This is a genomic window from Acidovorax sp. Root402, assembly GCF_001425125.1.
In the GTDB taxonomy this organism is placed as follows: Bacteria; Pseudomonadota; Gammaproteobacteria; order Burkholderiales; family Burkholderiaceae_C; genus Acidovorax; species Acidovorax delafieldii.
The window spans coordinates 1-55,637 of the sequence record NZ_LMDQ01000004.1; the positions used below are offsets into that span (position 1 = coordinate 1).

48 protein-coding genes and 2 pseudogenes are annotated in these 55,637 nt (G+C 64.7%); 33 read left to right on the top strand and 17 right to left on the bottom strand.

Features of this window, described 5'->3' with window-relative positions; genetic code table 11:
• Both ASC83_RS03900 and ASC83_RS03905 read left to right on the top strand, forming a co-directional pair.
• The coding region (locus ASC83_RS03900; protein WP_056058406.1) for an electron transfer flavoprotein subunit alpha/FixB family protein at nucleotides 1–294 on the top strand (294 nt) is incomplete at its 5' end.
• Nucleotides 295–421: 127 nt separating this feature from the next.
• On the top strand, nucleotides 422–1,405 hold the full coding sequence (locus ASC83_RS03905; RefSeq protein ID WP_056058408.1) for a tripartite tricarboxylate transporter substrate binding protein: 984 nt from the start codon (nucleotides 422–424) through the stop codon (nucleotides 1,403–1,405).
• A gap of 35 nt (nucleotides 1,406–1,440) precedes the next feature.
• On the opposite strand, the gene ASC83_RS03910 is transcribed toward ASC83_RS03905, so the two are convergent.
• Entirely contained in the window at nucleotides 1,441–2,286 is an 846-nt protein-coding gene (locus ASC83_RS03910; protein WP_056058413.1) for a MurR/RpiR family transcriptional regulator, read from the bottom strand.
• Between the two features lie 255 nt (nucleotides 2,287–2,541).
• Here ASC83_RS03910 and ASC83_RS03915 point away from each other — a divergent pair, with 255 nt between their 5' ends.
• From ASC83_RS03915 to tal, 4 genes are all read left to right on the top strand, one after another.
• The gene (locus ASC83_RS03915; RefSeq protein ID WP_116748974.1) at nucleotides 2,542–3,570 is read left to right on the top strand and encodes an ABC transporter substrate-binding protein; all 1,029 of its coding nucleotides are present in this window, start codon (nucleotides 2,542–2,544) and stop codon (nucleotides 3,568–3,570) included.
• A gap of 96 nt (nucleotides 3,571–3,666) precedes the next feature.
• A complete protein-coding gene (locus ASC83_RS03920) occupies nucleotides 3,667–5,817 on the top strand; it encodes an iron ABC transporter permease (RefSeq protein ID WP_235509314.1) in 2,151 nt (716 codons plus the stop codon).
• Between the two features lie 26 nt (nucleotides 5,818–5,843).
• Nucleotides 5,844–6,926, top strand: a complete 1,083-nt coding sequence (locus ASC83_RS03925) for an ABC transporter ATP-binding protein (RefSeq protein WP_056058416.1) — start codon at nucleotides 5,844–5,846, stop codon at nucleotides 6,924–6,926.
• Nucleotides 6,927–6,933: 7 nt separating this feature from the next.
• Nucleotides 6,934–7,884: a transaldolase gene (gene tal, locus ASC83_RS03930; RefSeq protein ID WP_056058419.1), complete on the top strand. Its 951-nt coding sequence runs from the start codon at nucleotides 6,934–6,936 to the stop codon at nucleotides 7,882–7,884.
• 1,143 nt (nucleotides 7,885–9,027) lie between these two features.
• On the opposite strand, the gene ASC83_RS03935 is transcribed toward tal, so the two are convergent.
• Both ASC83_RS03935 and ASC83_RS03940 read right to left on the bottom strand, forming a co-directional pair.
• Entirely contained in the window at nucleotides 9,028–10,425 is a 1,398-nt protein-coding gene (locus tag ASC83_RS03935; RefSeq protein WP_056058424.1) for a sensor histidine kinase, read from the bottom strand.
• A gap of 161 nt (nucleotides 10,426–10,586) precedes the next feature.
• The gene (locus ASC83_RS03940) at nucleotides 10,587–11,303 is read right to left on the bottom strand and encodes a response regulator transcription factor (protein WP_056058426.1); all 717 of its coding nucleotides are present in this window, start codon (nucleotides 11,301–11,303) and stop codon (nucleotides 10,587–10,589) included.
• Nucleotides 11,304–11,477: 174 nt separating this feature from the next.
• Here ASC83_RS03940 and ASC83_RS03945 point away from each other — a divergent pair, with 174 nt between their 5' ends.
• The 7 genes from ASC83_RS03945 to ASC83_RS03975 all read left to right on the top strand — a co-directional run bounded on the left by ASC83_RS03945 (nucleotide 11,478) and on the right by ASC83_RS03975 (nucleotide 18,646).
• A complete protein-coding gene (locus ASC83_RS03945; RefSeq protein ID WP_056058428.1) occupies nucleotides 11,478–12,728 on the top strand; it encodes an ABC transporter substrate-binding protein in 1,251 nt (416 codons plus the stop codon).
• A gap of 123 nt (nucleotides 12,729–12,851) precedes the next feature.
• Complete coding sequence (locus tag ASC83_RS03950; protein WP_056058431.1) at nucleotides 12,852–13,970, top strand: carbohydrate porin; 1,119 nt, start codon at nucleotides 12,852–12,854, stop codon at nucleotides 13,968–13,970.
• A 197-nt stretch (nucleotides 13,971–14,167) separates the two neighbouring features.
• Nucleotides 14,168–15,046: a carbohydrate ABC transporter permease gene (locus ASC83_RS03955; protein WP_015012611.1), complete on the top strand. Its 879-nt coding sequence runs from the start codon at nucleotides 14,168–14,170 to the stop codon at nucleotides 15,044–15,046.
• Entirely contained in the window at nucleotides 15,036–15,905 is an 870-nt protein-coding gene (locus ASC83_RS03960; protein WP_056058434.1) for a carbohydrate ABC transporter permease, read from the top strand. Before ASC83_RS03955 ends, ASC83_RS03960 begins: the two co-directional genes overlap by 11 nt.
• A 3-nt stretch (nucleotides 15,906–15,908) precedes the next feature.
• The gene (locus tag ASC83_RS03965) at nucleotides 15,909–16,970 is read left to right on the top strand and encodes an ABC transporter ATP-binding protein (RefSeq protein ID WP_056058437.1); all 1,062 of its coding nucleotides are present in this window, start codon (nucleotides 15,909–15,911) and stop codon (nucleotides 16,968–16,970) included.
• Nucleotides 16,971–17,243: 273 nt separating this feature from the next.
• A complete protein-coding gene (gene glk, locus ASC83_RS03970; protein WP_056058439.1) occupies nucleotides 17,244–18,221 on the top strand; it encodes a glucokinase in 978 nt (325 codons plus the stop codon).
• Complete coding sequence (locus tag ASC83_RS03975) at nucleotides 18,218–18,646, top strand: VOC family protein (protein WP_056058442.1); 429 nt, start codon at nucleotides 18,218–18,220, stop codon at nucleotides 18,644–18,646. The genes glk and ASC83_RS03975 overlap by 4 nt, the downstream gene beginning before the upstream one ends.
• Nucleotides 18,647–18,732: 86 nt before the next feature.
• Here ASC83_RS03975 and ASC83_RS03980 read toward each other — a convergent pair whose 3' ends face one another.
• The 6 genes from ASC83_RS03980 to ASC83_RS04005 all read right to left on the bottom strand — a co-directional run bounded on the left by ASC83_RS03980 (nucleotide 18,733) and on the right by ASC83_RS04005 (nucleotide 24,294).
• Nucleotides 18,733–19,737, bottom strand: a complete 1,005-nt coding sequence (locus tag ASC83_RS03980) for a transketolase family protein (RefSeq protein WP_056058445.1) — start codon at nucleotides 19,735–19,737, stop codon at nucleotides 18,733–18,735.
• 11 nt (nucleotides 19,738–19,748) lie between these two features.
• Nucleotides 19,749–20,588 (bottom strand): transketolase, encoded by an 840-nt coding sequence (locus tag ASC83_RS03985; RefSeq protein ID WP_056058448.1) that lies wholly within the window; start codon nucleotides 20,586–20,588, stop codon nucleotides 19,749–19,751.
• A gap of 36 nt (nucleotides 20,589–20,624) precedes the next feature.
• Nucleotides 20,625–21,884 carry a TRAP transporter large permease gene (locus tag ASC83_RS03990; protein WP_056058450.1) on the bottom strand — a complete coding sequence of 420 codons (1,260 nt, stop codon included), beginning with the start codon at nucleotides 21,882–21,884 and terminating at the stop codon, nucleotides 20,625–20,627.
• 29 nt (nucleotides 21,885–21,913) lie between these two features.
• The gene (locus ASC83_RS03995) at nucleotides 21,914–22,429 is read right to left on the bottom strand and encodes a TRAP transporter small permease (protein ID WP_056058454.1); all 516 of its coding nucleotides are present in this window, start codon (nucleotides 22,427–22,429) and stop codon (nucleotides 21,914–21,916) included.
• 84 nt (nucleotides 22,430–22,513) lie between these two features.
• Complete coding sequence (locus tag ASC83_RS04000) at nucleotides 22,514–23,500, bottom strand: TRAP transporter substrate-binding protein (RefSeq protein ID WP_056058457.1); 987 nt, start codon at nucleotides 23,498–23,500, stop codon at nucleotides 22,514–22,516.
• 44 nt (nucleotides 23,501–23,544) lie between these two features.
• Nucleotides 23,545–24,294, bottom strand: a complete 750-nt coding sequence (locus tag ASC83_RS04005) for an SDR family NAD(P)-dependent oxidoreductase (RefSeq protein WP_056058462.1) — start codon at nucleotides 24,292–24,294, stop codon at nucleotides 23,545–23,547.
• Between the two features lie 177 nt (nucleotides 24,295–24,471).
• On the opposite strand from ASC83_RS04005, the gene ASC83_RS04010 reads away from it, so the two are divergent.
• Nucleotides 24,472–25,356, top strand: a complete 885-nt coding sequence (locus ASC83_RS04010; RefSeq protein WP_056058464.1) for a LysR substrate-binding domain-containing protein — start codon at nucleotides 24,472–24,474, stop codon at nucleotides 25,354–25,356.
• Between the two features lie 58 nt (nucleotides 25,357–25,414).
• Here the strand turns inward: ASC83_RS04010 and zwf are convergent, their stop codons facing one another.
• A complete protein-coding gene (zwf, locus tag ASC83_RS04015) occupies nucleotides 25,415–26,869 on the bottom strand; it encodes a glucose-6-phosphate dehydrogenase (RefSeq protein ID WP_056058469.1) in 1,455 nt (484 codons plus the stop codon).
• A 176-nt stretch (nucleotides 26,870–27,045) separates the two neighbouring features.
• Here zwf and pgi point away from each other — a divergent pair, with 176 nt between their 5' ends.
• The 3 genes from pgi (at nucleotide 27,046) to ASC83_RS04030 (ending at nucleotide 30,531) form a co-directional block, all read left to right on the top strand.
• Nucleotides 27,046–28,614, top strand: coding sequence for a glucose-6-phosphate isomerase (pgi, locus tag ASC83_RS04020; protein WP_056058471.1), 1,569 nt, complete (start codon nucleotides 27,046–27,048; stop codon nucleotides 28,612–28,614).
• A 113-nt stretch (nucleotides 28,615–28,727) separates the two neighbouring features.
• Complete coding sequence (locus tag ASC83_RS04025) at nucleotides 28,728–29,969, top strand: AGE family epimerase/isomerase (RefSeq protein ID WP_056058474.1); 1,242 nt, start codon at nucleotides 28,728–28,730, stop codon at nucleotides 29,967–29,969.
• Nucleotides 29,970–30,039: 70 nt separating this feature from the next.
• The gene (locus ASC83_RS04030) at nucleotides 30,040–30,531 is read left to right on the top strand and encodes a GNAT family N-acetyltransferase (RefSeq protein WP_056058477.1); all 492 of its coding nucleotides are present in this window, start codon (nucleotides 30,040–30,042) and stop codon (nucleotides 30,529–30,531) included.
• Nucleotides 30,532–30,579: 48 nt separating this feature from the next.
• On the opposite strand, the gene ASC83_RS04035 is transcribed toward ASC83_RS04030, so the two are convergent.
• Nucleotides 30,580–31,509 carry an SMP-30/gluconolactonase/LRE family protein gene (locus ASC83_RS04035; protein ID WP_056058479.1) on the bottom strand — a complete coding sequence of 310 codons (930 nt, stop codon included), beginning with the start codon at nucleotides 31,507–31,509 and terminating at the stop codon, nucleotides 30,580–30,582.
• A gap of 98 nt (nucleotides 31,510–31,607) precedes the next feature.
• Here ASC83_RS04035 and edd point away from each other — a divergent pair, with 98 nt between their 5' ends.
• The 3 genes from edd (at nucleotide 31,608) to ASC83_RS04050 (ending at nucleotide 34,553) form a co-directional block, all read left to right on the top strand.
• Nucleotides 31,608–33,377 carry a phosphogluconate dehydratase gene (gene edd / locus ASC83_RS04040; RefSeq protein ID WP_056058483.1) on the top strand — a complete coding sequence of 590 codons (1,770 nt, stop codon included), beginning with the start codon at nucleotides 31,608–31,610 and terminating at the stop codon, nucleotides 33,375–33,377.
• Nucleotides 33,368–34,024: a bifunctional 4-hydroxy-2-oxoglutarate aldolase/2-dehydro-3-deoxy-phosphogluconate aldolase gene (eda, locus tag ASC83_RS04045; protein ID WP_056058486.1), complete on the top strand. Its 657-nt coding sequence runs from the start codon at nucleotides 33,368–33,370 to the stop codon at nucleotides 34,022–34,024. Before edd ends, eda begins: the two co-directional genes overlap by 10 nt.
• Nucleotides 34,025–34,253: 229 nt before the next feature.
• Entirely contained in the window at nucleotides 34,254–34,553 is a 300-nt protein-coding gene (locus ASC83_RS04050; RefSeq protein ID WP_015012623.1) for a DUF805 domain-containing protein, read from the top strand.
• A gap of 128 nt (nucleotides 34,554–34,681) precedes the next feature.
• Here ASC83_RS04050 and groL read toward each other — a convergent pair whose 3' ends face one another.
• Together groL and ASC83_RS04060 are read right to left on the bottom strand one after the other, a co-directional pair.
• Nucleotides 34,682–36,334, bottom strand: coding sequence for a chaperonin GroEL (gene groL, locus ASC83_RS04055; RefSeq protein WP_056058489.1), 1,653 nt, complete (start codon nucleotides 36,332–36,334; stop codon nucleotides 34,682–34,684).
• A gap of 98 nt (nucleotides 36,335–36,432) precedes the next feature.
• The gene (locus tag ASC83_RS04060; protein WP_056058492.1) at nucleotides 36,433–36,723 is read right to left on the bottom strand and encodes a co-chaperone GroES; all 291 of its coding nucleotides are present in this window, start codon (nucleotides 36,721–36,723) and stop codon (nucleotides 36,433–36,435) included.
• 610 nt (nucleotides 36,724–37,333) lie between these two features.
• On the opposite strand from ASC83_RS04060, the pseudogene fusA reads away from it, so the two are divergent.
• Both fusA and ASC83_RS04070 read left to right on the top strand, forming a co-directional pair.
• A pseudogene (gene fusA / locus ASC83_RS04065) lies at nucleotides 37,334–37,708 on the top strand (elongation factor G); the annotation flags it as partial.
• 234 nt (nucleotides 37,709–37,942) lie between these two features.
• The gene (locus ASC83_RS04070) at nucleotides 37,943–38,563 is read left to right on the top strand and encodes a hypothetical protein (protein WP_056058498.1); all 621 of its coding nucleotides are present in this window, start codon (nucleotides 37,943–37,945) and stop codon (nucleotides 38,561–38,563) included.
• 251 nt (nucleotides 38,564–38,814) lie between these two features.
• Here the strand turns inward: ASC83_RS04070 and ASC83_RS04075 are convergent, their stop codons facing one another.
• Entirely contained in the window at nucleotides 38,815–39,735 is a 921-nt protein-coding gene (locus ASC83_RS04075) for a LysR family transcriptional regulator (RefSeq protein ID WP_056058500.1), read from the bottom strand.
• A gap of 100 nt (nucleotides 39,736–39,835) precedes the next feature.
• On the opposite strand from ASC83_RS04075, the gene ASC83_RS04080 reads away from it, so the two are divergent.
• From ASC83_RS04080 to ASC83_RS04090, 3 genes are all read left to right on the top strand, one after another.
• Nucleotides 39,836–40,162 carry a nuclear transport factor 2 family protein gene (locus ASC83_RS04080; RefSeq protein WP_056058503.1) on the top strand — a complete coding sequence of 109 codons (327 nt, stop codon included), beginning with the start codon at nucleotides 39,836–39,838 and terminating at the stop codon, nucleotides 40,160–40,162.
• Nucleotides 40,159–40,941, top strand: coding sequence for an SDR family oxidoreductase (locus ASC83_RS04085; protein ID WP_056058506.1), 783 nt, complete (start codon nucleotides 40,159–40,161; stop codon nucleotides 40,939–40,941). Before ASC83_RS04080 ends, ASC83_RS04085 begins: the two co-directional genes overlap by 4 nt.
• 490 nt (nucleotides 40,942–41,431) lie before the next feature.
• The gene (locus tag ASC83_RS04090) at nucleotides 41,432–43,828 is read left to right on the top strand and encodes a DNA polymerase II (RefSeq protein WP_056058509.1); all 2,397 of its coding nucleotides are present in this window, start codon (nucleotides 41,432–41,434) and stop codon (nucleotides 43,826–43,828) included.
• Between the two features lie 214 nt (nucleotides 43,829–44,042).
• Here the strand turns inward: ASC83_RS04090 and argC are convergent, their stop codons facing one another.
• Nucleotides 44,043–45,002 carry an N-acetyl-gamma-glutamyl-phosphate reductase gene (argC, locus tag ASC83_RS04095; RefSeq protein WP_056058512.1) on the bottom strand — a complete coding sequence of 320 codons (960 nt, stop codon included), beginning with the start codon at nucleotides 45,000–45,002 and terminating at the stop codon, nucleotides 44,043–44,045.
• A gap of 101 nt (nucleotides 45,003–45,103) precedes the next feature.
• On the opposite strand from argC, the gene ASC83_RS04100 reads away from it, so the two are divergent.
• Nucleotides 45,104–45,991 carry a LysR family transcriptional regulator gene (locus ASC83_RS04100; RefSeq protein WP_056058515.1) on the top strand — a complete coding sequence of 296 codons (888 nt, stop codon included), beginning with the start codon at nucleotides 45,104–45,106 and terminating at the stop codon, nucleotides 45,989–45,991.
• A gap of 47 nt (nucleotides 45,992–46,038) precedes the next feature.
• Here ASC83_RS04100 and petA read toward each other — a convergent pair whose 3' ends face one another.
• The gene (gene petA / locus ASC83_RS04105; protein WP_056058518.1) at nucleotides 46,039–46,665 is read right to left on the bottom strand and encodes a ubiquinol-cytochrome c reductase iron-sulfur subunit; all 627 of its coding nucleotides are present in this window, start codon (nucleotides 46,663–46,665) and stop codon (nucleotides 46,039–46,041) included.
• Nucleotides 46,666–47,025: 360 nt separating this feature from the next.
• Between petA and ASC83_RS04110 the strand changes: the two genes are divergently transcribed.
• Nucleotides 47,026–48,405 (top strand): sigma-54-dependent Fis family transcriptional regulator, encoded by a 1,380-nt coding sequence (locus ASC83_RS04110; protein ID WP_056058521.1) that lies wholly within the window; start codon nucleotides 47,026–47,028, stop codon nucleotides 48,403–48,405.
• A gap of 89 nt (nucleotides 48,406–48,494) precedes the next feature.
• Here ASC83_RS04110 and ASC83_RS04115 read toward each other — a convergent pair whose 3' ends face one another.
• A complete protein-coding gene (locus tag ASC83_RS04115) occupies nucleotides 48,495–49,199 on the bottom strand; it encodes a TetR/AcrR family transcriptional regulator (RefSeq protein ID WP_056058524.1) in 705 nt (234 codons plus the stop codon).
• A 182-nt stretch (nucleotides 49,200–49,381) separates the two neighbouring features.
• On the opposite strand from ASC83_RS04115, the gene ASC83_RS23820 reads away from it, so the two are divergent.
• From ASC83_RS23820 to ASC83_RS04140, 6 genes and pseudogenes are all read left to right on the top strand, one after another.
• Nucleotides 49,382–49,531, top strand: coding sequence for a hypothetical protein (locus ASC83_RS23820; protein WP_156379419.1), 150 nt, complete (start codon nucleotides 49,382–49,384; stop codon nucleotides 49,529–49,531).
• Nucleotides 49,531–50,880: an NAD(P)-dependent oxidoreductase gene (locus ASC83_RS04120; protein ID WP_056058527.1), complete on the top strand. Its 1,350-nt coding sequence runs from the start codon at nucleotides 49,531–49,533 to the stop codon at nucleotides 50,878–50,880. Before ASC83_RS23820 ends, ASC83_RS04120 begins: the two co-directional genes overlap by 1 nt.
• Before the next feature lie 33 nt (nucleotides 50,881–50,913).
• Nucleotides 50,914–52,227 carry an NAD-dependent dihydropyrimidine dehydrogenase subunit PreA gene (preA, locus tag ASC83_RS04125; protein WP_056058530.1) on the top strand — a complete coding sequence of 438 codons (1,314 nt, stop codon included), beginning with the start codon at nucleotides 50,914–50,916 and terminating at the stop codon, nucleotides 52,225–52,227.
• A gap of 221 nt (nucleotides 52,228–52,448) precedes the next feature.
• Nucleotides 52,449–53,906: an NCS1 family nucleobase:cation symporter-1 gene (locus tag ASC83_RS04130; RefSeq protein ID WP_056058533.1), complete on the top strand. Its 1,458-nt coding sequence runs from the start codon at nucleotides 52,449–52,451 to the stop codon at nucleotides 53,904–53,906.
• Nucleotides 53,907–53,986: 80 nt separating this feature from the next.
• Complete coding sequence (hydA, locus tag ASC83_RS04135; protein ID WP_056058536.1) at nucleotides 53,987–55,438, top strand: dihydropyrimidinase; 1,452 nt, start codon at nucleotides 53,987–53,989, stop codon at nucleotides 55,436–55,438.
• A gap of 26 nt (nucleotides 55,439–55,464) precedes the next feature.
• Nucleotides 55,465–55,637, top strand: a pseudogene (locus ASC83_RS04140) (Zn-dependent hydrolase); the annotation flags it as partial.

A 55,637-nucleotide genomic window follows, 5' to 3' on the forward strand; every position in this document is an offset into this window, starting at 1 on the left:
ATGACGCCCCTAGCCGACAAGCTGGGCGCCGCCCTGGGTGCCAGCCGCGCGGCGGTGGACGCAGGCTACGCGCCCAACGACTGGCAAGTGGGCCAGACCGGCAAGATCGTGGCACCGCAGCTGTATGTGGCGGCTGGTATCTCGGGTGCCATCCAGCACTTGGCGGGGATGAAGGATTCGAAGGTGATCGTGGCGATCAACAAGGACCCTGAGGCGCCGATCTTCAGTGTGGCTGACTACGGGCTGGAAGCGGATCTGTTCACGGCTGTGCCTGAACTGGTCAAGGCCGTCTGAGCCCTGCAGATCACAGACACACCCCATTCGATGGGATCTGAGTGCTATAAAAAATATAGCTTTTAGCGCTTGTTTGACGAGCGCTGAGGCTGCTTTTTATACCTATAAATCAGCAGGAGACAAAACCATGAGCACATTCCTTTCCCGTCGCAGGCTTGTCCAGGCCACTGGCGCAGCGCTGGCCAGTGCGGCATTGCCAGCACTGGCCCAAACCAGTTGGCCGAGTCGCCCGATTCGCATCATCGTGCCTTACACGGCGGGCGGGTTTACCGACCAGATGGCGCGTCTGCTGACGGTAGGCCTGCAAAAGCAATTCGGTCAGCCGGTTGTCATCGACAACAAACCCGGTGCGAACAGCATCATCGGCGTGGATGCCGTCGCCAAGTCCGCCCCGGACGGTCACACCTTTGGTGTGGTCATTCCGGCCTTTACCGCCAACACCACGCTCTACCCCAAACTGCCCTACAACCCGCGCAAGGACCTGATGGGCGTGTCGCTGCTGGGTATTTCTCCGTTGGTGGCGGCGGTGGCGCCCAATGCACCGTTCAAGACGGTGAAAGAACTCGTGGCCTATGCCAAGGCCAACCCTGGCAAGGTGAGTTTTGCCTCATCAGGCACAGGCTCTGCCGCGCACCTGACCAGCGAGCTGCTCAAGTCACTGACCAAGACCTTCATGGTCCACATTCCCTACCGCGGCGCAGCCCCGGCGTTGACGGACTTGCTCGGCGGCCAGGTGCCCTTGTTCCTCGACCCTCCGCCCAACCTGATCCAGCCCGCCAAGGCAGGCCGCATCACCCTCATCGGCGTGGCCAGCGAAAAGCGCTTGCCCATGTTGCCTGACGTGCCGACCTTCATCGAGCAAGGCGTGCCCGGCATGCTGGGCAGTACCTGGGCCAGCATGATTGCACCCGCAGGGACGCCGCGCGACATCGTCAAGCGCATGTCGGACGCCGTGAACGCCATCATCCAGAGTGATGAAACCAAGGCCAAACTCGACACCATGGGCACCTTTGGTGAAGGCACCACGCCCGAGGCGTGCGACGCCTTTTTGGCGGCTGAAACGACCAAGTGGGGCAAGGTGATCCGCGAAGCGGGTGTCACGCTGGACTGAGAAGGCGTGGGCCGGCCTGGCCTGATGGCCAGGATTTACGCGTACCGCTTGGCCCGCAGGTTTTCCTTCATCTGCTGCAGGATGGGCTGCAGCGAGCTGCCAATGCGCAACGCCACGCAAGTGGCCAGCACGTCGATGATGAGCAAGTGCATGAGGCGCGACACCATGGGGCTGTAGCGGTCGTAGCCCTCGGGGTGGTCGGCCGCCAGATGGATCTGGCAGGTGCTGGCCAGGGGCGAGCCGCTGGCGGTGATGACGATGGTGGTGGCACCGTTGCGGCGGGCGATGTCTGCCGCGTCCATCAGGTCGCGGGTGCGGCCCGAGTTGGAGATGATCACGGCGCAGTCGCCTGGCCCCAGCAGGGTGGCGCTCATCACCTGCATGTGGCCGTCGCTGCTGGCAATCGAGGTCACGCCCAGGCGGAAAAACTTGTGCTGCGCGTCCTGCGCCACGATGCCCGAGTTGCCCACGCCGTAGAACTCGATGCGTTTGCCTTTCTTCCACGTGTCGGCAATGGCCTCGGCCGCACGTTCGATGGCCACGGTGCTGGCCGCGTTGCGGTATTGCAGGAACGCTGCCACGGCGTTGTCCACCACCTTCACCAGCACGTCACCGGTCTTGTCGTCTGCATCCACACTGCGGTGGATGAAAGGCACGCCTTCGCTCACACTGCCTGCCAGCTTGAGCTTGAAGTCCGCCAGCCCGTCGTAACCCATGCTGCGGCAAAAGCGCACCACGGTGGGCTTGCTCACATGCGCGCGCTCGGCCAGCTCGCGCACGGGCAGGCGGGCGAAGGTGCGGGGGTCGGTCAGCACCAGCTTGGCCACGCGCTGTTCGGCGGGGGCCAGCGAGGGCAGGGAGGCGGTGATGCGGTCGAGCATGTCAGTCTGTGAAGGCAGGGCAGGCTGCGCAGGGGGCCTTGGAAAGGGCTTGGGTGGACGCTTCATCCACCGGCTGTGCGCGCGGTGGTGGGGCCATCTGCGGTTAATGTAACTCGGTTCCCAAAGGTATGGGGCCCGCGCAATCCCTGCCTTTCAACCTGCTTGCACGGGGCCTGGGCGTTTCCCCCCTGGCTCGGGCAGGCCCTGCACGCATAGCATCCTCCATCACGTTATCCAGATACTGAGGAGCCTTCCATGCGCAAACCCTTGCTGACAAAACTTCTGGCCGGTGCGGCCCTTGTGGCCGCTGCATCGGGCAGCTGGGCCCAGGGCCAGGTCAACATCATCTGCTCGGTGCAGGCCGAGTGGTGCAACCTGATGTCCACGGTGTACGCCAAGACCACTGGCACTAAGGTCAACATGACGGCCAAGGGCTCGGGCGAGGCGCTGGCGCAGCTCAACGCCGAGCGCGCCAACCCCAAGACCGACATCTGGTTTGGCGGCACAGGCGACCCGCATCTGCAGGCGGCCGAGCAGGGCCTGACGCTCGAATACAAGTCACCCCAGCTGGCGCAGCTGTACCCCTGGGCGCAGAAGCAGGCGGGCGATTCCAAGTACCGCACCGTGGGCGTGTACCTGGGCCCGCTGGGTTTTGGCTACAACAAGGAGCTGCTGGCCAAGCGCAAGCTCAACCCGCCCCAGTCGTGGGCCGACCTGCTCAAGCCAGAATTCAAGGGCGAGGTTCAGATGGCCAACCCGGCCTCTAGCGGCACCGCCTACACCATGATCGCCACGCTGGTGCAGATCATGGGCGAGGAAAAGGCGTTTGAATACCTCAAGGCCCTGCACCCCAACATCAGCGCGTACACCCGTTCAGGCACGGCGCCTGTCAAGGCGGTTGCACGCGGCGAGACCACGGTGTCCGTGAGCTTCGTGCACGACGTGACCACCGAGGCGGTCAACGGCTTCCCCGTGGGCTCGGTCACACCTTCTGAAGGTACCGGCGCCGAGGTGGGCTCCATGAGCATCGTCAAGAACGGCCCCAACACCGAGGCCGCCAAGAAGTTCTATGAATGGGCGCTCACGCCGGGTGGTCAGCAATTTGGCCTGGCGGCCAAGCAGTTCCAGCTGCCCAGCAACACGCAGGTGCCCAAAGACCCGCGCATGACCGATCCGGCCAAGATGAAGCTCATCAACTACGACTACGCCAAATACGGCGCCAGCGCCGAGCGTCGCCGCCTGATTGCGCGCTGGGAAAAAGACGTGCAAAACGCAACGCGCTAAGGGGTGGTGGTGTCGGCAGCAGCGGCGGCGCACGCAACCCTTCGGACCAGGACTCCCGGTGCCTCGGTCAACCGGCCCCTGTGGGTCTGGCTGGCCATGGGCTTACTGGGGTACCTGGTGTTCCCCTGGTATGCACAGCAGGACGCCAATGGCCTGCTGGCGGTGGACCAGGTCTTCAGCAGCGAGCAGGCGGCCAACGGGCTGATGCAGGCGGCCTTGTTCGGGCGCCCCTGGCTGTGGCTGGGCCTCGCCGGGCTGGTGGTGGCGGGCCTGGGGGCCTGCCTGCCCGCCGGGCGCAAGCAGGGTGCCCTGCTGGTGGCGGGGGGTGCGCTGGGGCTGGCGGCCCTGCTGCTCAGCGGCTTTGCGATTGGTGCGCGCGGCTGGGCGTTTGAATGGATGAACACCAGCCTGGGCGAACTGGGCGCGCGCCAGCCCGGCATGGGCTGGGGCGGGTTTGTGGTGCTGTCGGCGCTGCTGGTGCTGCTGTCTTTCGGGGTGGCACGGCGGGGCTTCTTCAAGGGCGATCTGTTCGTGGCGGCTGCGGTGGTGGGCTGTGGCAGCCTGCTCGCGCTGTTCATCGTGTTTCCGGTGCTCAAGGCGCTGTCGGCTGCGTTTTTTCTGGAGGACGGCCCGTTCTCGCTGGCCGTGGTGTGGGAGCGCATCGCGCACGAGCGCAACTTCAGCCTGTCGTGCCTGGCGGGCGGCCAGCGCTGCGGTGTGGCCTGGAACACGCTGTTCCTGGGCTTGATGACGGCCACCAGCACCACGCTGCTGGGCACCTTCATGGCGCTGATGGCCGAGCGCGCATCGCGCCGCTATGCGCGGCCGCTGAACATCGTGGCGCTGCTGCCCATCATCACGCCGCCGTTTGTGGTGGGCCTGGGGCTCATCCTGCTGTTTGGCCGCGCAGGCGTGTTCAACCAGTTTCTGGAATACGCGTTTGGCATCACGCCGTCGCGCTGGTTCTACGGCTGGCTGGGCGTGTGGGTGGCGCAGACCTTTGCCTTCACACCCATTGCTTTCATGATCATGCGCGGCGTGGTGCAGGGCGTGGCGCCCAGTCTGGAGGAGGCCGCGCAAACGCTGCGTGCCAGCCCGCACCGCACCTTCATGACCGTGACCCTGCCGCTGCTCAAGCCGGGCCTGGCCAATGCGTTCCTGGTGGGCTTCATCGAAAGCATGGCCGACTTCGGCAACCCCATCGTGGTGGGCGGGCAGTTCTCGGTGCTGTCCACCGAAATCTTCTTTGCCATCGTGGGTGCGCAGTACGACCAGGGCCGTGCCGCGTCGCTGGCCTGGATCCTCACGTTCTTTGCGCTCACCGTGTTTGCCATCCAGCGCGGCTTGCTGGGCAAGCAGAACTTCACCACCGTATCGGGCAAGGGTGATGCAGGCATTGCCATGCCGCTGCCCACCGGCGTGCGCCGTGTGGTGCACTCCATTGCACTGCCCTGGATGGCGTTCACCCTGATCGTGTACCTGTTTGCACTGGCGGGCGGTTTTGTGCAGACCTGGGGGCGCGACTACACCATCACGCTGGCGCATTTCCGTACCGCGTTCAGTGTGGAATGGGGCGAGTTTGGTGTGGTGTGGGCGGGCACCGCGTGGAACTCGTTTTTCACCACGCTCAAGCTCGCCGCCATCTCGGCGCCGCTCACGGCCACGCTGGGCATCGGCATTGCGTGGCTGCTGGCGCGCACCGAGTTCCGGGGGCAGGGCGCGTTCGAGTTTGCAGCGCTGCTGGCTTTTGCCATTCCGGGCACGGTGCTGGGCGTGAGCTACATCCTGGCGTTCAACGTGCCGCCGTTCGAGCTGACGGGCACGGCCCTCATCATCGTGCTGTGCTTCATGTTCCGTAACCTGCCGGTGGGCGTGCGGGCGGGCACGGCGGCGTTCAAGCAGCTGGACCGGTCGCTCGATGAGGCGTCCGTCATGCTGCGCGCAGGCAGCGTGCAGACGCTGCGCCATGTGGTGCTGCCGCTGCTCAAGCCCGCCCTGGTGGCTGCACTGGTGTACAGCTTTGTGCGAGCCATCACCACCGTGAGCGCTGTGATCTTCCTGGTCACCGCCGAGAACGAGCTGGCCACCACCTACATCATCGGCCGCGTGGGCAATGGCGACTATGGCGTGGCGCTGGCGTACTGCACGGTGCTCATCGTCCTTATGTCGGCCTCCATCGGACTCATTCAGCTGCTGGTGGGTGACCGCAAACTGGGCCGCCGTGGAGCCGCTCCCGCTGCGCACTGACCCTCTGACAAAAAAGAAAACACGCCATGAACAACAATGACGCGGGCATCGTGTTCCGCAACATCACCAAGCGCTACGGCAGCGACAGCAGCGCGGCCCTGGCCGTCAAGGGCATCAGCTTTGAGGTGCCGCGCGGCACGCTCACCACCATCCTCGGCCCCTCGGGCTGCGGCAAGACGACCACCTTGCGCATGATTGCGGGGCTGGAATCGCCCACTTCGGGCGAGATCTTCATCGCAGGCCAGGATGTGACCACGCTGGGCCCCGCGCAACGCAATGTGAGCATGATGTTCCAGAGCTACGCGTTGTTCCCGCACATGAATGTGGTGGAGAACGTGATGTACGGCCTGCGCATGTCGGGCCAGCCCAAGGAGCAGGCGCGCACCAAGGCCGTGGAGGCGCTGCGCGGCGTGGGCCTGGTGGGCTATGACGACCGCCTGCCCAGTGAACTCTCGGGCGGGCAGCAGCAGCGTGTGGCCCTGGCCCGTGCGCTGGTGCTGGAGCCCGAGGTGCTGCTGTTTGACGAGCCCTTGTCCAACCTTGACGCCCGCCTGCGCCGCGAGATGCGCGAAGAGATCCGTGCGCTGCAGCAGCGCCTGTCGCTCACGGTGGCCTACGTCACGCACGACCAGGCCGAGGCCATGGCGGTTAGCGACCAGATCATCGTGATGAACCAGGGCCTGATTGCGCAAAAGGGCTCGCCCCGCGCGCTGTATGAAACCCCGCACAGCGAATTCGTCGCGGGCTTCATGGGTGAGGCCATGCTGTTCCCGGCCGTGGCCGACGCTGACGGCACGGTGGTGCTCGGCCCGCTGGTGCTGCGCCCCCGCATGGCGGTGAAGAGCGGCCCGGTAAAGGTGGCGGTGCGGCCGGAGGCCTGGCGCATTCATCGCCAGGGCGCGGGCCTGCTGCCCGCGCGGCTGGACAAGCGGGCCTACCTGGGCGCCGTGTACGAATACACCTTCGAGACCGCGCTGGGCCATATTTTTGTGGTGTCGTCCGATCTGGACGATGTGCTGGCTGTGGGCGACGCGGTGCAGCTGAGCTTGGGTGCCCACGGCGTATCAGTGGTTGGTAGTACCGAAGGCGCCCGGACCAATGCGGAATAATGGCGCCATGACGAACCAACTCGACGCCCTCAAACAGTTCACCACCGTGGTTGCCGACACCGGCGACTTTCTGCAACTGGCCCAGTTCCGTCCGCAGGACGCCACGACCAATCCCTCGCTGATTCTCAAGGCGGTGCAAAAGCCCGAATACGCGCCGCTGCTCAAGGACACCGTCGCCAAGTGGCAAGGGCGTGCGATGGACGAGGTGATCGACCGCCTGCTGGTGCGTTTTGGCTGCGAGATCCTGACCCACGTGCCCGGCCGTGTTTCCACCGAAGTGGACGCCCGCCTGAGCTTTGACACCAGCGCCACCATCACGCGCGCCGAGCGCATCATCGAGCTGTACCAGGCCGAAGGCATCCACATCGACCGCGTGCTCATCAAGATCGCGGCCACGTGGGAAGGCATCCAGGCGGCCGCCCAGCTGGAGCGCAAGGGCATCCACACCAACCTCACGCTGCTGTTCTCTTTTGCCCAGGCCGTGGCCTGCGGCCAGGCCAAGGTGCAGCTGATCTCGCCGTTTGTGGGCCGTATTTACGACTGGTACAAAAAGCAGGCAGGCGCGAGCTGGGACGAGGCCGCGCGCGCGGGCGCCAACGACCCGGGCGTGCAGTCTGTCACGCAGATCTACAACCACTACAAGCGTTTCGGCATCGCCACCGAGGTGATGGGCGCGAGCTTCCGCAATGTGGGGCAGATCACGGCGCTGGCCGGGTGCGACCTGCTGACCATTGCGCCCGAGCTGTTGGCGCAGCTGGCTGCGAGTGATGCGCCGTTGCAGCGGGCGTTGGATGCAGAGGCTGCCAAGGGCATGGACTTGCCTGCGGTGAACTATGACGAGGCGGGGTTCCGGTTTGCGCTGAATGAGGATGCGATGGCGACCGAGAAGCTGGCTGAGGGGATTCGGGCGTTTGCGGTGGATGCTGTGAAGCTGGAGAAGCTGATCCTCGCGGCTTGAGGTTTGTTTTTGTATTGGGGCGGCTGGTGCCTGGGGTGCAGGTGCTGGCCGCTTTTGTTTTTGGGTATTCGCAAGGCTACTTGCTTATCAGGTGGTGTGCCTGGTTTGAGTGCGGAGGCCGGGAGTCGCCCGGCTTGCGAGTAACTTTCTTTTGCTTCGCCAAAAGAAAGTCACCAAAGAAAAGGCGACCCCCAGTCTGCGACCCCGGCGCTTCGCTCCGGGGCAAACCTGCGGCGGGGCGGTTGTGGGGTGCGCCGTGGAACTCGCTTTGCGCTGCGCGCGCCGCTCAGACATCCACGGCGAGTCAGTTGACGAGGCATGGGCGCTCCGACGCCCATGCTCACCCCACAACCGCCCCGCCGTAGGCACAGCCAGCAGGGGGTGGACAGCCGAACATCCAAACATCCAAACAACCGAACAACCGAACAACCGAACAACCGAACAACCGAACAACCGAACAACCGAACAACCGAACAGCCGAACAGCCGAACAGCCGAACAGCCGAACAGCCGAACAGCCGAACAGCCGAACAGCCGAACAGCCGAACAGCCGAACAGCCGAACAGCCGGACATCCATTCGGGCCATTGCTGCGCTCGGCCGTGCCTGCGCAGCGCGTGGCGCTTACGCCCGCGAGACGGGGCCGAGCGCAGCGCAGCGCAGCGAAGCAATGGCCCGTGTGGATGTCCATTTTTGGGTTCCCTTCTGCGCGTGCCGAGAAGCGCAGGGCAGGGGGTGCGTGCGTGTGCCGAAGGACACACGCACTTCGTGCGCTGACTTGCCGCAGTTGTTTGAACGGAGCGCGTAGCGCGCAGTGAGTTCTGCGGCGCACCCTCTGTGCGAGCATCGCAGGCTGCCCGTAGCGCAGCGAAGGGACGCGCGCAGTAGGGTCGCCCTTTCTTTGGTGACTTTCTTTCGGCGACGCGAAAGAAGGTTACTCGCACGCCGGGCGACTCCCGGCCTCCGCCCTCAGTGCCGGCATGCCATTCGATGAGCACAAGCCCCCAAGACTGAGCGTGAAAAAAACGCATCAAACCGTCAACGTCTGCCGGAAATCTCCCGTCCGGAAGTGCTGAAGATCACTATAAAAATCATAGCTGCCAAGACATGAAGCACTAGCGCACCCAGCCAAAAACACCAAAAACTCACCCCGCAGGCAGCCGCATCCCCACCCGCAACCCCTTCGGCACCACCCCTTCCGCCACCGTCCGCCCCCCGTGCCGCAGCGCGATCTCTTCCACGATCGACAGCCCCAGCCCACAGCCGCCCGCCTTGTCCGACCCGCGCCAGAACCGCGCAAACAGATCGCCCAGATGCTCCGCCGGCACGCCCGGTCCATCGTCCTCCACGACCAGCAGCGCCCAATGCCCGGGCTCTTCATGGCCCACGCGCACCGTCACCGTGGCGCCGGGGCCCGCGTAGTGCAGCGCGTTGTCGATGAGGTTGTTCAACGCCTCGCGCAGCAGCAGCGGGTGGCCCTGCGCGGGCAGGTGGTCCACGCCCTCGTAGCCCAGGTCCATGCCCTGGGCCAGGGCGCGGGCGGCCCATTCGCGGGCCACCTCGCGGGCCAGGGCGGCGAGGTCGATGGACTGCATCTCCACGTTCGACTCCGAGCGCGCCAGCTGCAGCAACTGGTGCACCAGGTGCGCGCTGCGTTGCGCGGCCGACAGCACCTTTTGCAGGCGGGCCTGCACTGCGGGTTCGTGGCTCTCATGCAGGGCCAGTTCGGTCTGGCCGATCAGGCCGGCAAGCGGCGTGCGCAGCTGGTGGGCAGCGTCGTTCAGAAACCGCTTTTCCTTTTGCTGGCCACGCGCCACGGTCTCCAGCAGGCGGTTGATGGTGCTGGCCAGCGAATGCACTTCCTGCGGTGCTGAGGTCAGCTCAATGGGCGGCAGCGGCGTGGTGCCCGTGTGGGGCTGCGCGCCTGCGCGCTCAATTTGCGCCTCCAGGCGCTTGAGGGGTTGCAGGCCGCGCAGCACGCCGGCGTACACCACGGCGCTCAGGGCCAGGCCCATCAGGCCCATGGGGAACACCATGCGCTCCAGCAGTTCCTGCGCAATGCGCTCGCGCACCGTGAGGCTCTGGGCCACCTGCACGCGCAGGCGCTGGCGGGTGGAGGCGGTGCCGTAGTCCACATCCAGCAAGGCCACGCGCACCGGTTTGTCGTCCACTCGGGCTTGGTACAAAAACGCCTCGCCCACCGCCACATCGACCTGGGCGGGCGGTGCTGGCAGCTGCGCGTTGCCCAGCAGAAAGCGGCCGGGCGGGGACGACACCATGTAGGTGATGCGGTCGGCCGGGTCCTGTTCCAGGATGTCCTGCGCGGCCTTCGGAAAGTCCACCAGCAGCCCATCGCCAATCGGCTTGATCTGCCGCGCCAGTGCCCGCACCGACTGGGTCAGCGTCTGGTCAATGCCCTTCTCACCATTCTGCAGCGCAATGCGCCACGCCAGAAACCCACCCGACAGCCACAGCACCAGCTGCGGCAGCAGCAGCCACAGCAGCAGCTTGCGTTGAAGAGAAACACCCGGGACGTGACGCATGAATAGCCGTAAAAATTAAACGGCGAGCGTCTTGCAACTGGCGCGACCAAGGCCAGTGCCGCCGCGCAAGGGCCGCCAAGCCGCAGATACGGCGCTGCGCTTGTGTGCGCTGGCGGCATCCCCCCCACGGGGGGAAGATGCGCAGCATCTCAGGGGGGGCTTCATGGCTTGTTCAGCATGTACCCCAGCCCCCGGATATTGCGGATCACCAGGTTGGACTGGTCGAGCTTCTTGCGCAGGCGGTGCACATACACCTCCAGTGCATTGGAGTTCAGCGGGGCGGCGGTTTGGCCGGGCTCGGGCGGGCTGGCGCGCCAGGCGGCCAGCACGTCGTCGCGCGTGACGACTTCTCCGCAGCGGTGGGCCAGCAGCTCCAGCAGCTCCCACTCGCGCTGGGTCAGCTCCAGCAGGTCGCCGTTCAGGGCCGCAGCATGGCTGGCGTGGTCCAGCACCAGCGGGCCGATGGTGGTGCTGGCAACGCCGGCCGCGCTGCTGGCCTGGGTGAAGGCAGGCTGGCGCGCGCGGCGCAGCATGGCCTGCAGGCGGGCCTGCAGCTCCTGCATGTTGAAGGGCTTGGTGATGTAGTCGTCGGCCCCGGCGTTCAGGCCCAGCACGCGGTCATCGACGCCGTCGCGGGCGGTGAGGATCAGCACGGGCAGGCCGGCGATGTGCGCGCGGGCCCAGGTCAGCAGTTCCATGCCGTCGGCGCCGGGCAGGCCCAGGTCCAGGATGATGCCGTCCACCGCCTGCGTCTGCAAAAGCGCCATGGCCTGCGCCACGCTGCTGGCGGTGCAGACGCTGTAATCGAGTTGCTTGAGCTGGCCGGTGAGAGCGTCGAGCAGGAGGGCGTCGTCTTCGACAATCAGTATCGTGGCCATGGATTGAGCATAACAAAGGCCCCTGCAACGGGCCCTCTGTGGGGCCGCTGCGACTCTCAGGGAAAGCCCTGAGAATTAAATTAATTATTGTAATTAAAGTACCGACTGCGCTGAACAGCACCGGTATCACGGCGCAGCAACGGGTTCTGAAAACAACGTCGAGGAGACAAGGGTATGTGGAAGATGACAAAGATCGCCGCACTGGCGGTGGGCCTGGCGGCCGCGATGTCTGCCAGCGCGGGGGAGGTCGAGGTCCTGCACTACTGGACATCGGGCGGCGAGGCCAAGTCGGCCGCCGAGCTCAAGAAGATCATGCAGTCCAAGGGCCACACCTGGCGCGACTTTGCCGTGGCTGGGGGCGGTGGCGACAGCGCCATGACGGTGCTCAAGAGCCGCGTGATCTCGGGCAACCCGCCCTCGGCCGCCCAGGTCAAGGGCCCGGCCATCCAGGAATGGGCGTCCGAAGGCGTGCTGGCCAATGTCGATGCGCTGGCCAAGACCGAGAAGTGGGACGACGTGCTGCCCAAGGTGGTCGCCGACGTGATGAAGTACAAGGGCAGCTACGTGGCTGCCCCGGTCAACGTGCACCGCGTGAACTGGCTGTGGGCCAGCTCCGATGCGCTCAAGAAGGCGGGCGTGGCCAGCATGCCCAAGACCTGGGACGAGTTCTTTGCCGCTGCTGACAAGCTCAAGGCCGCAGGCCTGGTCCCCGTGGCCCATGGCGGCCAGAACTGGCAGGACTTCACGACCTTTGAATCCGTGGTGCTGGGCGTGGGCGGTGCCAAGTTCTACCAGGACGCACTGGTCAAACTGGACGACAAGGCCATCAACAGCGACACCATGAAGAAGTCGCTGGAGACCTTCCGCCGCATCAAGACCTACACCGACCCGGGCGCTCCCGGCCGCGACTGGAACCTGGCCACGGCCATGCTCATTCAGGGCAAGGCGGGCTTCCAGCTGATGGGCGACTGGGCCAAGGGTGAGTTCATCGCGGCCAACAAGGCGCCGGGCAAGGACTTCCAGTGCGCAGCGGCACCGGGCACGGCCAACGCGTTCACCTTCAACGTGGACTCGTTCATCCTGTTCAAGCTCAAGGACGCAGCAGCGCAGAAGGCGCAGAGCGACCTGGCCAGCTCCATCATGAGCCCTGAGTTCCAGGAGGTGTTCAACCTCAACAAGGGCTCGATCCCTGTGCGCACCGGACAGAAGATGGACAAGTTTGACGACTGCGCCAAGCTGTCCAGCAAAGACTTTGCCGACACTGCCAAGAGCGGTGGCCTGGTGCCCAGCGTGGCCCATGGCATGGCGATTGCGCCTGCCACCGAAGGGGCGATCAAGGATGTCGTCAGCCAGTTCTGGAACGACGACAAGGTGAGCGTCGCCGACGCCATGAAGAAGATCGCGGCCGCCGCGAAGACCAAGTAAGCCGTGTACGACACACGCACCCGCACGCACTAAAACCAACCCCAGAGGGATCCCATCATGAAGACAAGAAACCGCCTCACGGCGGTGGCTTTGGCCGCCGCATGCGCGAATGGCGCCTTTGCTATGGACGTAGCAGGCTTTGAGTTCAACGGCTACTCCCGCGGTGGCCCGGTGTTCAACCACTCCGACGGCGTCAAGGGCAACCTGACGCTGGGCGGCGAGCTGCAGAAGTACCGCCTGGGCAACGAAGGCGACAACGGCATCGAAGTCAACTTTGCCAAGGGCTTCGAGGCCGGCGGCATCAACTGGAAAGTGAACTACATGCCCGCCAAGTGGGGCAGTGGCGACATCAGCACCGAACAGGCGTTTGTGGAAATGAGCGGCTTCTCGTTCTCGCCCGAAGCCAAGTTCTGGGTCGGCCAGCGCCGCCTGCGGATCCAGGACGTGCACATCGTCGACTACTTCCTGCTGAACTACGGCGACAACATCGGCGCTGGTGTGACCGACGTGCCTGTGGGCGGCATGAAGCTGGGCGTGGGCGTGTTCTCCGGCGACAAGTTTGACGGCGGCCTGCCCAACAACGTGAAGGCACACCGCATCAACGCCGACCTGTCCGAGATCAACACCAACCCCGGCGGCAAGCTGCGGGTGCTGCTGACCGCCGTGGGCGGCAAGAACCAGGTGGGTGGCGGCTCCGGCTCCGGCATCTCGTTGATGCACACACAAAAGGAGTTCCTGCTGCCCAGCATCAGCAACACGCTGTATTTGCAGACATCGCGCGGCCATGCCCGCATCGACGGGGAGTTTGAAGCCATCGAGGGCACCAGCGCAGGCAAGCGCGCCACCCGCATTGCCGACTCCATCAACTGGCAAAGCGGACCGTTTGGCGGCCAGGCCCTCATTGGCTACCAGACCAACAAGGCTGACCTGACCGGCGTGGAGACCAAGGACTTCTCGCTGGGCGGCCGTGGCTCGTACGCGTTCACCAAGAACTTCAAGGGCCTGGTGGAGTTGTCCACCACCACCCGCAAGGGCAGTGGTCCGGACCAGCGCCTGTCCAAGGTCACGCTGGCGGGTGCCCTGGCACTGAATGAAGACTTCTGGTCGCGTCCTGAGCTGCGTCTGTATGTGACCAAGGCCAACTGGAACCAGGCGGCGGCTGTGGCTAACGCAGGCACCTTTGGCGCCAATGGCAAGACCTCGCGCACGCTGGTGGGCGTGCAGTACGAGGTGTGGTGGTAAGAGGGAGAGAGTGAGTAGCGAGTTAGTTTGAGGTAGACACTTTGTTCATTGGGGGGTGCTCTGTGCGCACCCCCCTTTTTTCATGTGACACAAAGTGGGTGTGTGAATGAGTGAAACGGTGATTCAGTGACTGATCGAGACACCGCGTACCGCGCGCGCAGCGTGTGCAGTGCGTACGCAAGAGAGATTCGCAAGCAATGAAGAATTCCTTTGAAACCTGGCTGCCCAGGCTGGTGGTGACCCCGGCGTTTGTGCTGGGTTTTGCCTTCATCTATGGCCTCATGGTGTGGAACGGCGTGCTCAGCCTCACCGCATCGCGCATGCTGCCCAACTACGAATGGGCGGGCCTGGCGCAGTACGAGCGCCTGTGGGAGATGGACCGCTGGTGGGTCGCCCTGAAGAACCTGGGCATTTTTGGCGTGGGCTATGTGGGCGGATCGCTGGTGATTGGTGTGGTGCTGGCCGTGCTGCTGGACCAGAAGATCCGCGCCGAGGGCGCGCTGCGCACCATCTACCTGTACCCCATGGCGCTGTCGTTCGTGGTGACCGGCACGGCCTGGAAGTGGCTGCTGAACCCCGGCCTGGGCATCGAAAAGATGGTGCGCGACTGGGGCTTCACGAACTTTGAATTTGGTTGGCTGGTGGACACCGAGATGGCGATCTACTGCGTGGTCATCGCCGGCATCTGGCAAAGCGCCGGGTTTGCGATGGCGCTGTTTCTGGCCGGGCTGCGCGGCATTGACGACAGCATCATCAAGGCCGCGCAGGTCGATGGTGCCTCGCTGCCGCGCATCTACTGGCGCATCGTGCTGCCCGCGCTGCGGCCGGTGTTCTTCTCCACGCTCATGGTGCTGTCGCACCTGGCCATCAAGAGCTTTGACCTGGTGATGGCGCTGACCGCGGGTGGCCCCGGTTTTGCCACCGATGTGCCCGCCACCTTCATGTACACCATGTCGTTCTCGCGCGGGCAGATTGGCCTGGGCGCGGCCAGCGCCACCATGATGCTGGCCACCGTGGCGGCCCTGGTGATTCCTTACCTTTACAGCGAACTGCGGAGCAAACCCCATGACCGCTAAGCCCTCCGTGTTTCCGTCCGTGGGTCGCCTGCTGGTCTATGGCGTGCTGGCCCTGGCCACCGCGTTCTTTCTGCTGCCGCTGTACGCCATGCTGGTCACCTCGTTCAAGGACGCCGAGGAGATCCGCAGCACCTCGCTGCTGGCGCTGCCCGGCGGGTTGAACTGGTCGGCTTGGTCTACCGCATGGTCCAGCGCCTGCACGGGGGTGGACTGCAACGGCCTGCGCCCGTTTTTCTGGAACTCGGTGGCCATGGCCGTGCCTGCGGTGCTGATCTCCACCGTGTGGGGCGCACTCAACGGCTATGTGCTGAGCCTGTGGAAGTTTCGCGGCAGCGACACGCTGTTTGGCCTGCTGCTGTTTGGCGTGTTCATGCCCTTCCAGGTGGTGTTGCTGCCCATGAGCCAGGTGCTGGGCTGGCTGGGGCTGTCCAGCTCCATCACCGGGCTGGTGCTGGTGCACTGCCTGGCCGGGCTGGCGGGCACCACGCTGTTCTTTCGCAACTACTACGCGGCCATCCCCAAGGAGCTGGTGAACGCAGCCCGCATGGATGGCGCAAGCTTCTGGCAGATCTTCTGGCGCATCGTGCTGCCGCTGTCCACGCCCATCGTCATGGTCACGCTCATTTGGCAGTTCACCAACATCTGGAACGACTTTCTGTTTGGCGTGGTGTTCTCGGGCACCGAGTCCAAGCCCATCACCGTGGGCCTGAACAACCTGGCCAACACCAGCAGCAGTGTGAAGGCCTACAACGTGGACATGGCGGCCGCGATCATCGCTGGCCTACCAACCATGGTGATCTACGTTCTCGCAGGCAAGTTTTTTGTGCGTGGCTTAACAGCTGGCGCAGTGAAGGGATAAATCATGGCTTCTTCATTGGATATCGCAGGCATCAACAAGCGCTTTGGCAAGGGCGACAAAAGCGTGGAAGTGCTGCGCAAGGTGGACATCCACGTCGCCCCCGGAGAGTTCCTCATCCTGGTCGGCCCCTCGGGCTGCGGCAAGTCCACGCTGCTCAACATCATTGCGGGGCTCGACGAACCCACTGAGGGCGAGATCCGCATCGGCGGCAAGAACGTGGTGGGCATGCCCCCGCGCGACCGCGACATCGCCATGGTGTTCCAGAGCTATGCGCTGTACCCCACCTTGAGTGTGGCCGACAACATCGGCTTTGCGCTGGAGATGCGCAAGATGCCCAAGGCCGAGCGCCAAAAGCGCATCGACGAAGTGGCCACCATGCTGCAGATCAGCCACCTGCTGGACCGCCGGCCCAGCCAGCTGTCGGGCGGGCAGCGTCAGCGTGTGGCCATGGGCCGGGCGCTCGCACGCCAGCCGCAGCTGTTCCTGTTTGACGAGCCGCTGTCCAACCTGGACGCCAAGCTGCGCGTGGAGATGCGCGCCGAGATCAAGCGCCTGCACCAGGCCAGCGGCATCACCAGCGTGTACGTCACACACGACCAGGTCGAGGCCATGACGCTGGGCTCGCGCATCGCGGTGATGAAGGGCGGTGTGGTGCAGCAGCTGGGCACGCCGGACGACATCTACAACCGCCCGGCCAACACCTATGTGGCGACCTTCATCGGCTCGCCCACCATGAACCTGCTGCGCGGCGCGGCCACGGGCGGGCAGTTTGGCATCCAGGGCGCAGCGCTAAACCTGGCGGCCCCCGCCAGTGCCAACGAGGTGCTGCTGGGCGTGCGCCCAGAGCACCTGGTGATGCAGGAGACGGCCCCGTGGCGCGGCCGCGTCAGCGTGGTGGAGCCCACGGGCCCCGACACCTATGTGATGGTGGACACGGCCGCAGGCAGCGTCACGCTGCGCACCGACGCCCAGACCCGCGTGCAGCCCGGCGACGCCGTGGGCCTGGCGGTAGAGCCCGCCAACGCCCACTGGTTTGACGCCAGCAGCGAGAATCGGCTGGCGTGAGCCGCGCGGCGCAAGCGCCGCCGGATCGTTGCATGTAGTGTGCTGTCCCGCAAATAGCTGCACATGAAATCGCGTCCTCACCCCCAAGGCTGCGTTGCAAATCCTCGCGATAGCGACTGCTATCACTGCGGTTTGCGCCTTGCTCTGGGCGCGATGTCATCGATTTCATTTCGTGCAGCTATTTGCGGGGCAGCACACTGGTTGCTATTGAAACAATAGCTGCTAGCGCATGTTCTACTAGCGCTAGCAGCTGTTTTTGCTTAAAAACACCGCATGACACCCCTGCGCCTGCTGGCCGACATTGGCGGCACCAACATTCGCCTGGCCTGGCAAGACCAGCCCGATGGCCCTCTGCACGACACCCGTGTGCTGCCCTGCGCACAGTTCCCCACGGTGGACGCCGCACTAGCGGCCTATCTGGCCGAAGTGAACATCGCCACCCCGCGCGAGGCGGCGTTTGGCATCGCCAACCCGGTCACGGGAGACGCCATCCGCATGACCAACCACAGCTGGAGCTTCTCGCAGCGCGCCGTGCGCGAGGCGTTTGGTTTTGAGCGGCTGGTGGTCATCAACGACTTCACCGCACTTGCACTGGCGCTGCCCCTGCTCACGCCCGAGCAGCTGCGCCCCGTGGGCGGCGGTGTGGCCGTGCCGGGCGCTGCGATTGCGCTGCTGGGCCCGGGCACGGGCCTGGGGGTGTCGGGCCTGGTGTTTCCGCCCGGCTCGAGCCTGGGGGTGCCGCTGTCGGGCGAGGGCGGCCATGTCACGCTGGCCGCGCAGACCCAGCGCGAGTTCGATGTGCTGGGCATCCTGCAAGAGCGCTACGGCCATGTGTCGGCCGAACGCGCCGTGTGTGGCGCCGGGCTGGTGGACCTGTACCACGCGCTGCGCCGGCTGGCCCAGCGCGGTGGCAAGGAAGTCAGCTCCGCCGCGCAGGTGACCGAGCTGGCACTGCAGGCCAACGACCCGCTGGCGCTGGAGGCGCTGGAGCTGTTCTGCGGCTTTCTGGGTAATGTGGCGGGCAACCTGGCGCTCACGCTGGGTGCGCGCGGTGGCGTGTACCTGGGCGGCGGCATTGTGCCGCGACTGGGCACGTGGTTTGACCAGTCCCCGTTCCGCGCACGGTTTGAATCCAAAGGGCGCTTCCAGTCCTATCTGGCGACCATTCCCTGCTGGGTCATCGACCCCAGCGCCACGCCCGCGCTGTTTGGCGCATCGCGTGCGCTGGACATTGCGGGCTCGGACGCATGAGCAGCAACAGCGCACCACCGCCCATGCTCCGGCCCACCGGCGTGCACCATGTGGCCATCATCGCCAGCGACTACGCCCGCTCCCGCCGCTTCTACACCGAGGTGCTGGGCTTGCAGGTGGTGCACGAGCACTACCGCGCCGAGCGGCAGTCGTACAAGCTCGACCTGCAACTGCCCGATGGCACGCAGGTGGAGCTGTTTTCTTTTCCCAATCCGCCGTCTCGCCCGTCCTACCCCGAGGCCTGCGGCCTGCGCCACCTCGCCCTGCGCGTGGCCGACATGGCGGCTAGCGTAGCTGCCTTGGCCGCCCATGGCGTGGCCGTGGAGCCGGTGCGCACGGACCCGTTCACCGGGGCGGTGTTCACCTTTTTTGCCGACCCGGACGGGTTGCCGATCGAGCTGGTGGAAGAGGGCAGGGCGCGGTAACCTGCACATCGCTGCAACGCCACAGCAACACGGAGTGGCCATTGCGCTGGCGCAGAGAGTGCGGACCTGCCCCCCTGGATACGGCCCTATGTCAACCACGCCTTGACGCGCGCCGACAACGCCTCGGTGCTAATGCCGTAGCGGTCGTGCAGCGTGGGCAGGGCCCCCGCATCCAGGTAGGCATCGGGCAGCCCCGCCAGGCGGAACCGCGCGGGCTGTACGCCGTTCTGCAGCAGCGCGCTGGCCACAGCCTCGCCCAGGCCGCCAACCATCGAATGGTTCTCGGCCACCACCACCAGGCGCGGCTTGCGCTGCACCTCGGCCAGGATGGTTGCGGTGTCCAGGGGCTTGATGGTGGGGCAGTGCAGCACGCCCACGCCGATGTTGTCGGCCTGCAGCGCCTTGGCCACCTCTAGCGCGCGCATGGTCAGGAAGCCGCTGGAAATGATGAGCACCTCGTCGCCATCCATCAGGCGCTTTGCTTTGCCCAGTTCGAACTGGTAGTCGTATTCGTCCAGCACCAGCGGCACATTGCCGCGCAGCAGGCGCATGTAGACGGGGCCGTTGTGCGCCGCCATTTGCGGCACGGCCTGCTCGATGTCGAGGGCATCGCAGGGGTCGATGATGGTCAGGCCCGGGATGCCACGCATCATGGCGATGTCTTCAGTGGCTTGGTGGCTCGGGCCATAGCCGGTGGTCAGGCCGGGCAGCGCGCAGCACATCTTCACGTTCAGATTTTCTTCGGCAATCACCTGGTGGATGAAGTCGTACGCGCGGCGCGTGCCGAACACGGCGTAGGTGGTGGCGAAGGGAATCAGCCCTTCCTTGGCCATGCCGCCTGCCGCACCCATCAGCAGCTGTTCGGCCATGCCCATCTGGTAGAAGCGCTCGGGGTAGGCCTGTGCGAACAGGTGCAGGTCGGTGTACTTGGCCAGGTCGGCGGTCATACCCACGATCTCGGGGCGGGTGGCGGCCAGTTCGACCAAGGCCTTGCCAAACGGTGCGGCCTTGACGCGCTGCCCCTCGCCCGCGATGGAGGCGATCATGGCGGAGGTGGTCAGGCGCGGTTTTTTCTCGGCGACGGTGTTCATGCGGCGGCTCCTTAGGGTGCGTTCTGGTCGAGGATGGCGAGGGCCTGCTGCCACTCGGGCGGATCGACGCGGATGAAATGGTTTTTGTCGCGCGTCTCCAGGAAGGGAACGCCCTTGCCCATGAGCGTGTTGAACAGGATCACGCGCGGCTTGGGCTCTGTCAGATTTCGCGCGGTGTCAAAGGCCGCCAGTACGGCAGCCAGGTCGTTGCCATCGACACGCTGCACATGCCAGCCAAAGGCCAGCCACTTGTCGGCCAGCGGCTCGAAGCCCAGCACTTTGCTGCTGGGACCATCGGCCTGCTGGTTGTTGATGTCCACCAGGCAGATCAGGTTATCGAGCTGATGGTGGGCGGCCGACATCGCGGCCTCCCAGGTCGAGCCTTCGTCCAGCTCGCCGTCGCTCATGGAGTTGTAGACGAAGGCAGGGTTCTTCTTCTGCTTGAGGCCCAGTGCCATGCCCACACCGATCACTAGGCCCTGGCCCAGTGAGCCGCCTGAGATTTCCATGCCCGGTGTGTACGTGGCCATGCCGCTCATGGGCAGGCGGCTGTCGTCGCTGCCGTAGGTTTCGAGTTCCTCCTGCGGAATCACGCCGGCTTCGATCAGCGCCGCGTAGTGGGCGATGGCGTAGTGCCCGTGCGAGAGCAGAAAGCGGTCGCGGCCCTCCCAGGTGGGGTCTTGGGGTTGCAGGTTCAGCGCGTGGCCGTAGGCCACGGCCAGCACGTCGGCCCAGCCCAGGGCCTGGCCGATGTAGCCCTGGCCCTGAACCTCACCCATGCGAACGGCGTAGCGGCGGATGCGATGGGCGCACCGGGCCAGCGCCTGCAGTTTGTCTGCGGCGGAAGTCATGGAGTTCTCCTGTGTGAAAGCGGGGAAGAAAAGCGGTCAGCGAAGGATCGAGGCCGGCACGTAAGACACCAGAGCCAGCACCAGGAAGGCCACAAAGTAGAACGGCCCCAGCTCGCGCACCGTCTGGCCCACCTTGACCTTGGCCAGTGCGCTGGTGATGAACAGCGTGGTGCCCACCGGCGGGGTGTAGAGGCCCACAGCCAGGTTCACCACCATCATGATTCCCAGCTGCACCGGGTCCATGCCAATGCTTTCGGCCAGGGGCAGGAACACCGGGGTCAGCAGCAACACGGCGGCGGGCAGGTCGATGAACATGCCGATGAACAGCATCAGCAGGTTCATGATCAGAATCACGATCCAGCCCTGGCTCACGTTCTGCTGGATCCAGTGGGCCACACCCGTGGGCATCTGGTCATAGGTCAGCAGCCAGCCGATGGCGGCAGAGGCCATGATCACCAGCAGCACCACGCCGGTCGCCAGGCCCGCATGCACCACGGCATCGTTCAGCCGCTTGAGCGACAGGTCGCGGTACACCACCACCGACACCGCAGCGGCGTACAACGTGGACAAAACGGCCACCTCGGTGGGTGTGGCAATGCCAAAGCGCAGGAACAACACGATCAGAACCGGCAGCAGCAACGCGGGCGACGAGTACAGCAGGTGCACGCGGAATTCACTCCAGTTGATGGGGGTGGTGTCGCGTGGGAAGTTGCGGCGCTTGCCGACCCACCAGCACATGAACATGAAGCCCACGCACATCAGGATGCCAGGCAGGATGCCTGCGACAAACAGTGCCGCGATGGAGGCATTGGCCGTCAGCGCGAACAGGATCATCGGGATCGAGGGCGGGATCAGGATGTCGATGGTGGCCGCTGCAGCCAGCGTGGCGGCAGAAAAAGCGGGCGGATAGCCCAGGCGCTTGTGCCAGGGAATCAGCAGCGAGCCGATGGCCGAGGCATCGGCCACGGCCGAACCCGACACCCCGCCGAACAGCGTGGACGACAGCACGCCCACCTGCGCGGGCCCGCCGTGAAAGCGGCCGATCAGCGTGCTGAGCACGCCCACCAGCGCAGCCCCCAGGCGGCCGCCCATCATGAGCGAGCCGGTGAGCATGAAGAACGGGATCGCGATCAGCGGAAAGCTCTGCACCTGCGCCACCATCTGCTGCACCAGCAGGTCGAGCGGCACGCGGTCGGAGGTGGCGGCGGCCGCCATGGCCGCGACCAGCAGCGCATGGGCAATGGGCATGGCCAGCACGGCCGCACCGAGAAAGACAAAAAGAATGAGGGCGCTCATGGTGAGTTCCTTGGCAGGGGTGGCGGGGCTTACCAGTGCGCCTCGGGTACGGCGGTCTCGGCACCGGGGGCGCTGGGCACCGGCGGGGTGGCCCAGGCGTTCCAGGCCGACTTGAGCGCCAGCAACGCCAGCATCACCAGTCCACCCATCACGCAGCCATAGGTAAGCGACCCGGGCACCTGCAGGATGGGCGACTTCTCGTCGTGCACGATCTCCAGCATCTGAAAGGTGGCCCGGGCGAGCGTGCCGTACAGCGCTGCCACCACCAGCCAGCTGCCGATGGCCGCCCAACGGCGCAGCGCGGGCGGTACGGCGTCCATCAGAAAGCTGGTGGTGATGTGGGCACCGTGCGCTGCCGCCAGCACTACGCCAGACATGACCAGCCACGGAAACAGCAGCTCCGGCACCTCATTGGCCCATTGCAGGCTGGTGCCGGTGGCGTAGCGCAACACGGTGTTGGCCACCAGGATGATGAAGATGACGGACGTGCTGATCCACAGCAGCACTCGGCATACGCCGACAACGGCCCATTCGATGAGGTTCATCGGGAGACTCCTTGGGCTGCAGGGCTGGGGCCCGTGCAGCGGCTTCGGGGGAAATGAGGACAGGCGCCGCAGCGCCCCGAACGATCAGCGCGCGGCGGCGATGACTTTCTTGAGGTACGGGCCGATGGGCGTGGTCAGCCACTTGGCGTCCACCGCAGCCGTGGCCTTGGCAAACGCGGCCTTGTCCACCGTGGTCACCTGCACGCCCTTGGCCTTGAGGTCGTCCAGCAGCTTGTCGTCGGCCTCTTGCGACATCTTGCGCTGCAGTGCCGTGGCCTCTGCTGCCGCTTCGGTCACGGCCTTGCGGTCCGCGTCGGACAGGCGGTCCCAGGTGCGCTTGCTCATCAGGAACGGCGTCATCTGGAACATGTGGCTCGTCAGTGCCAGGTGCTTTTGCACTTCGTACAGCTTGCTGGCGTGGATGTTGACCAGCGGGTTCTCTTGCCCATCGACCACGCCCTGCTGCAGCGCCACGTACAGCTCGGCAAACTTGATCTGCTGTGCCTCGGCACCCAGCGCCTGCATGATGTCCACCAGCACTGCGTCGGGCGGGGTGCGCATCTTCAAGCCCTTCATGTCTTCGACCTTGGTGATGGGGCGTTTGCTGTTGGTCATGTGGCGGATGCCGTTGTCCCAATAGCCCAGCACCACCATGCCCTTGTCGGCCGACTTCTGTGCCAGCTCCTGGCCCAGCGGGCCGTCCAGCAGCTTGAAGGCCTGCGCGGGGGTGGAGAACATGAACGGCATGCCGTAGGCGGCGTACTCGGGCACAGCCACCGACACGGCGCCTTGCGAGTTCGCCGTCATGTCGAGCGCACCGGTGCGTACGGCCGTGACCATGGCGGCGTCGTCGCCCAGCTGCGCGGAGGGCGCCACCTGCACCTCGATGCGGCCTGCGGTCTTGGCCTTGAGGGTTTCGGCGAATTTGACAGCGGCCTCGTGGCGCGGATTGCCGGGGGCAGCGCCATGGCCCAGCGTGAGCTTCATGGTCTGCGCCTGCGCGAGCCCGGGCAGTGCCACCGCCAAAGCAGCGGCTGTCAGCAGGGTGCGGGTGAAGGTTTTGCGTTGCATGGTTTGTCTCCTGGTTTATGTTTGTTGAGAGGTCGTGAGGGCGGTCAGTGGATCAGCATGCCGCCGTTCACATCGAGCGTGATGCCGGTGCAATAAGTCGAAAGCGGGCTGGCGAGAAACACGCAGGCTCCGGCAATGTCATCGGCCCGGCCCAGGCGGGCGAGTGGAATGGTTTCCGCGATCTCGGCCTTTTTCTCTTCGGTCAGCTTGCCCTTGATGATGTCCGTGCCGATCAGGCCGGGGGTGATGCAGTTGACGCGGATGTTCTCGGGACCAAACTCGCGGGCCATGGCGCGGGCCAGGCCCAGCACACCTGCTTTGGCGGCCGAGTAGTGGGGCCCGCCCAGAATGCCGCCGCCGCGCTGGGCCGACACCGACGAGATGCAGATGATGGAGCCGCTTTGCTGTGCACGCAGCGTGGGCAGCACAGCCTGGGACATGTACAGCGTGCCACGCAGGCTGACGTTGAGAATGCGGTCGTAGTCGGCGCCCGTGATCTCCAGCGTCTTGACGGGCTGGGTGATGCCCGCGTTGTTGACCAGCGTGTCGATGCGGCCGAAATGGGCATACACCTGGGCGGCGGCGGCATCGCACGATGCTTTGTCGGTCACATCGGCCACCAGGCCCAGGTGGCCCTCGCCCAGCCGCGCGGCGGCGCCTGCGGGGTCGGCGGCTTCGAGGTCGAGGATGGCGACTTTGGCGCCTTGCTCGGCCATCAGGCGGGCGGTGGCAAACCCGAGGCCGTTGAGTCCCGCCCCTCCGGTAATGATGGCAACCTGGTCCTTTAGCAGCATGTGTCTTGTCTCCTGTGGTGTGAAGGTGCAGGAGACTTGTACGCTGCCCGTGAGGGCGGCTGTCAAAGCGGTGTCTCCTGTTCTGGGAGCCGATTCTCAAAGCCGCTCAAGATGATGACAAGCGATGAATCATCAGCGTAAGATGACATTCCGTCATCTAACGTCAGGGTTCACCCCATGCCCACCTTGCCGCCCATTGCCAATCTGCAGGCCTTTGAGGCCGTGGCACGCCGCCGCAGCTTTGCGCTGGCAGCGGCGGAGCTGAACCTCACGGCCTCGGCCATCAGCCACCAGGTTTCGCGGCTGGAGGCGCAACTGGACATTCGCCTGTTCGAGCGCAGCGCCCACGGGGTGCGCCTGAGCCCTGCGGGCGAGCATTACCTGATGCACGTGGGGGCTGCGCTCAACGCCATTGCCACGGCCACCGACGATTTGCGGCATGGCATCCGCAACAGCCTGTATGTGCACACGGCACCCAGCATCGCCAGCCTGTGGCTCATGCCGCGCCTGCACCGCTTTGCGCAGGCCTACCCGGAGATATCGCTCAACCTCTCAGCCGCCCACACGCCCAGCGATTTCGCGCTCGGCCAGGCCGACATCGACATCCGCTATGGCATTCCGCAGTGGGGCGATCTGGTGGTGGAGCCGCTGTTCGAGGAAGCGATCGTGCCGCTGGCCAGCCCGGCCTTCATCAAGGCACACAAGCTCAAGCGCGCGGAGCAGTTGCTGGACCTGCCGCTGATCCAGAGCAATGTGAGCATCGTGCAGTGGTCGGACTGGTTTGGCCGGTTCACCAAACTGCGGGCGCCTGACCGTTTCTCCCTGCGGTTTGACCGCGCCCAGATGTCCCTGGACGCCGCCACACAGGGCCTGGGCGTGGCGCTAGAGAGCGCCGTCAACGCGGGTGGGCACCTGGCCGATGGCAGGCTGAAGGCCCCGTTCGGCATGGACCAGGCCGTACGGGTGAAGGCGCATTTCGCCGTGTACCCCGAGCGGCACGCCAAGCGCCCAGCGGTGGAGGCGTTTCTGTCGTGGCTGCACAGCGAGGCTGCGCAGACCTAAGAAAACAAGGCCCGGCGGCCGAGGCTGCGAAGGTCTGCAGCCGCCGGACGCGAGGCTCTCACATCTCCTCACTCCAGCAATACCCGTCGCGCGCAATCATCGCGCTGGCCGCACGCGGGCCCCAGCTGCCTGCGGGGTAGGGGCGGGGGCCTGCCGGGTCGTTCTTCCAGTACTGCAGGATGGGCTCCACCCAGCGCCAGGCTTCTTCCTGCTCGTCGCTGCGCACAAACAGGTTCAGGCGGCCAGCGATCACGTCGAGCAGCAGGCGCTCGTAGGCGCCTACGCGTTCGGTGCCAAAGCGCTGGTCAAAGTCCAGGTTCAGGTGCACCTGCGACAGCGCGGGCTCGGTCTGGTGCTGGGCGGCACCCTGCGCCATCAGGTGCAGTTCCAGCCCGTCCTTGGGCTGCAGGTTGATCACCAGGCGGTTGGCAGCGCCCGCAGGGGTCTTGAAGATGGGGTGGGGCACGGGCCGGAAGTTGATGACGATGTGCGCGTCGCGCCCCGCCAGCCGCTTGCCGGTGCGGATGTAGAACGGCACACCGGCCCAGCGCCAGTTGCTGATCTCGGTGCGCAGCGCCACAAAGGTTTCGGTGGTGCTGCTGGCGGACACGCCTTTTTCTTGCGTGTAGCCAGGCACGGGCTGGCCCTGGTGGTTGCCGGCGGCGTACTGCCCACGGATCACGTGCTGGCCGATGGTCTCCAGCGTCCAGGGCTTGAGCGACTGCAGCACCTTGAGCTTTTCGTCGCGGATGGCGTTGGCGCTGGAGTTGATGGGGGGCTCCATGCCAATCGCACACAGCAGCTGCAGCGCGTGGTTCTGCACCATGTCGCGCATCGCGCCGGTCTGGTCGTAGAACGCGCCGCGCGACTCCACACCCAGCTCCTCGGCAATCGTGATCTGGATGTTGGCAATGGTTTCGCGGCGCCACAGGGGCTCGAACAGCGCGTTGCCAAAACGCAGCGCAAACAGGTTCTGGACGGACGGCTTGCCCAGGTAGTGGTCGATGCGGAAGACCTGCTCTTCCTTGAGCACGCGGCGCAGCGTGTCGTTGATCGCGCGGTTGGACTGCAGGTCGTGGCCCAGGGGTTTTTCCAGCACCACGCGGGTGGTGGGGCCGTTCAGGCCCACGGCGGCGATCTGCTCACACACATTGGTGAACAGGCTGGGCGCAGTGGCCACATACATCACCACCGAGTCGGCTCCGCGCGCCTTCAGCGTCTCGGCCAGGCGCTCGTAGTCCTGGGTTTTGGACAAGTCCATGCGCAGGTAGTGCAGCAGCGCGGCGAAGCGTGCAAACTCGTCCGGGCTGGGGCGCTTGGCCAGCTCCACGCTGTCGAACCGCGACTGGATCAGGCTGCGGTATTGTTCGTCGCTCAGGTCATCACGTGCCACCGCGATGATGCGTCCCCCCTCAGGCAGCGTGCCATGCCGAAAGGCCTGAAACAATGCGGGCATGAGCTTGCGCCAGGCGAGGTCGCCGGTGCCGCCGAACAGGACGAGGTCAAAACTCATGGTGTCTCCGTGATGGGGTGGTTCGTTTTGTTGCGTGGGATTGTAATCACGTTACATGATTTTCTAAAGAGGAGTGCCTTGTATCTACTGCTTGTAACCCAAAAGAACCTGTTAATAGGCCACTTTGTCGTGTAATCAAGTTACTATCTCGGCGCTTTTTTCACCTTACCCGTTTGATGACCATGCCTCTCCGTTGCGACCAGTCTGCGCTGTGGCCCCAGTTGGCCGCCCACTACGCCTCCCACGGCCAGCACCTGGACATGCGCCAGGCGTTTGCGCAGGATGCCCAGCGGTTTGCAGCCTTCAGCCAGTCGGCTCCGCATGTATTTGCTGACCTGTCCAAGAACCTGTGGGACCGCGATACCGAAGCGTTGCTGCTGGACCTGGCCCGCGACTGCGGCCTGGTGCAACACCGCGATGCGATGTTTGGAGGCGAGGCCATCAACACCACTGAAAACCGCGCCGTGCTGCACACGCTGCTGCGCCGCCCTGCAGGCGTGGCCCTGCCTGGTGATGTGCCGGAGACCGCGCAGCGCCTGGCCGACGTGCACCACACGCTTGATGCCATGCTGCAGTACGCCGAGCAGGTGCGCAGCGATGTCGCCATCACCGACGTGGTGAACATTGGCATCGGCGGGTCGGACCTGGGCCCGCACATGGCCGTGCGCGCGCTCGAAGAGTTCCGCATCCCCAGCAAGCGCTTTCACTTTGTGTCGAACGTGGACGGGCACGAGCTGCACCACGTGCTCAAGGGCCTGCGGCCCGAGAGCACGCTGTTCCTGGTCGCGTCCAAGACCTTCACCACGGCCGAGACCATGACCAACGCGCGCTCGGCCCTGGCGTGGTTTGGTGCCCAGGGCGGGCGCGAGGTGGCCCGCCACTTTGCGGCGCTCACCACCAACATCGAGGCCGCAGCGGCCCTCGGCATCACCACCACCTTCGGCTTCTGGGACTGGGTGGGCGGCCGCTACTCGCTGTGGTCGGCCATTGGCCTGCCGATTGCCATCGCGATCGGTGCCCAAAGCTTCCGAGATTTCCTTGCGGGCGCGCACGCCATGGACGAGCATTTCCGCACCGCACCGCTGGCGCAGAACCTGCCGGTGCGCCTGGGTCTGCTCGATGTCTGGTACCGCAACTTCCACGGCTTCACCAGCCGCTGCATCGCGCCGTATCACGCCGCGCTGGGGCGCTACTCGGCCTACCTGCAGCAGCTGGAGATGGAGAGCAACGGCAAGCGCGTGGCGCAAGACGGCAGCACGCTGGCCTGCGTCACATCGCCCGTGCTGTGGGGCGAGCCCGGCACCAACGGCCAGCACGCGTTCTTCCAGATGCTGCACCAGGGCGCCGATGTGCTGCCGCTGGAGATCGTCGCCGTGCGCAAGGCCTCGCACCCGCTGCCCGGCCACCAGCAAAAGCTGCTGGCCAACGCGCTGGCGCAGACGCAGGCGCTGATGGTGGGCAAGGCCAGCGACGACGGCCACCGGCACTTTCCGGGCAACCGCCCCAGCACCCTGATGCTGCTCGAATCACTCACCCCCACATCGCTGGGCGCGCTGATTGCACTGCAGGAGCACCGCGTGTTTGTGAGCGGCAGCCTGTGGGGCATCAACAGCTTTGACCAGTGGGGCGTGGAGTTGGGCAAGGTGCTGGCCAAGGACCTAGAGGCCCGGCTGGAGAGCGGTGATGTGGAGGGGCTCGATGGCTCCACCGCTGGCCTGCTGGGCTTGCTGCGCAGCCCTGCCTGACCTTCGCAGCACAGCAAAGTCCTCGGGGTCGCTCTGGCGGAAGACCGGGCGCCCTGCCGGCAGAAGCCGGCACAGTTTCTGGTCGACAGCTAACGCATCAGGAGACACTTCCCATGGCGATTCCGCCCTATCCGGACTTCCGCTCCGCAGCCTTTTTGCGCCAGCATCTGCGTGACACCATGGCGTTCTACGACCCCGTGGCCACCGATCCGAGCGGCGGGCAGTTCCACTTCTTTCTGGACGACGGCACGGTTTACAACACGCACACCCGCCATCTCGTCAGCGCCACCCGTTTTGTGGTCACGCACGCCATGCTCTACCGCACCACGGGGGAGGCGCGTTATCAGGCGGGCATGCGGCACGCGCTCACGTTCCTGCGCACCGCGTTTCTCGACCCTGCCACGGGCGGCTACGCCTGGCTGATCGACTGGCAGGATGGCCGCACCACCGTGCAAGACGCCACGCGCCACTGCTACGGCATGGCTTTTGTGATGCTGGCGTATGCCCGCGCTTACGAGGCCGGAGTGCCCGAGGCCCGCGCTTGGCTGGCTGAGGCTTTTGAAACTGCCGAACAGCACTTCTGGCAACCTGCCGCAGGCCTGTATGCCGACGAGGTAAGCCCCGAGTGGCAGGTGACCAGCTACCGAGGCCAGAACGCCAACATGCACGCCTGCGAGGCCATGATTTCGGCCTTCCGCGCCACGGGCGAGCGTCGTTACATCGAGCGTGCCGAGCAGCTCGCACAAGGCATCTGCCAGCGGCAGGCCGCGTTGTCCACCCGCGCCCTTGCGCCCGCTGCCGAAGGTTGGGTGTGGGAGCACTTCCATGCCGACTGGTCCGTGGACTGGGACTACAACCGCAATGACCGCAGCAACATCTTCCGCCCCTGGGGCTACCAGATCGGCCACCAGACCGAATGGGCCAAGCTGCTGCTGCAACTCGATGCCTCGTTGCCCGCCGACTGGCATTTACCCTGCGCGCAGCGCCTGTTCAACACCGCTGTGGAGCGCGGTTGGGATGCTGAACACGGCGGCCTGTACTACGGCATGGCGCCCGACGGCAGCATCTGCGACGACGGCAAATACCACTGGGTGCAGGCCGAGAGCATGGCCGCCGCTGCGGTGCTGGCCGTGCGCACGGGCGACGCGCGCTACTGGCAGTGGTACGACCGCATATGGGCCTACTGCTGGGCCCACTTTGTGGACCACGAACATGGCGCCTGGTTTCGCATCCTGCACCGCAACAACCGCAACACCACCCGCGAGAAGAGCAATGCGGGGAAGGTGGACTATCACAACATGGGGGCGTGTTGTGACGTGTTGGGAGCGCTGGGGCTGGGGGCTGAGAAGGGCTGACCGCCAGCGAGTCACCCTGTCGGCGTAAGCTCACCCCATCGGAACCATCCGGTCCAGCAGGAGAGGAAACATGGAAGTCGGTTTGCTGACCCCGGCGCAACAGGAGCAGATGGTGGACTTGCTGCTTGCGCTGCATGATCACTACCACCCGGGCCGTGCGCTCGACCAGGTCCTTGTGCGCAACCACCTGTTGGACAACCTGTGTGGACCCCACTCTCAGATTCGACTGGTGACGGCAGAACTCGGCGGCGAGTTGTTGGGGTTTGCCGCCATTTACCTGGTGTATTCGTTGGTGGAGCCCGAGCCCGCCCACCAGCGGCAGTGTGTACTTAAGGAGCTGTTTGTTTCTCCGCACCATCGGAGCCAAGGTATTGGCCTGGCTTTGATGCAATGGGTGGCGCGATACGCGCTGGACAACGGCTGTGGCCGCATTGACTGGACGGTCAAGTCGTCCAACGCCCGGGGCATTGCGTTTTACGAGAGCCTGGGTGCAAGGTTGGTCAGTGACCGCCTCAGCTATCGGATCGTGCGCGAGGAGATCGGCGCGTTGGCGGGCTGGTGATGGAGCGCTGGCCTTTGTGCCCCACTGTGACCAGTTGCTCGGCGCTTTTCACACCTTGAAGAAATTCACCGGCAGCCCAGCCACTTCGACCTGCATGCTGAACAGCGACCCCGCTGCAACCGCTGCCTGCTGTTCTTGAAGAGGCCTCCCCGCCCGCGCCGATGTGATGAACAGCGTGTGCAGATCCGGCCCCCCAAAACACACCATGGTCGGGCACTGCACCGGCACCGCAATGCGCTGCAGCACCTCACCTACTGGCGAAAGCTGCAACACACAAGCGCCTTCGTACATCGCCACCCAGTAGTTGCCATCCACATCCACTGCCGCACCATCGGGTCTGCCGCCGTAGGGCTGGCCGTCCACCTTGCGGTCGAACTGCACCCAGGGGCGGCGGTTGGTGATATCGCCCGTGGCCACCTCAAAGTTGAACTGGTCGATGCGGTGCTCCGGCGTGTTGGACCAGTACATCGTGCGGTTGTCGGGGCTGAAGGCCAGGCCATTCGCGGTGAAGTTGTCGCCCGCCATGTAGCGCACGCGGTAGCCTGTGGTGCTGGCCGGGTCGGCCTGCAGGCACCACAGTGCCGCATTCGGTGCGGGGCGGGGCGTGATGACCGAGCCCGCCCAGAATCTGCCTGCGGTGTCGCAGCGACCGTCGTTCAGGCGCAGGACCGTGGTGTCATGCTGCTCGGGCGGCAGCAGGGCCAGGCAGGTGAGGGCGGTAGGGTCTGCGCTGTCCTTGGCCGGATCCAGAAGATAGAAACCGTTTCGTAACCCGATTACCAATCGCCCATCAGCCGCAGGGGCGCAGCAGCCGGGCTCGCTGGGCATGTGCCACTGCCGGTGGTGGCCGCTGTCAGGATGCCATGCGTGCACCGCTTGTCCCTGAATGTCACACCAGTAAAGGGATTTTTCCGTGGGGTGCCAGAAGGGGGATTCACCCAGTTCGGACGGCGGCAAGGGCAAGGTTTGCAGGGACATGGGTTGAATTGGGGTGGTTATCGAGTTACATTCTAGGGCCTCAGATAACGACCCTGGCGCAATGCACGGGGTCCTGCCACCCACCGATGGAGACTTCCATGCATCCAGTTGTAGCGCGCGTGACCGAGCGCATTGTCCAGCGCAGCGCAGACACCCGCGGCGCCTACCTTGCCGGCGTTGACGCCATGATTGCCCGCAAGCCCGCACAAGACCGCATGGGCTGCGCGAACCTGGCCCACGCCTACGCGGCATTGCCGGGATCGGACAAGTTCAAGGTCACGGTCGAGAAGGCGCCCAACATCGGCATCGTCACGGCCTACAACGACATGCTCTCGGCGCACCAGCCGTACCAGGGCTACCCCGCTATCCTGCGTGATGAGGCCGCCCAGCTCGGTGCCACGGTGCAAGTGGCCGGTGGCGTGCCCGCCATGTGCGATGGTGTGACGCAGGGTACGCCCGGCATGGAGCTGTCGCTGTTCTCCCGCGATGCCATTGCCATGGCCACTGCGGTAGCGCTGTCCCACGATGTGTTCGATGGTGCACTGCTGCTGGGCGTGTGCGACAAGATCGTGCCCGGCCTGCTGATCGGCGCGCTGCACTACGGGCATCTGCCCTGCGTGTTTGTGCCCGCAGGCCCCATGGGCACAGGCCTGTCGAACAAGGAAAAATCCAAGGTGCGCGAGCAGTACGCACAAGGCCTGGTGGGCCGTGACGAACTGCTCAAGGCCGAATCGGCCGCGTACCACAGCCCTGGCACCTGCACGTTCTACGGCACGGCCAACAGCAACCAGATGCTGCTCGAAGCCATGGGCCTGCATGTGCCCGGTGCAGCGTTCGAGTCGCCCGGCAGCGAGGCGCGCGAGGCCTTCACGCGCCAGGCGCTGCGTACGGTGCTCGACATCGGCAAACGGGGCAACCGCTTCACCCCCATCGGCAAGCTGGTGGACGAGCGCTGCATCGTCAACGCCATGGTGGCCCTGCTGGCCACGGGCGGCTCTACCAACCACCTGATCCACTGGGTGGCAATTGCACGCAGTGCGGGCATCCTGATCGACTGGACGGACTTTGACGAACTCTCGTCGGTGGTGCCTCTGCTGGCCCGCGTGTACCCCAATGGCGATGCCGATGTGAACCAGTTTCAGGCGGCGGGCGGCCCGCCCTGGATCCTGCGCGAGCTGCTGGCGGGTGGCTTGATGCACCCTGATGTGATGAGCGTGAACGCGGGCGGCATTGCCGATGGCGGCAAGAGCGCACCGGCGGCGTCGGGCGACACTTCGGTGCTGCGGCCTGTGAGCGAACCCTTCTCACCCACCGGCGGGTTGCGCCTGCTGCAAGGCCGCCTGGGCCGCGCGGTGATCAAGGTGTCGGCCGTGCCCGAAGACCGCCACATCGTCCAAGCCCCAGCGCGAGTTTTTGACTCGCAAGAAGCACTGCTCGCAGCCTTCAGCGCGGGCGAGGTGAACCAGGACATGGTGGCCGTGGTGCGCTTTCAGGGCCCGCAAGCCAACGGCATGCCAGAACTGCACAAGCTCACGCCCCCGCTGGCAGTGCTGCAGAACCAGGGCTTCCAGGTGGCGCTGGTCACCGACGGCCGCATGAGCGGCGCCTCCGGCCGCGTACCGGCCGCGATCCACGTCACGCCCGAGGCACTGGCCGGTGGCCCGCTGGCCAAGGTGCGTGATGGCGACATCGTGCGGGTGGATGCGGTGGCTGGCACGCTCGATGTGCTGGTGGACGACGCCGAGTGGGCCGCACGCGCCCCGGAGCGCTGCAGCGCCCCATCCCCCATCGGCTTCGGCCGCGAACTCTTCACCAACTTTCGCCGCCACGCAGGCGGTGCCGAACAAGGAGCCTGCACATGGCTGTAACCCCTGCTTCCGCCCCCATGAATCCCCTCGACATCGCCAGCCATGGCCCGGTGATCCCCGTCATCGTGATCGACCGCGTGGAAGACGCGCTGCCCCTGGCCGAGGCCTTGCTGGCCGGTGGCGTGAAGGTGCTGGAGGTGACGCTGCGCACCGCTGCCGGTCTGCCCGCCATCGAAACCATCGCCCGCCATCTGCCCGAAGCTGTGGTGGGTGTGGGTACGGTACTCAACGCCGATGACGCGCGCCGCGCGAGCGAAGCCGGTGCGCGGTTTGCCGTGAGCCCCGGCTACACCTCGGCCGTGGGCAGCGCCTGCAAGGGCCTGAACCTGCCGCTGCTGCCCGGTGTGGCCACGTCCAGCGAGATCATGGCGGCGCTGGCCGATGGGTTCTCGTTCCTCAAGCTCTTCCCGGCCGAGGCCGTGGGCGGCATCCCGCTGCTGAAGTCCTGGGCCAGCCCGTTTGGCCAGGTGAGCTTTTGCCCCACGGGTGGCATCACCAACGCCACTGCCTCCAACTACCTGGCACTGCCCAATGTGCGCTGCGTGGGCGGCTCATGGCTTACGCCCACCGATGCGGTGCGCGCGGGCGACTGGGCCCGCATCACCCAGCTGGCGCGCGACACCCAGGCATTGCGCAAGGCGGCTTGAGGGGCTCTGGGCGCTGGGTTTGCAGCCAAAAGCGCCTGGTGTGCTAGTGCAATATGCACTAACAGCTATCAAAATAAGAGCAAAGGAGACGCTGACACCGTGGTGCCAGCGGTACGGTGTCTCCGCTGCGCGCGCCGAGTTGGCTGGACTTGTCGCAGCGCCCCTCTATCATGGCCACGCGGGGATACCCCGTGACCGAGCAACGATTGTTCAAGAGAGGGAATTCGCTATGGATTTTGTTTCGGCTGTCAAAAGCTGCTTCGCGCAGTACGCAGGGTTTTCGGGCCGTGCACCACGCTCCGAGTTCTGGTGGTTTGCGCTGTTTCAGCTCGGGGTGCTGGTGATTGCGACCATGATCAGCCAGGTGCTGTATGGCATTGCCGCGCTGGCTCTGCTGTTGCCCGCGCTGGCCGTGGGGGCTCGCCGCTTGCACGATATTGGCCGTTCCGGCTGGTGGCAGCTGCTGTCCCTCACCGGTATCGGCACCCTGGTGCTGATTTACTGGTGGGTGCAACCCAGTGGGGAGTAAACCCACGGCAGGCCAGTGGCCCGAGTTGGCCCCATAGAAAAACAGAAGCCCGCAGACCGTAAGGCCTGCGGGCTTTTGTGTAGTGGGCTGCGCAGTCAGCACGGGGCCGCTGCGCAGGGGCCAGGCAATTACATGCCCATGCCGCCCATGCCACCCATGCCGCCCATGTCGGGCATGCCGCCGCCAGCGCCGGCTTCTTCCTTCGGAGCCTCTGCCACCATGGCTTCGGTCGTCAGCAGCAGCGATGCCACGGAGGCAGCGTTTTGCAGGGCCGTGCGGGTGACCTTCGTGGGGTCCAGAATGCCCAGTTCGAGCATGTCGCCGTAGGTGTCGTTGGCAGCGTTGAAGCCGAAGTTGCCCTTGCCAGCCAACACTGCGTTCACCACCACCGAGGCTTCGCCACCGGCGTTGTTCACGATTTCGCGCAGAGGAGCTTCCACTGCCTTCAGCACCAGCTTGATACCGGCGTCCTGGTCAGCGTTGTCGCCCTTGATCGAGTCGCCCACAGCTTGCTTGGCACGCAGCAGAGCCACGCCGCCACCAGCCACAACGCCTTCTTCCACCGCTGCACGGGTAGCGTGCAGTGCGTCTTCCACGCGGGCCTTCTTTTCCTTCATTTCGACTTCGGTGGCAGCGCCCACCTTGATCACGGCCACGCCGCCAGCCAGCTTGGCCACGCGCTCTTGCAGCTTTTCGCGGTCGTAGTCGGACGTGGCTTCTTCGATCTGCACGCGCACTTGCTTGACGCGGGCTTCGATGTCAGCAGCGGCACCGGCGCCGTCGATGATGATGGTGTTTTCCTTGCCCACTTCGATGCGCTTGGCTTGGCCCAGATCGGCCAGGGTGACCTTTTCCAGGGTCAGACCGACTTCTTCAGCGATGACCTTGCCGCCCGTCAGGATGGCGATGTCTTCCAGCATGGCCTTGCGGCGGTCGCCGAAGCCAGGAGCCTTCACAGCCACAACCTTCAGGATGCCGCGGATCGTGTTGACCACCAGCGTAGCCAGGGCTTCGCCTTCGACTTCTTCGGCAATGATCAGTAGGGGACGGCCAGCCTTGGCGACTTGTTCCAGCGTGGGCAGCAGGTCGCGGATGTTGCTGATCTTCTTGTCGAACAGCAGCACGAAGGGGTTGTCCAGAATCGCGGATTGCTTTTCGGGGTTGTTGATGAAGTAGGGCGACAGGTAGCCGCGGTCAAACTGCATGCCTTCCACGACGTCCAGTTCGCTGTCCAGCGACTTGCCGTCTTCCACGGTGATCACGCCTTCCTTGCCAACCTTGTCCATGGCGTCAGCGATCAGCTTGCCGATGGTTTCGTCGGAGTTGGCGGAGATCGAACCCACTTGGGCGATTTCCTTGGAGGTGGTGGTGGGCTTGGAAGCCTTCTTCAGCTCGGCGACCAGGGCCGTCACAGCCTTGTCGATACCGCGCTTCAGGTCCATCGGGTTGATGCCGGCGGCCACGTACTTGAAGCCTTCGCGCACGATGGCTTGTGCCAGCACCGTAGCGGTGGTGGTGCCGTCACCAGCGTTGTCGCTGGTCTTGGAGGCCACTTCCTTCACGAGCTGGGCGCCCATGTTCTGCAGCTTGTCCTTGAGTTCGATTTCCTTGGCCACGGACACACCGTCCTTGGTCACGGTAGGGGCGCCGAACGAGCGCTCCAGCACCACATTGCGACCCTTGGGGCCCAGCGTGACCTTGACCGCGTTGGCCAGGATGTTCACGCCTTCAACCATGCGAGCGCGGGCTTCGCCGCCGAAAACTACGTCTTTTGCTGCCATTTTGGAGCTCCTGAAAATTTGATTCAAATTGGCTGCTAGCGCTTATTCAATAAGCACTAGCAGCTATGAAAAGATGAGTGATTCAGAGGGGAGAGAAATTACTTCTCAACCACTGCAAACAGGTCGTCTTCCTTCATGACCAGCAGCTCGTCGCCCTTGACCTTGACGGTCTGGCCCGAGTACTTGCCGAACAGAACGCGGTCACCGACCTTCACGTTCAGGGCGAGCACTTCGCCCTTGTCGTTGCGCTTGCCGGGGCCGACGGCCAACACTTCACCTTGATCGGGCTTTTCAGCGGCGTTGTCAGGGATCACGATGCCGGAAGCGGTCGTGGTTTCGCTTTCAATACGCTTGACGATCACGCGATCGTGCAGAGGGCGAAGGTTCATTGCAATGCTCCTGTTTTCAGTAAAAAAGCTGAGGGACTCAATCAGCCCCGGCCATCCGGGGCCACCAAACTGCCAGCAGGGAGTGCGGTGTTAGCACTCGTCTGCGGTGAGTGCTAATGATACGGGCATTTGTGGCCATTTCAAGACACCCCCTCAGAACATGGGGGCGAAGGTGCGGAACGCTGCGGAACGCCACTCTACTTTCGTTTTTCCGCCATTCAAATTTAGATTTTGGTGAATCGCTAGCGCGGAGTTGCCGCGTATGCCGTCAGCCTGTCGTTCTTTGGAACGTTTAGAACAGAAGCGAAAATAGAAGTGGGTGCACACTATTTTGTAATTGGTCGAAACCGAGTTGCTTCCATGGCAGCTCCCGGCTGGTTGCAGTCATAGGGTTGCCGCAGACGGATGGGTGTCAGTGTCAGTGCAAGTTTTATCTTCACCTTGGGGTGATCCCTCAACAGCCGTGCACCGAAGTACATGTTTTCAAGCGCCTCGGTTGAAGCGCTGACTGGCAAAAGCTACGGGGAGTTGGATGGGCTGCTTCAGGCTGTTTGCATACATACGGGATGCGTCATCGAATGAGTACTATCGGCCATGAGCAGTCACTCGCACCCTGCTGGACGGTAGCTTCCACGAGCACGACTCGTCCACGCTGGCTTTTGAATTGGCGGCGATGGCCGCCTTCCGCGAAGGGTTTGCGAAAGCGTCACCCCAGGTGCTGGAGCCCATGATGGCTGTGGAGGTCATCACCCCGGTCGACTACCTGGGCGATGCCATCGGCGACCTGAACCGCCGCCGCGGGCTGGTGCGTACCCAAGGCCTGCGTGGCAACGCCGCCACGGTCGAGGCCGAGGTACCGCTGAAAGAGATGTTCGGCTACATCGGCAGCCTGCGGGCCCTGTCCTCAGGTCGTGCACAGTATTCGATGCAGCTGGACCACTACGGGGTGGCGCCAGAGGTCCAAGCCGCAGAGCTGGTGGGTTGAGCTGAGAGCGCCGGGCCAGTTGCCCGGTACAGCCGTTGAGGGGGCGTGGACGAGAGTCTGCCCCCTTTTTTTTTGGCTTTGCGAGATGTTTGCTGCGGGACGGCTCCGGTCATCAAGGCTCAGCCGGGGGATGCAGCCAGAAGATCACATACGCCTCACAGACTTCATGTTGACCTCACGCAGGCACCCAATACTGGCCCCAACGCTCAATGGTTCTTGGTTGGAAAGGGTTCCATGTTTATTGCAATCGCGCTGGGCATGGCCCTGCTGTGCCTGGCCATCTTTGGGTTGGCGACCTTCTTTCTGGCAAGGGGCATGGCTAGAAGTTACGGCTATGTCTTCCACCAGTTACTCGGATATCAACCGCCCACTGTCGCGCTGCGGTTGACCTCCTGGGCCTGCGCCCTGCTTGTGCTGATACTCCTGCCGATGAAAGGATGCAGCCATATGCAGGTGGAGCTGTATCGCCAGGCGATTCCTCCTCAATTCGAGCTGGTGGAGGTTCTGCACCACGATGAGATCGTTGGTTTCCGAGAGGGTTGTGGATACGCAATTTTCCGGCTTTCAGAAGACAGCCTGGCGCGCATTCGTCGCCAGGGCCTGGCTTACTTCGATGCGGCCCAGCTTGGGCGGGATGGCAAGCCCTACCACCAATACCAGCCGTGGCAAGCCACGCTGACCGATGCGCATGACCAGCTGTTCCGCGGGCAGAGCTGCGCAGGTGAACCGCCTGAATTGCTGGAGCAGGCTCAGCGCGCAGTTGGCAAAGAAGGGGCGTTCTTCACTACCGGCCACGAGCAGGATCTGGTGGTTGTTCCCGCGTTGGGATTGCTCATCTACTCCTACAACGGTTGACCGAACGGCCCCGCTTTATCTATTGCACCTTCTACCTTGTGCATCATCTCATCGCCATATCCTCCCAACGAGGCTCAGCAATGGCATCAACCAGGCATAGATCTGCGCGATCGCGTGCACATTTGAACGGAGTTGCTTGTTCGTTCAGTCAATCCACTACCTTGAACGACCAACCTCGAAGTAGCCGACCAAATTCAATGCGCAATCAACTGCACAGTTAGGCGCATGGGCCCCTCGGGCTACAACTTGGACTACCCAGCTTTGCGTCCTATGTCCAAATCTCTGTCCAAGAGACAGTCGATAAATGCACCCAAGAGCGCTGGTCGATGCTGCCTGTTCGGGTAGTAGAGGAACAGCCCGTGGCGTGAGATCGACCAGTCCGCCAAGACCTGGACTAACCTGCCGTGGGCCAAGTGCTCGGCCACACCATCTCGTTCGAAGTGATACGCAATGCCGAGCCCGTTCAGCGCAGCAGCAATGCCAATGTCAGCATGATTGGTGACAACCGGACCATCCACCGCGACTTCCAGTTTTTGGCCCTTCTTTTCGAACTCCCAGCGGTACTGTCTGCCGTCCATCTGGAGCCGCCAGTTAATGCATGCATGGCTATGCAAATCGGCGGGCGTCTTAGGGACCCCTCGCTCAGCCAGATAGCCTGGAGAGGCCACTGCAACCATATTCAGGTCTGGGCTGAGGCGCACGGCAATCATGTCCTTTTCAAGCCGCCCACCTACGCGGATGCCCGCGTCGAAGCGGCCCACAACGATATCGGCCAGAGCGTCGTCGACCACGATGTCGAGCAGCACTTCAGGATAGGCCTGGTGGAAGCGTGAAAGTCTGGGCGCAATGATGGTTCTCGCGGCGATCCCCAGCGTGTTGATGCGAAGCGTGCCTGTGGTGTGCCCTGCAGCCTCGGTGGCTTCAGCGACTGCTGCATCCATTTCCCGAAACAAGGGGGCTATGCGCCCATAAAGCAGTTCGCCACTTGCAGAGGGGGCGACGCTTCGTGTCGTCCTATTCAGAAGGCGCGTGCCGATCCGGGCTTCGAGCTGTCGAATGGTCTGGCTGAGCGCAGACGGCGAAAGGCCCAGATGTTCAGCCGCTCGGGCAAAGCTCTTGCGTTCGACCACGGCAGCAAAAGCTTTTAGCTCAGCAAATTCGAACCCGCGCATTATGTATTCCTTGCTACATAGCTCATTCGAATTCTAGATGATTCACTTATTTCACAGCGGCACGCATCCTTAGGCTTCATTCAACACACGGAGCACCAGCATGCACCCCTCGACTCTTCCTGAACCCATTGCCGCGTACTTCGCGGCTGAGCACAACCCTGAGGCCTTGGGGCGTTGTTTCACACCGCAAGCGGTCATGAAGGACGATGGCCACACCTACATCGGCGTCGAAGCCATCACGGCCTTTATGGCCGAGGCATCCGCCAAGTACAGAGCTACGACCGTGCCGTTTGCGCTGGAACGTGAGGAGGGCCTCCAGATCGTCCGCGCCAAGGTCACAGGCAACTTCCCTGGCAGCCCGATCAATCTGTCCTATCGCTTTCGCCTGGAACGCGGCCTGATTTCATTGCTGGAGGTCACAGCATGAACTTCGATCTTCAATTGAAAGGCCAGCGCGCCCTGGTTACCGGCGGCACCAAGGGTTTGGGAGCTGCTGTCGTCAAGAGCCTCCAAGAAGTCGGAGTGCAGGTCATGACAACTGCGCGCTCTGCACCAGACAGGCCGCTCGAAGGTGTGACTTACGTCCAGACTGACCTCACGACGGCGGAAGGCGTGAGCGAACTGGCGCGCGTGGTGAAGGAGCAGTGGGGCGGTGTCGATATCCTGATCAACTCCGTCGGAGGCTCGACCGCTCCGGCAGGTGGTTTTGCGGCACTGGATGACGCTGTGTGGCTCAGTGAGCTGAATCTGAACCTGATGTCAGCAGTGCGTCTTGACCGTGCGCTGTTGCCCGCCATGTTGGCCAAGGGTACAGGGGTTGTCCTGCATGTGACGTCGATACAGCGTGTGCTTCCACTTCCGGAGTCAACGACCGCGTACGCCGCCGCCAAGGGTGCCCTCTCGACCTACAGCAAATCCTTGTCAAAGGAGGTCACACCGAAAGGAGTGCGCGTTCTGCGCGTCTCGCCAGGCTGGATTGAAACCGAGGCTTCGGTAACGTTCGTCGAGCGGATGGGCGCAGAAGCGGGCACGGACTACGAGGGCGGGAAGAAGATGGTGATGGACTGGCTCGGCGGAATTCCGGTCGGGCGGCCTGCCACGCCAGAGGAAGTTGCCGACCTGATCACCTTCCTGGTGTCTCCTCGCGCAGCATCGGTGTCGGGCTCGGAGCACATGATCGATGGAGGGACAGTACCAACCGTGTAGAACCTTCACAAGGCTCTACAGATACTCCCACAGGTCATGAGCTTGGACGATTCTCCGATTTCTGTAGGGTGGGCTCCGGAAACCTGGCGTAGGGTTGCACAAGGCAGCGGATGTGCGACACGCCAACTCCAGGTATCACTGTCAACTTATGCTGTCGGTACAAACAATTCGCGCTCTTGACGTTGTCTATCCAGAGATCTGCTCGGTAACACATGATTTTGGATGCAGCGGAGCATCACGCTGGGTGATGAAAGTCGTCAGGTGTAGGGCTGCGGTGTCGCCTTATAGCCATGCCCAGATCCGGCGCAGCAATGCGGGCGCCGGTCGAGCGGGACGGAATACATAACGGGATGGTTTGTGCATGGCTTTCTCGGTGTCGGTTTTTGCAATACTGTACAAAACATCAGTATCATGCGCAAGATCGCCACGGCACCTCCGGCTCTCGCCCGAGGGGGCAGAATTGCCGTGCCAGCGTCCTCTTCGCCACCTGATGTCCTCAGCCCTCGCACCCACCGAACTCCGGGGCTTCCTCCTCACACGCCATTGGCGTGACCTCCCTGACGGCACCGAGATCGAATACTGGCTGGCCACCGACGACGGGCCCAAGAAGGTGCTTCTGACCCGGCAGAGCTCGGTCGCCTTTCTGCCTGCCCAACACCGGGCTGCAGCGCAGGCCTCACTGGCGAGCCTGCAGGGCCTGGAGGCGAAGGAGCTCGGTCTGAAGACATTCGATCAGCAGCCCGTCCTCGGTGTCTACGCCCGCAGGTTCCGCGATCTCGGCAAGCTGGCGCGCGCGCTCCAGCCGCTGGGAATACCACTCTACGAAGCGGATGTCCGCCCGCACGATCGCTACCTGATGGAGCGGTTCATCACGGCCGGTGTTCTGATCGAGGGAGGCCAGCGCGAAGGCTCGACCATCCTCGACGGCAAGTTGAAGCCAGCATCCGGTTGGCGCCCGGTATTGAAGGTGGTGTCGCTGGACATTGAGACGAGCGCGACCGAGGAGCTGTACTCGATCGCACTGGATGGTGCGGGCGACCGGGTGGTGTTCATGCTGGGGGAAGCACCAGAGTCTGTATCAGCGCCAGCTGTGTCGCCGGTGGACTTCAGGCTTGTGTACTGCCCGACACGCCGGGAGATGATTGAGCAGCTCAATGCCTGGTTTGCAGACCATGACCCGGATGTCATCGTCGGCTGGAGCGTGATCCAGTTCGACCTGCGGGTGCTGCAAAAGACCGCCGACGCGAACTCCGTGCAACTGCTACTCGGACGTGAGCGCCGCCCCATCGCTTGGCGTACGCACCCGGGGCGCCAGGGCTACCTGTTCGCACCCATGCCCGGACGCGTGGTTGTCGATGGCATCGAAGCACTGCGGGCGGGCATGTGGAGCTTCCCGTCTTTCAGCCTCGAAGCGGTCTCGCAGGCATTGCTCGGCGAGGGCAAGGAGATCGGCGATGCCTACGACAAGATGGATGAAATCGAGCGGCGCTACCAGGAAGACAAGCCGGCGCTGGCCAGCTACAACATCCGCGACTGCGCGCTCGTCCTTCGCATTTTCGAAAAACTGGAGCTGCTGCCGTTCGTGCTGGAGCGAGCCCAGACCACGGGCTTGCAGATAGATCACTTCGGCGGCTCCATCGCCGCATTCAGCCACCACTACCTGCCGCGCATGCACCGCCTGGGCTACGTGGCACCCAACGTGGGTGACATCGCAGCCAAGGCGTTTCCTGGCGGCTATGTGATGGACTCCAGGCCGGGCTTCTACGACTCCGTCGTGGTCCTGGACTACAAAAGCCTGTACCCCTCCATCATCCGGACCTTTCTGGTGGACCCCGTGGGTCTGGTCGAGGGAGAGAGCGCCGACATCCAGACCGGCTTGGTGCACGGGCCGCAAGGCACGCTGTTCTCACGCGAGAAGCACTGCCTGCCGGACATCGTGACGACTCTCTCGAATGCCCGGGACGAGGCCAAGCGGGCGCGCAATCAGCCGCTGTCGCAGGCCCTGAAGCTGCTCATGAACTCCTTCGCCGGGGTGCTCGGCGCGTCCGAGTGCCGCTTCTTCAATCCGAAGCTGGTGTCCGCCGTCACTCTGCGCGGCCACGAGGTGATGAAGCTCACCCGCGCATTTGTGGAGCAGCGTGGATACGCAGTCATCTACGGGGACACCGACTCCATCTTCATCTGGCTCAAGCGCACCTATCCCAATGCGGAGGCGCACGCTATTGCGGCCGGCTTGGTGCAGGAGATCAATGCCTGGTGGACACGGAAGCTGCGGGAAGAGCAGCAGCTGAAGAACTTCCTCGAAATCGAGTTCGACACGCACTACGCCAAGTTCTTCATGCCCACCATCCGAGGCTCGGATGTCGGTAGCAAGAAGCGCTACGCAGGCCTGAGCGTCGATGAAGAGGGACGGGAAGAGATGGTCTATCGCGGGCTGGAGATGGCCCGCAGCGACTGGACCCTGTTGGCACGCCAGTTCCAGGAAGGCTTGCTGTCACGCATCTTCCATGGTGAGCCCTACCGGGCGTTCGTGGCCGACTATGCGCGGTCGATGCTGGAAGGCCAGATGGATACGCTGCTCGTCTACCGAAAACGGCTGCGTCACCGGCTTGATGCTTATGAAGTCAATGTGCCGCCCCAGGTGCGCGCGGCACGCATCGCTGATGCTCACAACGCGAAGTTGAACCGTCCCCAGCAGTACCAGCGTGGCGGCTGGATCGAGTACGTGATGACACAGAGCGGCCCCGAACCTCTGGAGGCCCGGCATTCGCGCATTGACTATGAGCACTACCTCGTCAAACAACTGCAACCCATTGCTGATGCGATTCTTCAGCCGCTGGGGGACAGCTTTGCAGCATTGACGAGTGCGCAGAAGGTGTTGTTCTAGGCGATACCGGCGGTCGAACTGGTGCGCCCCCTGATGCGGACTTGTTGACGAGGGCGAGCAGACGAGACCGTCTATTTGCGTCCGATAGCGAGCTTCGCACCCACGAAAGTCTAGTGGCGCAAAAACCGCACCGACGAATGTAGAGTGGCGCGGGCCTCTAAACACCAATGGCGCAGTTTGGAGGAAACTGAAGTAAATCAAAGACTTACGCCTGCTAGGTTTCTAAGGTTAACTGACGTTCCGCAGCAGCACCCAGCATCAGATCCAGGTTCTGCACCGCCGCCCCCGAGGCGCCCTTGCCAAGGTTGTCAAACACGGCGGTCAGCAACACCTGACCGTGGCGGGCGTTGCTGAACACCCCCAGCTGCAGCCGGTTGGTGCCGTTCAGGGCTTGCGGGTCCAGATGCTCGGCCGCTTCGGTGGTGGCGGGGGGCATCACCTCGACAAAGGTGGCGCCGGCATAGTGCTGCTGCAGGCAGGCGTGCAGGTGTTCGCCTTGCGCTCCGGGCGCGAGCTGCCGCAGATGCAGCCCGATGGTCAGCACGATGCCCTGGCGGAAGGCGCCGTACGAGGGCAGAAAAAACGGGCGCTGCGACAGCCCCGCGTGCTGCGCGATCTCGGGCGTGTGTTTGTGCTCCAGCTGCAGCCCATAGACCTGGAAGGCGGGCGCACTGGCTGCTTCGGGGCCTTCGTGTGCTTGCACCCGGGCACGCCCACCGCCGGAATACCCCGACACCGCATGGATGGTGAGCGCATGGTCGGCAGGCAACAAGCCGGCCTGCACCAGGGGCCGCAGCAGGGCGATGGCGCCTGTGGGGTAGCAGCCGGGGTTGCTGACGCGTTGCGCGTTGGCGATGCGCGCGGCCTGCGCCGCATCCATCTCAGGGAACCCATAAACCCATTGCGCGTCCGTGCGGTGGGCCGAGCTGGCGTCGATCACGCGCACTGAGGGGTTGTGGATGGCGGCCACGGCTTCGCGGGCGGCGGCGTCGGGCAGGCACAGGATGGCGATGTCGCAGCTGTTGATGGCTTCGGCGCGGCGGGTGGGGTTCTTGCGGTCGGCTTCGGGCAGTGTCAGCAGCTGCAGATCTGTGCGGCCGTGCAGGCGCTGGTGGATTTGCAGGCCGGTGGCGCCTTGGTCGCCGTCAATAAAAACAAGGGGGTGGGTGGTCATGGTGCGGATTCCTGGGATGGGGGGATGTGGAATCTTCGGCGCCGGTCTAAACTTTGAAAAGTTGAATTTCACAAACATCAAGATCAGTTCTGCTGAACGTCATGCGCGAACTCAATCTCGACCGGCTGCGTACCCTGGTCACCATCGCTGACCTCGGGTCTTTCGCTGAAGCTGCCCGCACGCTGCACCTGGCGCCGCCCACGGTCAGCCTGCACATTGCCGACCTGGAGGCGTTGATCGGTGCGCCTTTGCTGGTGCGCAAGCGGGGCGAGGTGCGGCCGTCCGGCGCGGGGGAGGTGCTGGTGGAGCGGGCGCGGCGTCTGCTGGCCGATGCCGACGAGGCCATGGACCTGGTGCGGCGCCAGGTGCAGGGGCTGGAGGGGCGGGTGCGGCTGGGCGCGTCCACCGGCGCCATCGCGCATCTGCTGCCCCAGGCGCTGGAGGTGCTGGGCCAGCACCACCCCGGCATCGATGTGCAGGTGCTGGTGCTCACGTCGCAGGAGACTGTGTCGCGGCTGGCGCTGGGGGCATTGGATGTGGGCCTGGTGGCCTTGCCCATGGCCTCGGTGCGCGGGGTGACGGTGATGCCGTGGCGGCGCGATCCGGTGATGGCGTTTGTGCCCTCCACCTGGACTGCACCCCGGCGGGTCACGCCCCAGTGGCTGGCGGGTCAGCCGCTGATCCTGAACGACGACGGCACCAGCCTGTCGCGCCTGACGAGCGATTGGCTGGCCTTGGCGGGCGAGCAACCCAAGGCGCGCATCCAGCTCAACTACAACGATGCCATCAAGAGCCTGGTGGCCGCCGGCTACGGGGCCACGCTGCTGCCGCACGAGGCATCCACCGCCACGCCGCTGGACCCGCGCATTCGCATGCTGCCGGTGCAGCCCCGGCTGTGGCGCCCCCTGGGCATCGCCCACCGCGCGGGCCCGGTGGAGCGCGCCACCCAGCATGTGCTGGATGTGCTGTGGCAACAGAAGCAGGTGTGACGCGAAGCTGAACCGGGAATGTGCCGCCCCAGGCCGCCGCCTGTCGCTCAGGCAGCGTCGTCCCCGATGAGCAGCCGGGTGTCGGACACGTAGCGGTGCGGCGGTACCTCCAGGTTGGTGGGCGCGGGCTTGTTCTTGAAGACGCGGCCCGCCAGGTCGAAGGTGGAGCCGTGGCAGGGACAAAAGAAGCCGCCCTGCCACTGGTCGCCCACGCTGGGGTTGCTGGTGCCTGCAGGCACGGCGGTGGGCGAGCAGCCAAGGTGGGTGCAGATGCCCACGGTGACAAACACCTCCGGGCGGATGGAGCGTTGCGGGTTGCGGGCGTACTCGGGTTGCTGGTCCTTGCGCGAGGCGGGGTCGGCCAGTGCGGCGTCTTGCTGGGGCAGGGCGGCCAGCATCTCGGGCGTACGCCGCATGATCCACACGGGCTTGCCGCGCCATTCCACCGTCTTCACGCCGCCGGGCTGCAGGTCGCTGATGTCCACCTCCACGCCGGCGCCCATGGCCCGCGCGCGCTCGCTGGGGGCCAGGCTGGACACCAGGGGCACGGCAACCCCTGCCGCCGCCACGCAGCCCGTGGCCGCTGTCAGCAGCACCAGCTGCCGACGCTCTGCGGAGGGATCGCCGTCGGTGCCTGGAAGGCAGCCATTGGGAGTAGCGGTGTGGAGAGACATGGGGTGCTTTCAGAGAGAGGTAGGACTGGCCGTGGCGTCGAGAGGGGGGCTCGGCGGGGTGACAACCACCGCCCGCAACGTAGCGGGCGGCAATGCTCTACCGCAAACGACGTGCCATCACCCGCAAGACCGGCCTGCCATGACGCGTCCCGCATGAAAAGCCTGTGAATTCAACAGGTTGCGCGCGCGATATCGGGTGAGCGGGCGCGCCGCAGGCCCGGCCCCAGCCGGATGGACTGCCATTCCGTCTGTCAAATTAACTGCCAACTGCCATCCATTGCAGTCCGCATGGCATAGATCAAAGGCCTGTCGGCGAAACCGGTGCACCGTCAGGGCCTTTGCCTGCACCGAGGTGTTACCATGCCCCGTCTCCCCGCGCCACCCGCCGAACTGGTGTCCTTTCTGGAGGGCCTGACTGATCCGCACATCCTGCTGGACGACCGCTATCGCATCCTGGCGGCCAATGGGGCTTATCGCCGCCAGTTCGGTGCATCGGGCGGTACGGAAGGCGGTGCGGAGGGCAGCGTGGTGGGGCGCACCTGCCATGCCGTGTCCCACCATGCCAGCGTGCCCTGTGACCAGGCGGGCGAGTCCTGCCCGCTGGCGCAGGCGCGCGCCTCGGGGCAACGCGAACGGGTGCTGCATGTGCACCACACCGCCCAGGGCGAGGAATATGTGCAGATCGAGCTGGCGCCTGTGGCGGGTGCGGACGGCACCGCGGGGTTCTTTGTCGAAAAGATGGTGCCTTTGCCGGTGGCGGCGCAGCCGGTGCCGTCGGCGCAGGGGCTCATCGGGCGTTCGCCCGCTTTCCAGAAGATGCTGGGCCTGGTGGCGCGGGTGGCGCCTTCGCGGGCTGCGGTGCTGTTGCTGGGCGAGTCGGGCACGGGCAAGGAGCTGGCGGCCCATGCCGTGCACCAGGGCAGCCTGCGCGCGCGGCGTGCGCTGGTGCCCGTGGACTGCTCCAGCATGCCCGAGGCGCTGTTCGAGTCCGAGCTGTTCGGGCATGAGAAAGGGGCGTTCACCGGCGCGGCCCAGGCCCGGCCGGGGCTGGTAGAGGCGGCAAACGGTGGCACGCTGTTTCTGGACGAAGTGGGCGACATTCCCCTGCCGCTGCAGGTCAAGCTGCTGCGCCTGCTGGAGACCGGCACCTACCGCCGCGTGGGCAGCACCGAGCTGAGGCATGCCGACCTGCGCGTGGTGTCTGCCACGCACCGCAACCTGCAGCACATGGTGGCCGCAGGGCACTTTCGCGAAGACCTGTATTACCGCCTGAGCACCTTCCCCATCCACCTGCCACCGCTGCGCGAACGCCAGGGGGACACCGCTTTGCTGGCACGCGCGCTGCTGGAACGCGTGGCGCCCCAGCCCCGTGCGCTGCAGTTGTCTGGCGCTGCGCTGGCCTTGCTGGAGGCGCAGCCCTACCCCGGCAATGTGCGGGAACTGCGCAACCTGCTGGAGCGCACCGCCTTGCTGTGCGATGGCGACAGCATCGGCGCGGAGCATGTGCAGCAAGCGCTTGCCTGTGGTCTGCCCCCGCTCGCGGGTGCGGTGGCTCAGGGCGCAGGGGTGCTGCCTGTATCGGTTGCGTTAGCGGGGCTGCCACGCCGCCGCCCCTTGCCCGACGACGAGGCCCTGCGCCAGGCCGTGGCTGCCCACCAGGGCAGCCGTTTAGCCCTGGCGCGGCGGCTGGGCATCAGCGAGCGATCGCTGTACCGGCGGCTGAAAACATTGGGTGCTTGACGCCAATAAGTGAAGAAATTGGCCTCAGGCGCATATTTTGATTGTGCTGGCAGCTATCTTTTATATAGCGTTTGGTGCGCCTTGCTGGCTTAGACCACCGCATCGGGCGCCAGCGCGCTCAGCACCATGCGCACGATCAGTTCCTCGGCCTTTTCGTAGTCGCGCTCGGTCAGGGAGGGCTTGCCCAGCAGCAGGGCGAACTGGGCTTCCTGCTCCGCATACGCCTGGGTGACCGACCAGATGATGAACATCAGGTGCGTGAAGTTGACCTTGGCAATGCGGCCCTCGCGCGCCCAGCGCTCGAAGGTGCGCACCTCGGTCTTGAGCAGCGGCGCCACGCGTTCGGTGATGGCCGTGCCATACCGTGGTGCACCTGCAATCACCTCTTTGGTGAACACCTTAGCGCCCTGGGGGCGGGTGCGCGAATAGTGCAGCTTGGCGCGGATGTAGCGCCGAAGCGCCTGCTGGGGGTCATCGCTGTGCGACAGGTCTTCCATGCCCGCCAGCCACTGGGTGAGCACATCGTCCAGCACCCGCTGGTACAGCGCTTCCTTGCTCGGGAAGTAATACAGCAGGTTGTGGCGGCTGATGCCGATGGCGGCGGCAATGCTCTCCAGCGATGCGCCCTCAAAGCCGAATTGCGCAAACTGATTCTCGGCCTCGGTAAGGATGCCCTGCTCCTTGAGCAGCCGCGAGGCCGTGGGGGCGCGGGGGGCGGACTCGTCGTGAGGCGGGAGGGCCGCCTTGCGGGGACGCGGGGGCGGGGGGGCAGGGGACGGGCGGGCTGCAGTCATTGCACCATTGTGGAACAAGCCGGGGCCTGAAAACTGGCAATTGGCTAGCTGGAGGCTGGCACGCGGTTTGCTGTAGGGATTTTACCAATTGGTAAATTTTTACGGGTTGGTAAATTGACCCACAACGCAGGGCACCGCCGTCGCAAAGCAGCGGGCACCTGCACCCCACAGCGAGGACCACGATGAAACCTCCGAAGTTTGCGGGCACCAGCATTCACGCCGGTGCCGCATTGGTTGGCGCCACTTGCTGGCGCTCCAACGCTGCGCGGCGTGCGCTTGCACGCCCCATGGGCGCCCAGACCCCCACCCTGACCCTCTCGGAGGAAACCTGATGGACACACCCGCAAGTCGTGCCTGCGGCATTCATGCCGCACGCCTGAACCTGGCCGACTACGCCGTGAACTTCAGCGACGCACACCCGCCGCTCACCCGCCCGCAGGCGCTGATCGAGGCCGAGCGCTGCTATTACTGCCACGACGCCCCCTGCGCCACGGCCTGCCCCACGGGCATCGACATCCCGTCGTTCATCCACCGCATTGCGCAGGACAACAACCGGGGCGCGGCCCGCGCCATCCTGGAGGCGAACCCGCTGGGTGGCATGTGCGCTCGGGTGTGCCCCACCGAGGTGCTGTGCGAGCAGGCCTGCGTGCGCAACACCAACGAAGACAAGCCGGTGGAGATCGGCTCACTGCAGCGCTACGCCACCGACGCCTTCTTTGCCCAGCCCGGTGCACCGCTGTTCCAGCGCGCAGCCGTCACCGGCAAGCGCGTGGCCGTGGTGGGCGCAGGGCCTGCGGGCCTGGCCTGTGCGCATGGCCTGGCCGTGCGCGGGCATGACGTGGTGCTGTTCGAGGCGCGCCCCAAGCTCGGCGGCCTCAACGAATATGGCCTGGCCAGCTACAAGACCGCCCACAACTTTGCGCAGAAGGAAGTGGAGTGGCTGCTGTCCATCGGCGGTATCGAGGTGCGCACGGGCCAGCAACTGGGCCGTGACATCACGCTCGACAGCTTGCTGGGCGCTTACGACGCTGTGTTCCTGGGCCTGGGCCTGCAGGGTGTGAACGCGCTGGGCGTGGCTGAGCCCACGGCCACTGGCCTGCGCAATGCGGTGGACTTCATTGCCGAGCTGCGCCAGAGCACCGACCTCTCCACCCTGCCCGTAGGCCGCCGCGTGGTGGTGATTGGCGGCGGCATGACGGCGGTGGACGCCGCTGTGCAGTCGCGCAAGCTGGGCGCGGAAGAAGTGACCATCGTCTACCGCCGGGGCGCAGAGGCCATGTCGGCATCGGCCGTGGAGCAGCAATGGGCGCAGACGAATGGCGTGACCATTCGCCACTGGGCAGCACCGAAAGAGGTGCTGAGCGAAAACGGCGCGGTGAAGGGCGTGCGCTTCGCAGCCACGGCACTGAGCAGCGGCAAGCTGGTGGAAACTGGTGAGACCTTCACGCTCGATGCCGACATGGTGCTCAAGGCCATCGGCCAGACCTTTGTGGCCGAGCCCGTGGGCAACCGCATTGCATTGGAGGGCGGGCGCATCGCCACCGATGCCGAAGGCCAGACCAGCCTGGCGCGTGTGTGGGCCGGTGGCGACTGCCGCGTGGGCGGCCGCGACCTCACGGTGGAGGCTGTGGAGCACGGCAAGGTCGCCGCTGTTTCCATCCACGCCGCACTGATGGCTTGAACCCCTTCCCCCCAGTTTTCACGGGAGCACCCCATGGCAGACATTCGCAGCAATTTCCTGGGCATCCAAAGCCCCAACCCCTTCTGGCTCGCGTCCGCACCGCCCACCGACAAAGAGATCAACGTCACCCGCGCCTTTGAGGCGGGCTGGGGCGGCGTGGTGTGGAAGACGCTGGGCGAAGACCCACCGGTGGTCAACGTCAACGGCCCGCGCTACTCCACACTCATGTCGCAAGACCGCCGCGTGATCGGACTGAACAACATCGAGCTGATCACCGACCGGCCTCTGCAGACCAACCTCAAAGAGATCAAACGCGTCAAACGCAACTGGCCGGACCGGGCCATGATCGTATCGCTGATGGTGCCCTGCGTGGAAGAGAGCTGGAAGAACATCCTGCCGCTGGTGGAAGACACCGGCGCCGACGGCATCGAACTCAACTTCGGTTGCCCACATGGCATGAGCGAGCGCGGCATGGGCGCGGCCGTGGGCCAGGTGCCGGAATACATCCAGATGGTAACGGCCTGGTGCAAGCACTACAGCAAGCTGCCCGTGATCGTGAAGCTCACGCCCAACATCACCGATGTGCGCCACCCCGCGCGTGCGGCCAAGGCGGGCGGGGCCGATGCCGTGTCGCTCATCAACACCATCAACTCCATCATGGGCGTGGACCTGGACCGCATGGTGATGAGCCCGAGCACGGACGGCTGGGGCTCGCACGGCGGCTACTGCGGCCCGGCCGTCAAGCCTATTGCGCTGAACATGGTGGCCGAGATTGCACGCGATGCGCAGACCGCCGGCCTGCCCATCAGCGGTATTGGCGGAATCACCACCTGGCGCGATGCGGCCGAGTACATGGCGCTGGGCTGCGGCACGGTGCAGGTGTGCACGGCGGCCATGGTGTATGGCTTCAAGATCGTGCAGGACATGTGCGACGGGCTGTCCAACTTCATGGACGAGCACGGGTATGCCACGCTCGACGACTTCAAGGGCCAGGCCGTGCCTACCGTGAAGGACTGGAAGAACCTCAACCTCAACCACATCGAAAAAGCTGTCATCAACCAGGATGCCTGTATCCAGTGCGGCCGCTGCCATGTGGTCTGCGAAGACACCTCGCACCAGGCCATCACCTTCACCAAGGAGGGCGGTGTGCGCAAGTTCGAGATCAACGAGGCCGAGTGCGTGGGCTGCAACCTGTGCGTGTCGATCTGCCCCGTGCCCGAGTGCATCACCATGCGCGCGCTGGAGCCCGGCGAGGTGGATGTGCGCACTGGTAAGAAGGTGACGGGCGAATACGCCAACTGGACCACGCACCCCAACAACCCGCAGCGCGTGTCTGCCGCAGCTTGACATGTGCCCCTGCGAGCTTGTGCCACAGACCCCGCAAGGCGTTGCGGCAGCACCCGTTGTGGTGCCGATTTGCAACGCATGCTGCACTGCATCTGGTGCAGTTCTTGCGTGATCTCTAGCATCGCTCGCTTCCCTTTGCCCGCCATCTGCCAGCGTGAGGGCGCTGGAACAGACAGCGGGTTGTGTGCAACCCCAACGACGTCTTTGACAGGAGTACAGGCATGACCAACAGTACCGGCAGCGCGGCCCATGTGGCGGGGCTGATGCCCGGCGATGCATCCAACACGCTCGCCAATGAAGATCTGCTCCCCACCACCGCCGCGCAGCGACACTGGACGTGGAAGGACTTTGCCGCACTCTGGGTGGGCATGGTCGTGTGTGTGCCCACCTACACCATGGCCAGCTCCATGCTGGACCAAGGCTTCACCTGGCAGATGGCCGTGTGGCTGGTGTTCCTGGCCAACTGCATCGTGCTGGTGCCCATGGTGCTCATCGGGCGCGTGGGGCCCCGGTACGGCGTGCCGTTCCCGGTGCTGGCGCGTGCATCGTTTGGCGTGAAAGGCGCCAACCTGCCCGCCGTGCTGCGCGGGCTGGTGGCGTGTGGCTGGTTCTCCATCAACTGCTACTTTGGCGCGCTGGCGCTGCACGGGTTCCTCAACATCCTGGGCATGGGGCTCGCGGGACCGGCCGATGGGCAGACCATCAGCACCTCGCAGTTCATGTGCTTTCTGGCGTTTTGGGCGGTACACATCTGGTTCATCTGGAAGGGGCCGGAGTCCATCCGCATGCTGGAGGTGATTGCGGCGCCGCTGATGATCATTGCGTCCATCGCACTGGTTGTGGTGCTGATGATGAAGGTGCCCTCGGGCCAGCTCTTCAACCTGCCCGCCAAGGTGGTCGAGGGCGGCCCCAAGACCTGGGCGGCGCTCACCGGTCTGGTCGGCTTCTGGGCCACGCTGGCACTCAACATTCCGGACTTCACCCGCTTTGCCAAGTCGCAGAATGACCAGGTGGTGGGCCAGGCCATCGGCCTGCCGATTCCCATGGCGCTGTTCTCCATGGTGGGCGTGATCGGCTTCTCTGCCTCGGCCATCCTGTACGGCAAGGCCCAGCTGTTCCCCGATGGTCTGCTCACGCAGATGGGCAGCGTGGCCGCAGGCCTGGGCCTGCTGGTGATCTTGCTCGCCAACCTCACCACCAACGTGGCCGCCAACCTGGTTTCGCCGTCGTATGACTTCAGCCAGTGCGCGCCGTCCAAGATCAGCTTCCGCATGGGCGGCCTGATCGCTGCAGGCATCGGTCTGCTGTTCATGCCCTGGAAACTGCTGGCCACCTCGGGCGGCTACCTGTTCACCTGGCTGGGCGGCTACGGCACGCTGCTGGGCGCGATTGCGGGCATTTTGCTGGTGGACTACTACCTGGTGCGCAAGAGCGAACTGAAGGTGGACGATCTGTACCGCCGTGGCGGTGAATACGAGTACAGCAACGGCTGGAACCTGCAGGCCCTGATCGCCTTTGCGCTGGGCGTGCTGCCTTGCCTGCCGGGCTACCTGGCGGTATCGGGCGTGGTGGACAAGGCAAGCATGCCCGCCATCTGGTTGTCGCTGTTCGATGCGGGCTGGTTCTTCAGCCTGGCGGTGGCCGGCACCTACTACTACCTGACGGCCAAGAAGAAGTGATGCCCCGGACCCTGCCTGGGCCTGGTGCCAGTGCAGGGTCCCTTTTTTTGATTTGATCCGTATCCCTGAAGGAGACCCCCATGACCCAAGCCCTTGTGATCCGCGGTGGCACCGTGGTCAACGCCGACCGTGAACAGCGCGCCGATGTGTTGTGCGTCGATGGCCGCATCGTGGCCGTGGGGGAAGATGCTGCGGCCCAGGCCCCTGCGGGTGCAGAGACGCTGGACGCCAGCGGCCAATACGTGCTGCCCGGCGGCATCGACCCGCACACGCACATGCAGCTGCCGTTCATGGGCACCGTCACCATGGACGACTTCTTCACCGGCACGGCAGCCGCATTGGCTGGCGGCACCACGAGCATCATCGACTTCGTGATCCCCGACCCGCAGGAGCCCATCCTGGACGCCTATCGCAAGTGGCGGGGCTGGGCCGAGAAGTCTGCGGCGGACTATTCCTTCCACGTCGCCATCACCTGGTGGAGCGATCAGGTGCGCGCCGACATGGGCACGCTGGTGCAGCAGGAAGGCGTGAACAGTTTCAAGCACTTCATGGCCTACAAGAACGCCATCATGTGCGACGACGAAACCCTGGTGAACAGCTTCAAGCGCGCGTTGGAGCTGGGCGCCATGCCCACGGTGCATGCCGAAAACGGCGAGCTGGTGTACCTGCTGCAGCAAGAGGTCGCCAAGATGGGCATCACCGGCCCCGAGGGCCACCCGCTGTCGCGCCCACCCATGGTGGAGGCCGAGGCCGCCAACCGTGCCATCGCCATTGCCGATGTGCTGGGCGTGCCCATCTACGTGGTGCATGTGAGCTGCATGGAGTCGGCCGACGCCATTGCCCGCGCCCGTGCGCGCGGCCAGCGCGTGTACGGTGAAGTGCTGGCAGGCCACTTGTTGGTGGATGACAGCGTGTACCGCGACCCCGATTTTGCCAAGGCCGCCGCCTATGTGATGAGCCCGCCCTTCCGCCCCAAGGGCCACCAGGAGGCGCTGTGGCGCGGCCTGCAGTCGGGCCAACTGCACACCACGGCCACGGACCACTGCACCTTCTGCGCCGCGCAAAAAGCCATGGGCAAAGAGAACTTCGCCAAGATCCCCAACGGCACGGGCGGCGTGGAAGAGCGCATGGCCGCGCTGTGGGATGGCGGCGTGAACACCGGGCGCCTCACCCCATCCGAGTTCGTGGCCATCACCTCGGCCAACGCGGCCAAGCTGTTCAACATCTACCCGCGCAAGGGCTACATCGGCGAAGGCGCCGATGCCGACCTGGTGCTGTGGGACCCGCAAGGCACCAAGACCTTCTCCGCCAAGACCCAGTTCAGCAAGGGCGACTTCAACATCTTTGAAGGCCGCACCGTGCGCGGCATCCCCAGCCACACCGTGAGCCAGGGCCGCGTGGTGTTTGCCAACGGCGACCTGCGGGCCGAGCAGGGCAAGGGCCGCTACATCAAGCGCCCCGCGTTTGGCGCCAACTTCCAGGCCGTGCAAAAGCGTGCGCAGGACCTGGCCCCCTCGGCGGTGGCGCGCTAAGCGCTGCAATGCATCTGGAGAACACCATGGACACCAAAGTCAAACCCGACATCGAGAACCTGCGCATCAACGGCGATCGCCTGTGGGCATCGCTGATGGAGCTGGCGCAGATCGGCGCCACCCCCAAGGGCGGCGTGTGCCGCCTCACCCTCACCGACCTGGACAAGCAGGGCCGTGACTTGGTGACCCGCTGGGCGCG

Coding starts and splice junctions, on each gene's coding strand:
- groL (WP_056058489.1), bottom strand. CDS start 36,334: ATGGCAGCAAAAGACGTAGTTTTCGGCGGCGAAGCCCGCGCTCGCATG.
- ASC83_RS03945 (WP_056058428.1), top strand. CDS start 11,478: ATGTGGAAGATGACAAAGATCGCCGCACTGGCGGTGGGCCTGGCGGCC.
- argC (WP_056058512.1), bottom strand. CDS start 45,002: ATGACCACCCACCCCCTTGTTTTTATTGACGGCGACCAAGGCGCCACC.
- ASC83_RS03950 (WP_056058431.1), top strand. CDS start 12,852: ATGGACGTAGCAGGCTTTGAGTTCAACGGCTACTCCCGCGGTGGCCCG.
- ASC83_RS03975 (WP_056058442.1), top strand. CDS start 18,218: ATGAGCAGCAACAGCGCACCACCGCCCATGCTCCGGCCCACCGGCGTG.
- ASC83_RS03915 (WP_116748974.1), top strand. CDS start 2,542: ATGCGCAAACCCTTGCTGACAAAACTTCTGGCCGGTGCGGCCCTTGTG.
- ASC83_RS04035 (WP_056058479.1), bottom strand. CDS start 31,509: ATGTCCCTGCAAACCTTGCCCTTGCCGCCGTCCGAACTGGGTGAATCC.
- ASC83_RS04025 (WP_056058474.1), top strand. CDS start 28,728: ATGGCGATTCCGCCCTATCCGGACTTCCGCTCCGCAGCCTTTTTGCGC.
- ASC83_RS03990 (WP_056058450.1), bottom strand. CDS start 21,884: ATGAGCGCCCTCATTCTTTTTGTCTTTCTCGGTGCGGCCGTGCTGGCC.
- ASC83_RS23820 (WP_156379419.1), top strand. CDS start 49,382: ATGAAACCTCCGAAGTTTGCGGGCACCAGCATTCACGCCGGTGCCGCA.
- edd (WP_056058483.1), top strand. CDS start 31,608: ATGCATCCAGTTGTAGCGCGCGTGACCGAGCGCATTGTCCAGCGCAGC.
- ASC83_RS04110 (WP_056058521.1), top strand. CDS start 47,026: ATGCCCCGTCTCCCCGCGCCACCCGCCGAACTGGTGTCCTTTCTGGAG.
- preA (WP_056058530.1), top strand. CDS start 50,914: ATGGCAGACATTCGCAGCAATTTCCTGGGCATCCAAAGCCCCAACCCC.
- ASC83_RS03960 (WP_056058434.1), top strand. CDS start 15,036: ATGACCGCTAAGCCCTCCGTGTTTCCGTCCGTGGGTCGCCTGCTGGTC.
- hydA (WP_056058536.1), top strand. CDS start 53,987: ATGACCCAAGCCCTTGTGATCCGCGGTGGCACCGTGGTCAACGCCGAC.
- ASC83_RS04080 (WP_056058503.1), top strand. CDS start 39,836: ATGCACCCCTCGACTCTTCCTGAACCCATTGCCGCGTACTTCGCGGCT.
- tal (WP_056058419.1), top strand. CDS start 6,934: ATGACGAACCAACTCGACGCCCTCAAACAGTTCACCACCGTGGTTGCC.
- ASC83_RS03955 (WP_015012611.1), top strand. CDS start 14,168: ATGAAGAATTCCTTTGAAACCTGGCTGCCCAGGCTGGTGGTGACCCCG.
- ASC83_RS04075 (WP_056058500.1), bottom strand. CDS start 39,735: ATGCGCGGGTTCGAATTTGCTGAGCTAAAAGCTTTTGCTGCCGTGGTC.
- ASC83_RS03935 (WP_056058424.1), bottom strand. CDS start 10,425: ATGCGTCACGTCCCGGGTGTTTCTCTTCAACGCAAGCTGCTGCTGTGG.
- ASC83_RS04000 (WP_056058457.1), bottom strand. CDS start 23,500: ATGCAACGCAAAACCTTCACCCGCACCCTGCTGACAGCCGCTGCTTTG.
- ASC83_RS03905 (WP_056058408.1), top strand. CDS start 422: ATGAGCACATTCCTTTCCCGTCGCAGGCTTGTCCAGGCCACTGGCGCA.
- ASC83_RS04085 (WP_056058506.1), top strand. CDS start 40,159: ATGAACTTCGATCTTCAATTGAAAGGCCAGCGCGCCCTGGTTACCGGC.
- ASC83_RS04120 (WP_056058527.1), top strand. CDS start 49,531: ATGGACACACCCGCAAGTCGTGCCTGCGGCATTCATGCCGCACGCCTG.
- ASC83_RS03925 (WP_056058416.1), top strand. CDS start 5,844: ATGAACAACAATGACGCGGGCATCGTGTTCCGCAACATCACCAAGCGC.
- petA (WP_056058518.1), bottom strand. CDS start 46,665: ATGTCTCTCCACACCGCTACTCCCAATGGCTGCCTTCCAGGCACCGAC.
- glk (WP_056058439.1), top strand. CDS start 17,244: ATGACACCCCTGCGCCTGCTGGCCGACATTGGCGGCACCAACATTCGC.
- ASC83_RS04115 (WP_056058524.1), bottom strand. CDS start 49,199: ATGACTGCAGCCCGCCCGTCCCCTGCCCCCCCGCCCCCGCGTCCCCGC.
- ASC83_RS03920 (WP_235509314.1), top strand. CDS start 3,667: ATGGGCTTACTGGGGTACCTGGTGTTCCCCTGGTATGCACAGCAGGAC.
- ASC83_RS03980 (WP_056058445.1), bottom strand. CDS start 19,737: ATGAACACCGTCGCCGAGAAAAAACCGCGCCTGACCACCTCCGCCATG.
- ASC83_RS04130 (WP_056058533.1), top strand. CDS start 52,449: ATGACCAACAGTACCGGCAGCGCGGCCCATGTGGCGGGGCTGATGCCC.
- ASC83_RS03940 (WP_056058426.1), bottom strand. CDS start 11,303: ATGGCCACGATACTGATTGTCGAAGACGACGCCCTCCTGCTCGACGCT.
- pgi (WP_056058471.1), top strand. CDS start 27,046: ATGACCATGCCTCTCCGTTGCGACCAGTCTGCGCTGTGGCCCCAGTTG.
- ASC83_RS04060 (WP_056058492.1), bottom strand. CDS start 36,723: ATGAACCTTCGCCCTCTGCACGATCGCGTGATCGTCAAGCGTATTGAA.
- ASC83_RS04050 (WP_015012623.1), top strand. CDS start 34,254: ATGGATTTTGTTTCGGCTGTCAAAAGCTGCTTCGCGCAGTACGCAGGG.
- zwf (WP_056058469.1), bottom strand. CDS start 26,869: ATGAGTTTTGACCTCGTCCTGTTCGGCGGCACCGGCGACCTCGCCTGG.
- ASC83_RS03965 (WP_056058437.1), top strand. CDS start 15,909: ATGGCTTCTTCATTGGATATCGCAGGCATCAACAAGCGCTTTGGCAAG.
- ASC83_RS04010 (WP_056058464.1), top strand. CDS start 24,472: ATGCCCACCTTGCCGCCCATTGCCAATCTGCAGGCCTTTGAGGCCGTG.
- ASC83_RS04070 (WP_056058498.1), top strand. CDS start 37,943: ATGTTTATTGCAATCGCGCTGGGCATGGCCCTGCTGTGCCTGGCCATC.
- ASC83_RS04090 (WP_056058509.1), top strand. CDS start 41,432: ATGTCCTCAGCCCTCGCACCCACCGAACTCCGGGGCTTCCTCCTCACA.
- ASC83_RS03910 (WP_056058413.1), bottom strand. CDS start 2,286: ATGCTCGACCGCATCACCGCCTCCCTGCCCTCGCTGGCCCCCGCCGAA.
- ASC83_RS03995 (WP_056058454.1), bottom strand. CDS start 22,429: ATGAACCTCATCGAATGGGCCGTTGTCGGCGTATGCCGAGTGCTGCTG.
- eda (WP_056058486.1), top strand. CDS start 33,368: ATGGCTGTAACCCCTGCTTCCGCCCCCATGAATCCCCTCGACATCGCC.
- ASC83_RS04100 (WP_056058515.1), top strand. CDS start 45,104: ATGCGCGAACTCAATCTCGACCGGCTGCGTACCCTGGTCACCATCGCT.
- ASC83_RS03985 (WP_056058448.1), bottom strand. CDS start 20,588: ATGACTTCCGCCGCAGACAAACTGCAGGCGCTGGCCCGGTGCGCCCAT.
- ASC83_RS04005 (WP_056058462.1), bottom strand. CDS start 24,294: ATGCTGCTAAAGGACCAGGTTGCCATCATTACCGGAGGGGCGGGACTC.
- ASC83_RS04030 (WP_056058477.1), top strand. CDS start 30,040: ATGGAAGTCGGTTTGCTGACCCCGGCGCAACAGGAGCAGATGGTGGAC.